General features: G+C 46.4%; 62 protein-coding genes (1 of these 62 running past the window's edge). 60 read left to right on the top strand and 2 right to left on the bottom strand.

The window, feature by feature from the left end; all coding sequences use genetic code 11:
• The 27 genes from AB840_RS05145 to AB840_RS05025 all read left to right on the top strand — a co-directional run.
• Positions 1 to 280: the end of a pseudouridine synthase gene (locus AB840_RS05145; RefSeq protein WP_072061760.1), read on the top strand. It extends 437 nt beyond the left edge of the window; only the last 280 of its 717 coding nucleotides appear in the window; the start codon falls outside the window, past its left edge; the stop codon is at positions 278 to 280.
• Positions 281 to 294: 14 nt separating this feature from the next.
• Positions 295 to 1,551, top strand: coding sequence for a BaiN/RdsA family NAD(P)/FAD-dependent oxidoreductase (locus AB840_RS05140; protein WP_048513767.1), 1,257 nt, complete (start codon positions 295 to 297; stop codon positions 1,549 to 1,551).
• Positions 1,539 to 2,210 carry a (d)CMP kinase gene (cmk, locus tag AB840_RS05135; RefSeq protein ID WP_048513766.1) on the top strand — a complete coding sequence of 224 codons (672 nt, stop codon included), beginning with the start codon at positions 1,539 to 1,541 and terminating at the stop codon, positions 2,208 to 2,210. The genes AB840_RS05140 and cmk overlap by 13 nt, the downstream gene beginning before the upstream one ends.
• A complete protein-coding gene (locus AB840_RS05130) occupies positions 2,207 to 2,821 on the top strand; it encodes a lysophospholipid acyltransferase family protein (RefSeq protein ID WP_048513765.1) in 615 nt (204 codons plus the stop codon). Before cmk ends, AB840_RS05130 begins: the two co-directional genes overlap by 4 nt.
• Positions 2,818 to 4,806: a bifunctional 4-hydroxy-3-methylbut-2-enyl diphosphate reductase/30S ribosomal protein S1 gene (locus AB840_RS05125; protein WP_048513764.1), complete on the top strand. Its 1,989-nt coding sequence runs from the start codon at positions 2,818 to 2,820 to the stop codon at positions 4,804 to 4,806. Before AB840_RS05130 ends, AB840_RS05125 begins: the two co-directional genes overlap by 4 nt.
• A gap of 72 nt (positions 4,807 to 4,878) precedes the next feature.
• Positions 4,879 to 6,210 (top strand): ribosome biogenesis GTPase Der, encoded by a 1,332-nt coding sequence (gene der / locus AB840_RS05120; RefSeq protein ID WP_048513763.1) that lies wholly within the window; start codon positions 4,879 to 4,881, stop codon positions 6,208 to 6,210.
• Positions 6,207 to 6,824, top strand: coding sequence for a glycerol-3-phosphate 1-O-acyltransferase PlsY (gene plsY, locus AB840_RS05115; protein ID WP_048513762.1), 618 nt, complete (start codon positions 6,207 to 6,209; stop codon positions 6,822 to 6,824). The genes der and plsY overlap by 4 nt, the downstream gene beginning before the upstream one ends.
• A 90-nt stretch (positions 6,825 to 6,914) precedes the next feature.
• Positions 6,915 to 7,469 (top strand): 16S rRNA (guanine(966)-N(2))-methyltransferase RsmD, encoded by a 555-nt coding sequence (gene rsmD / locus AB840_RS05110; protein ID WP_048513761.1) that lies wholly within the window; start codon positions 6,915 to 6,917, stop codon positions 7,467 to 7,469.
• 2 nt (positions 7,470 to 7,471) lie between these two features.
• Complete coding sequence (gene coaD, locus AB840_RS05105) at positions 7,472 to 7,963, top strand: pantetheine-phosphate adenylyltransferase (RefSeq protein WP_048513775.1); 492 nt, start codon at positions 7,472 to 7,474, stop codon at positions 7,961 to 7,963.
• A 12-nt stretch (positions 7,964 to 7,975) separates the two neighbouring features.
• Positions 7,976 to 8,443 carry an ATP synthase subunit B family protein gene (locus tag AB840_RS05100; protein WP_048513760.1) on the top strand — a complete coding sequence of 156 codons (468 nt, stop codon included), beginning with the start codon at positions 7,976 to 7,978 and terminating at the stop codon, positions 8,441 to 8,443.
• Positions 8,444 to 8,529: 86 nt separating this feature from the next.
• On the top strand, positions 8,530 to 9,339 hold the full coding sequence (locus AB840_RS05095; protein ID WP_048513774.1) for a TrmH family RNA methyltransferase: 810 nt from the start codon (positions 8,530 to 8,532) through the stop codon (positions 9,337 to 9,339).
• A gap of 6 nt (positions 9,340 to 9,345) precedes the next feature.
• Positions 9,346 to 10,113, top strand: a complete 768-nt coding sequence (gene larB / locus AB840_RS05090) for a nickel pincer cofactor biosynthesis protein LarB (protein WP_048513759.1) — start codon at positions 9,346 to 9,348, stop codon at positions 10,111 to 10,113.
• Between the two features lie 4 nt (positions 10,114 to 10,117).
• On the top strand, positions 10,118 to 10,582 hold the full coding sequence (gene larC2 / locus AB840_RS05085; RefSeq protein ID WP_048513758.1) for a nickel pincer cofactor biosynthesis protein LarC2: 465 nt from the start codon (positions 10,118 to 10,120) through the stop codon (positions 10,580 to 10,582).
• Positions 10,554 to 11,498 carry a ribonuclease HIII gene (locus AB840_RS05080; protein ID WP_053078140.1) on the top strand — a complete coding sequence of 315 codons (945 nt, stop codon included), beginning with the start codon at positions 10,554 to 10,556 and terminating at the stop codon, positions 11,496 to 11,498. The genes larC2 and AB840_RS05080 overlap by 29 nt, the downstream gene beginning before the upstream one ends.
• 7 nt (positions 11,499 to 11,505) lie before the next feature.
• The gene (locus AB840_RS05075) at positions 11,506 to 12,354 is read left to right on the top strand and encodes a ChbG/HpnK family deacetylase (RefSeq protein ID WP_048513772.1); all 849 of its coding nucleotides are present in this window, start codon (positions 11,506 to 11,508) and stop codon (positions 12,352 to 12,354) included.
• Between the two features lie 28 nt (positions 12,355 to 12,382).
• The gene (locus AB840_RS05070; RefSeq protein WP_048513757.1) at positions 12,383 to 13,309 is read left to right on the top strand and encodes an NAD-dependent epimerase/dehydratase family protein; all 927 of its coding nucleotides are present in this window, start codon (positions 12,383 to 12,385) and stop codon (positions 13,307 to 13,309) included.
• Positions 13,306 to 13,755, top strand: a complete 450-nt coding sequence (locus AB840_RS05065; RefSeq protein ID WP_048513756.1) for an ACT domain-containing protein — start codon at positions 13,306 to 13,308, stop codon at positions 13,753 to 13,755. Before AB840_RS05070 ends, AB840_RS05065 begins: the two co-directional genes overlap by 4 nt.
• Positions 13,756 to 13,774: 19 nt before the next feature.
• Complete coding sequence (locus AB840_RS05060; protein ID WP_048513755.1) at positions 13,775 to 15,061, top strand: homoserine dehydrogenase; 1,287 nt, start codon at positions 13,775 to 13,777, stop codon at positions 15,059 to 15,061.
• Between the two features lie 3 nt (positions 15,062 to 15,064).
• Positions 15,065 to 15,982: a homoserine kinase gene (thrB, locus tag AB840_RS05055; protein WP_048513754.1), complete on the top strand. Its 918-nt coding sequence runs from the start codon at positions 15,065 to 15,067 to the stop codon at positions 15,980 to 15,982.
• Positions 15,979 to 16,803 (top strand): NAD(+) diphosphatase, encoded by an 825-nt coding sequence (nudC, locus tag AB840_RS05050; RefSeq protein WP_048513753.1) that lies wholly within the window; start codon positions 15,979 to 15,981, stop codon positions 16,801 to 16,803. Before thrB ends, nudC begins: the two co-directional genes overlap by 4 nt.
• Positions 16,804 to 17,014: 211 nt before the next feature.
• Positions 17,015 to 17,146: a hypothetical protein gene (locus AB840_RS18070; protein ID WP_268776075.1), complete on the top strand. Its 132-nt coding sequence runs from the start codon at positions 17,015 to 17,017 to the stop codon at positions 17,144 to 17,146.
• The gene (locus AB840_RS05045) at positions 17,143 to 19,806 is read left to right on the top strand and encodes a valine--tRNA ligase (RefSeq protein ID WP_048513752.1); all 2,664 of its coding nucleotides are present in this window, start codon (positions 17,143 to 17,145) and stop codon (positions 19,804 to 19,806) included. The genes AB840_RS18070 and AB840_RS05045 overlap by 4 nt, the downstream gene beginning before the upstream one ends.
• Positions 19,807 to 19,818: 12 nt before the next feature.
• Entirely contained in the window at positions 19,819 to 21,123 is a 1,305-nt protein-coding gene (locus AB840_RS05040; RefSeq protein ID WP_048513751.1) for a bifunctional folylpolyglutamate synthase/dihydrofolate synthase, read from the top strand.
• Between the two features lie 128 nt (positions 21,124 to 21,251).
• Entirely contained in the window at positions 21,252 to 22,526 is a 1,275-nt protein-coding gene (locus AB840_RS05035; RefSeq protein WP_048513750.1) for an O-antigen ligase family protein, read from the top strand.
• Between the two features lie 86 nt (positions 22,527 to 22,612).
• A complete protein-coding gene (locus AB840_RS05030) occupies positions 22,613 to 23,260 on the top strand; it encodes a redox-sensing transcriptional repressor Rex (protein ID WP_048513749.1) in 648 nt (215 codons plus the stop codon).
• Between the two features lie 363 nt (positions 23,261 to 23,623).
• Complete coding sequence (locus tag AB840_RS16430) at positions 23,624 to 23,737, top strand: ESPR-type extended signal peptide-containing protein (RefSeq protein ID WP_078791721.1); 114 nt, start codon at positions 23,624 to 23,626, stop codon at positions 23,735 to 23,737.
• Between the two features lie 66 nt (positions 23,738 to 23,803).
• The gene (locus tag AB840_RS05025; protein WP_053078139.1) at positions 23,804 to 24,664 is read left to right on the top strand and encodes an S-layer homology domain-containing protein; all 861 of its coding nucleotides are present in this window, start codon (positions 23,804 to 23,806) and stop codon (positions 24,662 to 24,664) included.
• A 113-nt stretch (positions 24,665 to 24,777) separates the two neighbouring features.
• On the opposite strand, the gene AB840_RS05020 is transcribed toward AB840_RS05025, so the two are convergent.
• The gene (locus AB840_RS05020; protein ID WP_048513748.1) at positions 24,778 to 25,557 is read right to left on the bottom strand and encodes a transglycosylase domain-containing protein; all 780 of its coding nucleotides are present in this window, start codon (positions 25,555 to 25,557) and stop codon (positions 24,778 to 24,780) included.
• Between the two features lie 204 nt (positions 25,558 to 25,761).
• Between AB840_RS05020 and AB840_RS05015 the strand changes: the two genes are divergently transcribed.
• The 33 genes from AB840_RS05015 to AB840_RS04855 all read left to right on the top strand — a co-directional run bounded on the left by AB840_RS05015 (position 25,762) and on the right by AB840_RS04855 (position 56,352).
• A complete protein-coding gene (locus tag AB840_RS05015; RefSeq protein ID WP_048513747.1) occupies positions 25,762 to 26,994 on the top strand; it encodes an argininosuccinate synthase in 1,233 nt (410 codons plus the stop codon).
• A gap of 13 nt (positions 26,995 to 27,007) precedes the next feature.
• Positions 27,008 to 28,441 carry an argininosuccinate lyase gene (gene argH / locus AB840_RS05010; protein WP_048513746.1) on the top strand — a complete coding sequence of 478 codons (1,434 nt, stop codon included), beginning with the start codon at positions 27,008 to 27,010 and terminating at the stop codon, positions 28,439 to 28,441.
• Positions 28,442 to 28,607: 166 nt separating this feature from the next.
• A complete protein-coding gene (gene lpxC, locus AB840_RS05005; protein WP_048513745.1) occupies positions 28,608 to 29,441 on the top strand; it encodes a UDP-3-O-acyl-N-acetylglucosamine deacetylase in 834 nt (277 codons plus the stop codon).
• A 12-nt stretch (positions 29,442 to 29,453) separates the two neighbouring features.
• Positions 29,454 to 29,900: a 3-hydroxyacyl-ACP dehydratase FabZ gene (gene fabZ / locus AB840_RS05000; protein ID WP_048513744.1), complete on the top strand. Its 447-nt coding sequence runs from the start codon at positions 29,454 to 29,456 to the stop codon at positions 29,898 to 29,900.
• Between the two features lie 197 nt (positions 29,901 to 30,097).
• Positions 30,098 to 30,910: an acyl-ACP--UDP-N-acetylglucosamine O-acyltransferase gene (lpxA, locus tag AB840_RS04995; protein WP_048513743.1), complete on the top strand. Its 813-nt coding sequence runs from the start codon at positions 30,098 to 30,100 to the stop codon at positions 30,908 to 30,910.
• Between the two features lie 135 nt (positions 30,911 to 31,045).
• Positions 31,046 to 31,861, top strand: a complete 816-nt coding sequence (locus tag AB840_RS04990; protein ID WP_048513742.1) for an LpxI family protein — start codon at positions 31,046 to 31,048, stop codon at positions 31,859 to 31,861.
• A 13-nt stretch (positions 31,862 to 31,874) separates the two neighbouring features.
• Positions 31,875 to 33,017 carry a lipid-A-disaccharide synthase gene (lpxB, locus tag AB840_RS04985; RefSeq protein ID WP_048513741.1) on the top strand — a complete coding sequence of 381 codons (1,143 nt, stop codon included), beginning with the start codon at positions 31,875 to 31,877 and terminating at the stop codon, positions 33,015 to 33,017.
• Positions 33,014 to 34,774 carry a lipid A export permease/ATP-binding protein MsbA gene (gene msbA / locus AB840_RS04980; protein WP_048513740.1) on the top strand — a complete coding sequence of 587 codons (1,761 nt, stop codon included), beginning with the start codon at positions 33,014 to 33,016 and terminating at the stop codon, positions 34,772 to 34,774. Before lpxB ends, msbA begins: the two co-directional genes overlap by 4 nt.
• Before the next feature lie 23 nt (positions 34,775 to 34,797).
• On the top strand, positions 34,798 to 36,102 hold the full coding sequence (locus AB840_RS04975; protein ID WP_407657339.1) for a 3-deoxy-D-manno-octulosonic acid transferase: 1,305 nt from the start codon (positions 34,798 to 34,800) through the stop codon (positions 36,100 to 36,102).
• A gap of 15 nt (positions 36,103 to 36,117) precedes the next feature.
• A complete protein-coding gene (gene lpxK, locus AB840_RS04970) occupies positions 36,118 to 37,257 on the top strand; it encodes a tetraacyldisaccharide 4'-kinase (protein ID WP_048513738.1) in 1,140 nt (379 codons plus the stop codon).
• A 3-nt stretch (positions 37,258 to 37,260) separates the two neighbouring features.
• Positions 37,261 to 37,998, top strand: a complete 738-nt coding sequence (kdsB, locus tag AB840_RS04965; protein WP_048513737.1) for a 3-deoxy-manno-octulosonate cytidylyltransferase — start codon at positions 37,261 to 37,263, stop codon at positions 37,996 to 37,998.
• Positions 37,999 to 38,001: 3 nt separating this feature from the next.
• Entirely contained in the window at positions 38,002 to 38,850 is an 849-nt protein-coding gene (gene kdsA, locus AB840_RS04960; RefSeq protein WP_048513736.1) for a 3-deoxy-8-phosphooctulonate synthase, read from the top strand.
• A gap of 17 nt (positions 38,851 to 38,867) precedes the next feature.
• Positions 38,868 to 39,839, top strand: a complete 972-nt coding sequence (locus AB840_RS04955; protein WP_048513735.1) for a KpsF/GutQ family sugar-phosphate isomerase — start codon at positions 38,868 to 38,870, stop codon at positions 39,837 to 39,839.
• Complete coding sequence (locus tag AB840_RS04950; protein ID WP_048513734.1) at positions 39,839 to 40,372, top strand: KdsC family phosphatase; 534 nt, start codon at positions 39,839 to 39,841, stop codon at positions 40,370 to 40,372. Before AB840_RS04955 ends, AB840_RS04950 begins: the two co-directional genes overlap by 1 nt.
• A gap of 20 nt (positions 40,373 to 40,392) precedes the next feature.
• Positions 40,393 to 41,334, top strand: coding sequence for a lysophospholipid acyltransferase family protein (locus AB840_RS04945; protein ID WP_048513733.1), 942 nt, complete (start codon positions 40,393 to 40,395; stop codon positions 41,332 to 41,334).
• Positions 41,306 to 41,860, top strand: a complete 555-nt coding sequence (lptC, locus tag AB840_RS04940) for an LPS export ABC transporter periplasmic protein LptC (RefSeq protein WP_048513732.1) — start codon at positions 41,306 to 41,308, stop codon at positions 41,858 to 41,860. The genes AB840_RS04945 and lptC overlap by 29 nt, the downstream gene beginning before the upstream one ends.
• Before the next feature lie 3 nt (positions 41,861 to 41,863).
• A complete protein-coding gene (locus tag AB840_RS04935; protein WP_048513731.1) occupies positions 41,864 to 42,595 on the top strand; it encodes an LptA/OstA family protein in 732 nt (243 codons plus the stop codon).
• A gap of 18 nt (positions 42,596 to 42,613) precedes the next feature.
• Positions 42,614 to 43,333 carry an LPS export ABC transporter ATP-binding protein gene (lptB, locus tag AB840_RS04930; protein ID WP_048513730.1) on the top strand — a complete coding sequence of 240 codons (720 nt, stop codon included), beginning with the start codon at positions 42,614 to 42,616 and terminating at the stop codon, positions 43,331 to 43,333.
• A gap of 17 nt (positions 43,334 to 43,350) precedes the next feature.
• Positions 43,351 to 44,439, top strand: coding sequence for an LptF/LptG family permease (locus tag AB840_RS04925; protein ID WP_048513729.1), 1,089 nt, complete (start codon positions 43,351 to 43,353; stop codon positions 44,437 to 44,439).
• A gap of 165 nt (positions 44,440 to 44,604) precedes the next feature.
• Entirely contained in the window at positions 44,605 to 45,885 is a 1,281-nt protein-coding gene (locus AB840_RS04920) for a DUF3084 domain-containing protein (protein ID WP_048513728.1), read from the top strand.
• A gap of 16 nt (positions 45,886 to 45,901) precedes the next feature.
• Complete coding sequence (locus AB840_RS04915) at positions 45,902 to 46,318, top strand: RuvC family protein (RefSeq protein WP_048513727.1); 417 nt, start codon at positions 45,902 to 45,904, stop codon at positions 46,316 to 46,318.
• Positions 46,315 to 47,154, top strand: a complete 840-nt coding sequence (locus AB840_RS04910) for a YitT family protein (RefSeq protein ID WP_048513726.1) — start codon at positions 46,315 to 46,317, stop codon at positions 47,152 to 47,154. Before AB840_RS04915 ends, AB840_RS04910 begins: the two co-directional genes overlap by 4 nt.
• A 105-nt stretch (positions 47,155 to 47,259) precedes the next feature.
• Complete coding sequence (locus tag AB840_RS04905; RefSeq protein ID WP_048513725.1) at positions 47,260 to 47,490, top strand: YdbC family protein; 231 nt, start codon at positions 47,260 to 47,262, stop codon at positions 47,488 to 47,490.
• Between the two features lie 150 nt (positions 47,491 to 47,640).
• Complete coding sequence (fapR, locus tag AB840_RS04900) at positions 47,641 to 48,183, top strand: transcription factor FapR (RefSeq protein WP_048513724.1); 543 nt, start codon at positions 47,641 to 47,643, stop codon at positions 48,181 to 48,183.
• 13 nt (positions 48,184 to 48,196) lie between these two features.
• The gene (gene plsX / locus AB840_RS04895) at positions 48,197 to 49,222 is read left to right on the top strand and encodes a phosphate acyltransferase PlsX (RefSeq protein WP_048513723.1); all 1,026 of its coding nucleotides are present in this window, start codon (positions 48,197 to 48,199) and stop codon (positions 49,220 to 49,222) included.
• On the top strand, positions 49,206 to 50,201 hold the full coding sequence (locus tag AB840_RS04890) for a beta-ketoacyl-ACP synthase III (RefSeq protein WP_048513722.1): 996 nt from the start codon (positions 49,206 to 49,208) through the stop codon (positions 50,199 to 50,201). Before plsX ends, AB840_RS04890 begins: the two co-directional genes overlap by 17 nt.
• 24 nt (positions 50,202 to 50,225) lie before the next feature.
• Positions 50,226 to 51,167, top strand: coding sequence for an ACP S-malonyltransferase (fabD, locus tag AB840_RS04885; protein ID WP_048513721.1), 942 nt, complete (start codon positions 50,226 to 50,228; stop codon positions 51,165 to 51,167).
• Position 51,168: 1 nt separating this feature from the next.
• Positions 51,169 to 51,912 (top strand): 3-oxoacyl-[acyl-carrier-protein] reductase, encoded by a 744-nt coding sequence (gene fabG / locus AB840_RS04880; RefSeq protein WP_048513720.1) that lies wholly within the window; start codon positions 51,169 to 51,171, stop codon positions 51,910 to 51,912.
• Between the two features lie 39 nt (positions 51,913 to 51,951).
• Positions 51,952 to 52,197, top strand: a complete 246-nt coding sequence (locus tag AB840_RS04875; protein ID WP_048513719.1) for an acyl carrier protein — start codon at positions 51,952 to 51,954, stop codon at positions 52,195 to 52,197.
• Between the two features lie 72 nt (positions 52,198 to 52,269).
• Positions 52,270 to 53,238 carry an NAD(P)H-dependent flavin oxidoreductase gene (locus AB840_RS04870; RefSeq protein ID WP_171969706.1) on the top strand — a complete coding sequence of 323 codons (969 nt, stop codon included), beginning with the start codon at positions 52,270 to 52,272 and terminating at the stop codon, positions 53,236 to 53,238.
• A gap of 23 nt (positions 53,239 to 53,261) precedes the next feature.
• Positions 53,262 to 54,515, top strand: coding sequence for a beta-ketoacyl-ACP synthase II (gene fabF / locus AB840_RS04865; RefSeq protein WP_048513717.1), 1,254 nt, complete (start codon positions 53,262 to 53,264; stop codon positions 54,513 to 54,515).
• Positions 54,516 to 54,532: 17 nt separating this feature from the next.
• Positions 54,533 to 55,243, top strand: a complete 711-nt coding sequence (gene rnc, locus AB840_RS04860; RefSeq protein ID WP_048513716.1) for a ribonuclease III — start codon at positions 54,533 to 54,535, stop codon at positions 55,241 to 55,243.
• A 41-nt stretch (positions 55,244 to 55,284) separates the two neighbouring features.
• A complete protein-coding gene (locus tag AB840_RS04855; protein WP_048513715.1) occupies positions 55,285 to 56,352 on the top strand; it encodes an elongator complex protein 3 in 1,068 nt (355 codons plus the stop codon).
• Between the two features lie 55 nt (positions 56,353 to 56,407).
• Here AB840_RS04855 and AB840_RS04850 read toward each other — a convergent pair whose 3' ends face one another.
• Entirely contained in the window at positions 56,408 to 57,223 is an 816-nt protein-coding gene (locus AB840_RS04850) for a 4Fe-4S binding protein (protein ID WP_048513714.1), read from the bottom strand.
• Between the last annotated feature and the right edge of the window lie 448 nt (positions 57,224 to 57,671).

Below are 57,671 nucleotides of genomic sequence, written 5' to 3'. Positions count from 1 at the left end.
GCAGAAGCTGGCTGACGGCGTCGAATTAGCTGATGGCATAACCGCGCCGGCCGATGTGTGTTATAACGGCTATGACAATCAGACGGGCCTGACCAGTGTGGAAATTACAATTCATGAAGGCCGCAACCGTCAGGTGCGCCGTATGCTTGAGTTTTTTGGACATCAGGTGCACAGCCTGCGCCGTGTGCAATATGCTTTTCTGACGCTGAGCGGCGTCAAGCGCGGTGCGTACCGCAGCCTGACCCGGGAAGAAGTGGCAGAATTATACAAATACAAATAGAAACAGGAGTTTTTATGAACGAAGTGATCGTCATCGGTGCCGGTGCTGCCGGTATCCTGGCTGCTCTGACAGCCGCCTCACAGGGGGCTGCTGTCAGATTGTTTGAAAAAAATGATATAGTAGGCAAAAAAATGGGTATTACCGGCAAGGGCCGTTGTAATTTGACCAATACGTGCAGCATGACGGAGTTTATCGCTCATACGCCGGGACATGGCAAGTTTTTGTACAGCGCCTATGAACAGTTTACAAACCGGGATTTGCTGGATCAGCTGAATAGCTGGGGACTAGCTACGAAGGAAGAACGGGGCGGACGTGTGTTTCCGCAGTCGGATAGTGCCGTGGAGGTACGCAAGTTTCTGTATTATAAGCTGCGGGATTTAGGTGTTAGAATCCATCTGCAGGACTCTGTTCGAGCGGTTTATGTCAGGGAAGACGGACGTATGGCTGTCTGCACCGCATCGGGGACCTATGAAGGCGATGCCTGCATTATTACGACAGGCGGCATGTCCTATCCCGTTACCGGCTCGACGGGCGACGGATACGGCTTTGCCAGCAGTCTGGGGCATACGGTAACGGAATTGAAACCGTCTTTGATTCCTTTTGTGACGGCAGAAATATGGCCGCATACGCTGTCAGGAATGTCACTGCGTAATGTGGAAGGATCGCTGTGGAAGCAAGGAAAAAAACAGGCGGCGTATTTCGGCGAAATGCTGTTTACCCATTTCGGTGTATCCGGTCCCATTATTCTCATGCTGAGCAGCGATGCCGCACATAAGAAAAAATGTGTCTTTCCTATGCAGCTGCGCATTAACCTGAAACCGGCATTGTCGGCGGCCACGCTGGATCAGCGGATACAGCGGGATTTTCAAAAATACATCCGCAAGGAAACGGAAAATGCGATGAAGGATCTGCTGCCGCAGCGGCTGATCCCCGTCGTATTGGAGCAAGCCGGTATTGACGGACATGTACCGGCCAATCAGATTACGAAACTGCAGCGGCAGGATTTAGCCGGTACGATGCAGGCTCTTTGCCTTACCGTCACCGGGACGCGTCCGCTGGAGGAAGCTATTGTAACGGCCGGCGGCGTCCATGTCAAGGAAATAGATCCTAAAACGATGGAATCCAAACGAGTACCTAATCTGTATTTTGCCGGTGAGGTTATTGATATTGATGCGTTTACCGGCGGATATAATCTGCAGGCGGCTTTTTCTACCGGCTATGTGGCCGGTAAGGCCGCGGCGGTAAAGGAGAGGGAATCATGCGAAAAATAACCGTAGCTATAGATGGGCCGGCCGGTGCCGGCAAAAGCAGTGCCGCCAAGATGGCTGCGGCCCGGCTTCGGTATCTGTACATTGATACCGGGGCGATGTATCGGGCGGTCACGTGGGCAGTTTTGACGGAGCGCATTGATATTGACGATGCAGCTGCCGTCAAAAGGCTGACGGATGCCCTGCAAATACGGCTAGAACCGGGACCGCATTTGTGCCGGGTCTATGTCGGCGAGACGGAGGTTACTGAAACGATTCGCACGCCGTACGTATCTTCTCATGTATCTTCTGTCGCAGCACTTGCAGTCGTACGGGAAAAACTGGTACAATTGCAGAGGGAAATGGCGGCGTCCGGCGGCGTTATTTTAGACGGCCGGGATATAGGCACTGTTGTTTTACCCCAGGCGGATCTTAAAATTTATCTGACGGCATCTGTGGCATCCCGGGCCCGGCGGCGCTTTTTGGAAATGCATGCCAGCGGCAGTACGGAAACGCTGGAAGCAGTACAACGCAGTATTGCCGCCCGTGATGATATGGATTCCCATCGTGAGCTCTCGCCGCTGAGAAGGGCGGAGGATGCAATTCTCATTGATAATAGCGAGTTGAATCTGGATGAAACTGCCGATGTCATTACAGATTTGATCAGGGCCAGAGAACGATGAGCAATGTTTGGTATAATCTCATTCGCCGGATATTCAATTTCGTGACCTATACACTCATCGGCATGAAGGTCTATGGAGAAGAAAATATTCCGGAAAAAGGTCCGTTTATTATTGTATGCAATCATGCAAGCTATTTTGACCCGCCTCTTCTTGGCACGGCAGTGCGGCATCATGTGATCAGCTTTATGGCTAAAGAGGAATTGTTCCGTAATCCTGTTATGGCATGGTTTCTGCGGTATGTACACACCTTTCCGGTACACCGGGGGCGTATTGACCGCAGGGCCGTTATGGAATCATTTCGCGTCCTGAAAAAAGGCGGTGTTCTGGGAATTTTTCCTGAAGGAACAAGTAAAAATCAGGGCATATTGGGGCCGTTTCATGATGGTTTTGCCGGTATTGCCATGAAGGCTGGCGTGCCTGTTCTTCCGGCAGCCGTTATCAATTCACGGCCTTTGCCAAAAAAGACCGGCGAAGTGTGCGTAGTCTTTGGCAAGCCCGTGTTTCCGCCGGCAGAGGTGCCGGCAGGCAAGGATGCGGCCAGGCAATGGACCGGACAAGTGAGAGATATCGTGCTTGCCATGATTCGGCAGTATGGAGGAACTCAAGGATGAAGGTACATATTGCGGAAGCCTGCGGTTTTTGCTACGGTGTCCGGCGGGCAGTGGAAATGGCTTCACAGGCCGAGGCGGGTACGTATACGCTGGGACCTATTATTCATAATCCACAGGTGGTGGAACGGCTGTCCCGGCAGGGAGTGGCTCCGGTGCAGTCTCTTGACGAGGTGTCTGATGGTGCAAAAATTCTCATTCGGTCTCACGGCGTAGGCCCGGCGATCTATGAGGAGGCGGTCCGAAAGGGCCTGGAGGTGACGGATGCGACGTGTCCCCACGTCAAAAAAGCACAGCAAGATGCCGGAAAAATTGTCAAAGAGGGAAAAAAACTTGTAATAATTGGCGAAAAATCCCATCCTGAAGTAATTAGTATTTCACAATGGGGGGTAAATCGTGCTATTATAATAGATAAGGAATTTGAAGCAGAACAAATTTCGTTCTGCGATTCTATGGGAGTCGTTGTGCAAACGACGTTTTCCCAAGAGCAATTCAAGCGTATCCTTGCAGTCCTGCAGACGAAAACGAATCATCTTGATGTACATATGACTATATGTACGGCGACACGTCTGCGGCAGAATGCAGCAGTGAGCCTGTCCGGCAGAGTGGATGCCATGATCGTTGTTGGCGGCAGAAATAGTGCTAACACGGGCAGGCTGGCACAGGTATGCAGAGAACAGGGTTGCCCCACATATCATGTTGAAACAGCGGCTGAACTCAGGCCGGAATGGTTCCATGGTATGAAAAATATAGGCATTACAGCCGGTGCTTCCACACCGGATTGGATAATACAGGAGGTTGTTAAGATTATGGAAAATTTGCAAGCAGAAGGCACAGAAGTAATGAGTGAAGAATTGTTGGAGAAGTATGACTATGAAGAAAATCCAAAGAAAGGTGACGTGGTCAAAGGCACGGTTATTTCTGTGAACGATGATGCTGCCTATGTTTCCATCGGCACGAAAGCAGAAGCCATTCTGCCGAAAAAGGAAATGGCTGTACCGGCTCCGGAAAAAGCAGGCGACTTTGTTAAAGTCGGTGATGAATTGACAGTGGAAATTGCCAATAACATCAAAGAAGAAGGCGCTATTGTCGTTTCCCTTGTCAAGATGAAGAAGGTCGAAGATTGGAAAGATGTCAGAGACGCTTTTGAAAACGGCGGACTTATTGAATGTGTTGGCAAAGAAACAAATAAAGCCGGCCTCGTCGTTTCGATCAAATCCCTGCGCGGCTTCATCCCCCTTTCACAGGGCGATGTAAAATTTGTTAAGTCGCTGGATTATCTTGTAGGTCAGACCTTTAAGGTCAAGGTAATCGATATTGATGAACATAAAAACCGCTTGGTCCTGTCCCGCAAAGCCGTTCTTGAAGCAGAACGGGAAGAACAGCGGGCAGCTGCACTGGAACAGATTGAAGAAGGTGCTGTATTGGAAGGCACAGTCGTCAAAATCATGCCTTACGGCGCATTTATTGATTTGGGCGGGGTAGAAGGCCTGCTTCACATTTCCGATATTTCATGGAAGCGCATCAGCTCCGTTGATGCTATCCTCAAGGTCGGGCAGAAGCTGCAGGTACTGGTGCAGAAATTTGATAAAGAACGGGATCGCATTTCTCTTTCCTTAAAAGCACTGCAGAAAAATCCCTGGATCGCGGCTATTGAAAAGTTTGAAATCGGTGATGTTGTTAAGGGTGAAGTCAAAAAGCTTCTTCCGTTTGGGGCTATTCTTTCTATTGATCCGGAATTACAAGGGCTTCTCCATGTTTCCGAATTGACTGACAAACGCGGCGCTGCTGTAAAAGATCTGGTCAATATCGGCGACATTATGGATGTCAAGATTATCGGCATCGATACGGATAAAAAGAAAATATCTCTGAGTGTCCTGGCTATTCAGAAAGATGAAGAAGAAAAGGAAGTTCGCAATTATTTGGAAAGTTCCAATCAGGATGAAGATGCGGCTACCATTGGGGATGCTGTAGAAGAAGATAAATAATTTTCCGAAAAGGGGGATAGCCGGCGTGTACCGGTTATCCTTTTTTCGTCTATTGTGAAAGGTCAGGAATATATGTATAAACCATTAGTCGCCGTCGTAGGAAGACCTAACGTCGGCAAATCGACATTGTTCAACGCCATCGTCAAAAAACGCATCTCCATTGTGGAGGATATCCCAGGTGTAACCAGAGATCGTATTTATTTTGATGCGGAATGGCTGGGGCAGGAATTTACTATGATTGATACGGGCGGTATCGAATTTGTCGATTCGGACAACCATATTTTTAGCAGTATGCGCTATCAGGCGGAGCTGGCTATTCGTGAAGCCGACGTTATTTTATATGTCGTTGACGGTAAAATGGGTATCCAGCCGCAGGATCAGGAGATTGCCAATCTCCTTCGTTCATGCGGGAAGCCCGTTTTGCTTGTTGTCAATAAAATTGACAATGTGGAACAGGAAATGAATATGTATGAATTTTATGGATTGGGGCTGGGAGATCCTATCGGCGTTTCGGCAGTCAATCTCATGAATCTGGGCGATCTTTTGGATGAGGTTTTGAAATATATCAAGAAGGTGCCGCTGCAGGAAGAGGATGACGATACGATCCATATTGCTCTTGTGGGACGGCCGAATGTAGGAAAATCCTCCCTGACGAACGCACTGCTTGGACAGGAACGGGTTATTGTCAGCAATGTTCCCGGTACGACGCGGGATTCTATTGATACGCATTGGAACTACGAAGGCTCGGAGTTTGTCCTTATTGATACGGCGGGCATGCGGCGTAAGGCAAAGATTGATCTTCCTGTAGAACGGTACAGTGTGGTTCGGGCACTGCGGGCGGTAGACCGGTCTGATGTTGCCGTCTTGCTTATTGATGGGACGGAGGGCGTGACCGAGCAGGATAAGAAAATTGCCGGCTATGTGCATGAGGCTGGCAAGGGATGCATCATTGTTGTCAATAAATGGGATCTTGTCACCAAGGATAGTAAAACGAGTCAGAAATATGAAGAGGATATTCGCAGGGAACTGGCTTTTCTCCAATATGCACCCATTTTGTTTGCTTCCGCGCTGACCAAGCAGCGTGTCAATCGATTGGCTGATATGGTCAAATTTGTTTCAGAACAGCAGCATATGCGAGTTTCTACCAGTGTGCTCAACGAACTGATTGAGGATGCGCAGCTGACTAATCCGCCGCCGGCTAAAAGCGGCAAGCTTTTGAAAATTTATTATATGACACAGGCTTCGGTCCAGCCGCCGACATTTATTTTATTTGTCAATGAACCGCAGCTTATGCATTTTTCGTATCTGCGCTTTTTAGAAAATAAACTGCGGGAAACCTTTGGCTTTGAAGGGACGCCTATCCGGTTGATCCTGCGTGGCAAAAGGGAGAGTGAGGATGTATGATGATTGGGCTGCTATGCCTTTTTGCGGCCTATGCCGCAGGTTCTTTTCCCAGTGGGCTGGTTATCGGCAAGCTGGTTTATCATACCGATCCGCGTCAGTATGGCAGTCATAATACGGGCGCAACGAATGCGTATAGAGTGTTTGGTGCAGCCGGAGGGTTGGCCGTTCTGATACTGGATATCTGCAAAGGGCTGTTCGGCGTGTATATGGGGCAGGTTGGCGGGGCCCTGTGGCTTCCGGAATATCAGATATACATGATGATTGCCGGTGGTCTGCTGGCAATCATAGGACATTCGTGCTCTGTTTTTTTGCAATTTAAGGGTGGCAAGGGAGTAGCTACCGGTCTGGGCGTGATCCTTTTTCTGGCGCCATGGGAAACACTTATTGTTTTTGCCATATGGTGCGTTATTGTAGGGATTACGCGCATCGTGTCCTTGGGTTCTATTGTTGCGGCGGCATTGGTTCCGGTGACGATGTATTGCTTCGGTGAGCCTTTGCCAGTCACTGTGTTTGGATTTTTGGCGGCGCTTCTGGTGGTCGTGAGACATAAAGATAATATAGTTCGTCTTTTGCAGGGCCGGGAACTCAAGGTGGAACGGATCAAGAAACCGTAAGCGTCTTTGTCTTTGCGTGTATTTTATAATTTTGTATTTGATATGTAAAAAAAAACGTGTATAATTAATTATGTACGAGCAGGTGATCATGTGAGAATCATATCCGGCAGTGCGAAGGGAAGAACGTTGAAATCGCCGAAGGGCATGCTGACGCGTCCGACATTGGATAGAACCAGAGAAAGCCTTTTTAATATATTGGCAGGTTGTACCTGGGAAGGAGCAGCTGTACTGGATATCTTTGCCGGTACGGGCGCGCTGGGACTGGAGGCGTTGAGCCGCGGTGCGGCGTCCTGCGTATTTGTTGATCATCATACGCCGCGGCTTATCCGGCAGAATGCGGAGTTGTGCAGTTTTGGCAGCAGGTATGAAGTGTATGGCATGGAGTCCGGACGGGCTCTTGCCAGGTTGAAGGGCCGGACCTTTCAATACATTTTTGCCGACCCGCCGTATAATAAAAATTTGGTGAACGATACAATTGTTTTAATATGTCAATATGGTTTGCTGTCTTCTGGTGGTCTGATCCTCATGGAACACAGTAGGAATGAAGAAATACCTGACAATCCATTGTATGAGATCATCAGAGAAAAATCCTATGGGAAGGATACGCGTATTACCTTTATACGCAGTCATCAGGAAGGAGTTTAATGGTGCGAATCGGAATCTGTCCCGGCAGTTTTGATCCTGTAACAAACGGACATATTGATATATTTGAACGAGGCAGCAAGCTGGTTGACAAACTCATTATCGCTGTGTTTGAAAATCCGTCGAAAAAACCGCTGTTTACTATGGAGGAACGGGAAATGATGCTGCGGGAGACAACGAGGCACATTTCCAATATTGAAGTTGTCAGCTTTAACGGGCTGCTTAATCAATATGCTGTTGAACATGGTGCAACTATTATCATACGGGGCTTGCGGGCCCTCAGCGATTTTGAATATGAATTTCAGCGTGCTTTACTCATGAAAAAGGTAGAACCGGATATTGAAACGGTCTTTATTATGACCAATACGCAGTATTCCTATATCAGTTCTACCGGGATCCGTGAATTGGCTTGTTTTGGCGGCAAATTAGATAATTTAGTGCCGGATTACGTAGAAGCGAAATTAAAAAATAAGTTCAAAGATAAATATAAGGCATAGGAGTGGAGTACAATGAATTCAGATAAATTATTAGAAGATTTGGAAAGCTTGGTAATGAATGCATCAAAGATGCCTTTTACAAACAAAAAGATGATTGAAGAGGAAGAACTTCTCCAGATCATTGATGATTTGAAGGAATCTATGCCAAGTGAGCTGGAACAGTCAAAAAAAGTATTGGCGGAAAGAGATAAGATTATTTCGGATGCGCAGCATCATGCGGACAGCATGGTGGCGCAGGCTAAGGATTATATTGCAAAGCTGACGGAAGAAAGCGAGCTGGTGCGCCAGGCGCAGGAACATGCCAATCAGATCATTCAGAATGCAAATCAGTCTTCAGAGGAATTGAAAAGCAGTTCTATTACGTATGCCGGCGATGTTCTCAAATATGTAGAAACTACGTTGGACAAGACCTTGTCCAGTATCAAGCAAAACCGGGACAGCCTCCTTCAGTCCAACCACCAGGATAAGAACAAGAAATAAAAGGCCGCATCAGGCTATGTTGAATACGTGCAATATCCGGAGGGGTATTGCACGTATTTAAGTTAGATACAGAAAAAGGAGAACGTATGGATGAAATTACCTCTCGGGAGAATCAATGGATTAAGCTGGCTTGCTCACTGAAACAAAAAAAAGGCCGCCTGCTCCAGCAACGGATATTTGTTGAAGGAATGCGTGTTGTCAGCGATGCCGCCGATAATGAAATATACGATGCCTTGTGTTTTATTTCACCGCGGGGACAGCAGCATGAACGCTTTCCCGCTTTGTATGAAAAAGGCCTGTCTCTGGGATGGACCTTTTATGCCGTGACAGACAGCGTGTATGATAAGCTGAAGGATACGAAATCGCCGCAGGGGATTGCTGCCGTGCTGCCTTTTTTTTCACAGACATTAGTTTCTCTGCCAGTCCTTGCGCCGCAAAAGCCGGTTGTATATCTGCAGGCGGTCCAGGATCCGGGGAATGCCGGAACGGTACTTCGCACGGCTGCGGCAGCGGGTGCGGCGGCTGTTTTCTTTGGCGAGGACAGCGTCGATGTATATAATGATAAAACAATACGCAGCGCTATGGGGGCTATCTTCAAGGTTCCTATCGTACAGAATGTAACTGAAAGAGAAGTATTGGATTTTTGCCATGCTTCCGGCCGCAGGCTTGCCGGAACGGCACCGCAGGGAACTGTTGTGTATGCGGCGTCTGATTACACGTGTCCGGTCGTTTTGGCTTTCGGAAATGAGGGGAATGGTCTGAGTGCCGGATTTCTTGATATGTGTGATGATATTCTTACGATTCCCATGCACAGGAATACGGAATCATTAAATCTATCTATGTCTGTAGGTATTGTATTATACAAAGCATGGGAAATAAATGGATTTAAGGAGTAAACAGGGATGAATGAAATTTCAACGATTTTGCAGCAATATAAAGAGGGTGGACTGTCTTTGCAGGAGGCTGAGACTGCTTTGAAACATGAAGCGGCCCAGCATGAGACAGGTCGCATTATGGATTTGGGTTTTGCTCAGATCGATTTAGAACGGAAGGAACGGTGCGGCTTTCCGGAGGTCGTATATTGTGCCGGCAAGACAGTGGGACAATCTGTCCGGATTTTGAGCGCCCTTATGAACAAATATACGAATGTTATTGGTACGAGAGCCTCCCGGGAGGTCTATGAAAAACTGGCTCCCGATTTTCCTGCCGTACAGTATGATGACTTGTCGCGTATGGTTTATCAGTTTACCGATAAGACACCCATCAACGGCGATCGGATTATTGCTGTTATTACAGCCGGGACCAGTGATATTCCTATTGCTGAGGAGGCTGCCCTGACAGCTGAAATCATGGGAAATAAGGTACAGCGAATTTACGATGTCGGGGTGGCCGGCCTGCACCGGCTTCTGGCTCATTGTGAGGAAATCCGGAAGGCTAATGTCAATATTGTCGTAGCCGGCATGGAGGGTGCTTTGGCCAGCGTGGTTGGCGGACTTGTGGATAAGCCGGTGATTGCGGTTCCGACTAGTATCGGCTACGGGGCCAATTTTCATGGCTTGTCAGCACTGCTGGCAATGCTGAACAGTTGTGCTTCTGGTGTCTCCGTTGTCAATATTGATAACGGCTTCGGCGCAGGCCGCATGGCAGGGATTATCAACGGGATGAGGTGAGATCATGGATGTGCTGTGGCAGGTAGAAACCAATATCGATGATATGAATCCTCAGAATATGGAATATGTGTTTTCCCGCATTCTGGAGGCGCATGCAAATGATGTGTGGGCCGTTCCTGTGATGATGAAAAAGGGACGCATGGCGTCGATGCTGTGTGTATTGTGTACGGAGGAAAGGCTGGATACGATTCTGGAGATTGTTTTTTCCGAGACAACGTCCGTCGGTGCCCGGTATTTTCCTGTACAGCGTGCGATCTGTGACAGAGAGATCAAAACTGTTCTTGTCGATGGAGCGGAGCTGCACTGCAAAATATGTTCGTATAAAGGATGCATAACGAATATTTCAGCTGAATACGATGATTGCCGTGCAGCAGCCGTACGAACGGGAAAACCAATCAAGGAATGGCAGAGAAAAGTAAAAGAAGAGGCATATGCGCAATATGGATATACAATTAGCAAACAGGATTGAGCAGTTTAAAAAAGAACTGTCTGCACATCAGGTACACTGTTCACGGGAAAAGGACATTAATTACGGACATCAGATTGTCTGCATGGTGTCAGGTGAGGAAGCGACAGTCAATTTTTATCACGGTAAAAAAGGCATATCTGTCGTCGTGCAGGGAAAGGACAGTCCGCTGAAGCTGCTGATACGCAGGCTCGCGTCAGGGGAGACGATGCCGGAAGCCGGGTCTGCGTCAGGAATTGCGGTACCCCTGGCAGGAGGTATTCGGCCGGCTGATGTGCAGCGGTGGATCGGCTGTGATGAATCGGGCAAGGGAGACGTCTTTGGCCCGTTAGTTGGAGCGGCTTGTTTGATTACGTCTGAAGAAGAAAAAAAACTGCAGCGCATGGGGGTGTGTGACAGCAAATTATTGACGGATAAGACTATTGCGCGCTTGGCACCGGCTATTTCTGATATGCTGGGAAGTCGCTGTGTTATCCGGGTTCTTATGCCGAAAGAATATAATATACAATATGAAATGCTGCGGGCAGATCATAAAAATTTAAACCATTTATTAGGAAATCTGCATGCCGGTAATATCCATGTACTATTGTCAAAATACGAATGTCCATGTATAATAGTCGATAAGTTCGGTAAGGATGAGTATGTTCTGTCGGGGCTTCGTGCTGAGGCCGCATCTCATCAGATTATACAGGTGCCCAGGGGAGAACGGGATGCGGCGGTAGCAGCCGCGTCTATTCTTGCCAGACAGGCGTTTGTCGATGCTATGGCTGCATTGTCTGATCACTATGGCATGACGTTTCCCAAGGGGGCTTTTTTGCGGATTGAGGAGACGATTCGGACATTTCGGGATGCCTATGGCGACAGCAGGCTTGCGGATGTAGGCAAGCTTAATTTTAAAACCTTTGATTTTTTGCGGTGATATTAGTATGAACAGAATTATTATTAATGCCGATGATTTCGGCATACATACGGACGTAAATCATGCCGTCACAGAAGCCTGCCGTCATGGTGTATTGACCAGTACTTCGCTGTTGGCGTCGGGACCGGCTTTTGACGAAGCCGTACAATTGGCCCGGCAATGTCCAGAGCTTGGTATTGGTATTCACTTATGCCTTGTCGGCAGCCTGCCGCCGGTTCTTTCGCCGCAGGAGGTGCCGTCTCTTACTGGGGCGGATGGTCTGTTTCCAGAAAGCTATGCGGCATTTATAAAAAAATCCTGCACAGGGCAGATTGATTATGGGCAGGTATACCGTGAACTCGATGCTCAGATGGAAAAAATTATGTCTCTGGGCTTGCATATTACGCATGTAGACAGTCATCAGCATCTTCATGTGCTGCCGCCGGTTTGGGCGATTGTACAGGCTCTCATGAAGAAATATGAACTGCATCGCCTGCGTATTCCCCGTGAGCTCTGTTCCTTTAAGGTTATGACGGCCAATCCGGTACGGGTCATGGGACGGGACGGTTTGACCTGCTTGGCACGCCGGGCGATGAAGGATGTGCGGCGTTTGAATTTTACGACAACGGATTATTTTTGGGGCATGGTCGACGGCGGACATATGACAAAAACTAATTTGGCGTATATTATCAAAAAAATGCCCTTTGGCATACATGAAATTATGGTGCATCCCGGAATCAGTACGGGCGTCCTTTCACAGCATTTTTCATGGGGGTATCATTGGGAAGATGAATTTCATGCTCTCATGTCTCCGGATATACGCCGGCTTATAGAGCAGAAAAAGACGGAGCTGGTTCATTATGGAGCTTTGCCGTAAGAAATCGTAATACAAGGAGTGATACGACTTGAATATATTAATAACAGGCGGAGCTGGATTTATTGGATCCCATTTGACCGATGTGCTTATTCAGGAGGGGCATTGTGTTACCGTTGTGGATAATCTAAGCACCGGCAGCAGCCATAATCTGAATCCGCAGGCTGTATTTTATAATATAGATATTCGCGACAGGGAAAATATGGATCGTGTATTTGCCAGCGGGCAGTTTCAAATCGTTTTTCATGAAGCGGCGCAAACTATGGTGCCTTACTCGATTGAACATCCTATGGAGGATGCTGACCTGAATATTATGGGACTCCTGCATGTTTTGGAGCTATGCTGTCAGTATAATGTGAAAAAAATTATTTTTTCATCATCGGCGGCTGTATATGGGGATAATCCACATGTCCCAATCCGGGAGGGGGAACCGCTGCGGCCTGAATCCTTTTACGGTTTGACAAAGGTGACGGCTGAACGGTATATACAGCTTTATCACGATATTTTTGGATTATCCTATGCTATTCTGCGATATTCGAATGTGTATGGTGAACGGCAGGGGAGTCATGGTGAAGGCGGTGTGGTCTACATCTTTTCCAAGGCGCTGGCTAAAGGACATGAACTGGCCGTGTTTGGTGACGGCAATCAATCGCGTGATTTTATTTATGTAAAAGATGTTGCCCTGGCTAATGTGGCGGCTATGAAGGCAGCAGCGCCTGGTATTTATAACATCAGCACGAAGATTGAAACGACGGTCAATGCTTTAAAGGAGATATTGTGTTATTTTTCTCAGTCGGGTGTATCCGTTTCGTACGAAGCGGCGCGTCCTGGCGATATATATCGCTCGGCCCTGGATAACAGCAAGGCAGAAGAAGTGCTGCATTGGCGTCCTGCTACGAAACTGCTGCCCGGATTAATGTCTACATATACCTATTTTGCAGGGGAGGAATTGCATTGAAAGAAGACAGCAGCCGCAAATATTATTTAGTTCGTGAGGACATCCTGCCTGAGGCGATCAAAAAAACGATCCGTGTAAAGGAAATTCTCAAACTTCATCAGACGAAAACAATCAATGAAGCCGTACACATGATGGATTTGAGCCGCAGTGCCTATTATAAATACAAGGATTATGTGTTTCCTTTTTACGATGTTACGCAAGGGAAAATCGTGACGATTGCCGTCATGATTTTTGACAAGCCGGGAGAATTGTCCCAAGTGTTAAATACGGTTGCTGTCAGCAACGGCAGTATTTTGACGATTAATCAGGGCATACCTCTCCAGGGAATGGCGGATGTGAGTATATCTATAGAAACCAAAGGAATGAAAATTCCGGTGGAAGAGCTGATAAAAAAATTGGAAAAACTGTCCGGCGTCAGTAAGGTGGAAATTATCGGACAGGCATAATTATAAAGGGGGAACGGTCATGAGAAATGTTTCGATTGCGTTATTGGGCTGCGGCACTGTTGGAAAAGGGGTCATCGATTTACTGGCGATGAACGGGCCGCTTATTGAGGAACAGCTGAAAACCAAAATTACGATCAAATGGGTTCTTATCCGGGACTTGCAGAAATATGAAAGTATGGATTTGCCTGAACCTATTATGCTCACGACCAATTTCGATGATATCATCAATGATGATGATGTTGAAATCGTCGTAGAAGTAATGGGCAGCGCCGATTTTGCCAAGGAATGCATTGAAGAATGCTTCAAGCGAAAAAAAAGTGTTGTCAGCGCCAATAAAGATTTGATTGCAGATTATGGGATTCCGCTGCTCAAGCTGTCTCAGGAGCATAATGCAGACTTCCAGTTCGAAGCCAGCGTAGCCGGCGGCATTCCCATCGTGCGGCCTATGTATTCTTCTCTCAACAGTAATATTATCGAAGAAATTATTGGCATTATGAATGGCACGACCAATTATATTTTGTCTAACATGACCGAAAAGGGCATGTCTTATGAAGACGCCTTGGAAGAGGCAAAGGAAAAAGGCTATGCAGAAGCAGATCCGACCAATGATGTGAGCGGCTATGATGCGGCCCGTAAAATTGCTATTCTGGCGACCTTGGGTTTTCATTCGGCAGTTACCTTCAATGATGTTACTGTAGAAGGTATTGAAAATATTACCCAGGAGGATATTCGTCATGCTACTGAAATGGGCTATGTCATTAAACTGCTGGCCATTGCCCGTCAGGATGATGATGGTATTTCTCTCAATGTTCATCCCAGCTTTATCCGCAAAGGACATCCTTTGGCAAATGTCGGCGGGGCTTATAATGCTGTTTTTGTCCGGGGCAACTGTGTCGGCGATGTCATGATGTACGGACAGGGAGCGGGCTCGCTTCCCACGGCCAGTGCTGTCGTTAGCGATGTGATGAACGTCATTCTTCATTTTAATATCAATATTACTGGGCAGCGGGAATTCGTATGGCATGAAGTTAAGCTGAAAAATCAAAGCAGTATCTGTGCGCCGTATTATCTGCGCATGGTCGTCAACAATGCGCCTGGTGTATTGGCAGGCATTTCCCGTGTTCTTGCGGATTATAATATCAGTATTCGTTCTCTGCTGCAAAAGGATGAAACTACGGAAATCGCAGAAATCGTTATCCTCATTGACAGTTCATCTGACGGGCTGGTCAAGGAATCTCTGCAAAAAATCGAATCTCTGTCTTGTGTTCGTAAAGTTGCGAATGCGATTCGCGTAATCGAGGTGTAAAAGATGACAACACAGCTGCACGTACAAATCCCGGCCACGTCAGCCAATCTGGGGTCTGGATTTGATGCCGTAGGTATTGCTCTGGCATTCTATAACGACATGTATTTTACGGAAGAACCAGACCGGCAGGAAATTGTCATTACATTAGAGGGACTGGGGCAGGACTCTATTCCCACTTGTTTCGATGACAATCTCGTTGGCCAGGCGATGAAGGCCGTAGCCGTTAAAAATCGTCAGTTCCTTCCCAAGGGCGGTACGCTGCGTCTTGTGAACCGTATTCCGCCCAGCCGCGGTCTCGGCAGCAGCTCGGCGGCTCTTATTGGCGGTATTATTCTGGGAAATGCCTTGACTGGTTCTAAAATGACGAAAGAGGATATGTTGTCGCTGGCAACCGTTATGGAGGGGCATCCCGATAACGTGGCGCCGGCGCTGTACGGTGGCCTGGCTGTATCTATTATGGTAGATGGCCGGACGATGACCAACTCTATTCCTATCGAGGAAGATCTGTCCTTTGTCACAGTCAGTCCGCAGATAGAAGTATCGACGGAAAAAGCCCGTCAGGCCCTTCCGAAAACGATAGAATATCAAAGTGCTGTATTTAATGTAAGCCGGGTCAGTTTTCTCATATCGTCATTATTTACAAAACAATATGACCGGCTTCAATACGGGCTGCAGGATCGTCTTCACGTTCCATATCGTATCCGGCTTATTCCGGGCGGCTCGGATGTGCTGCAGGCAGCTGTCAATGCAGGGGCTCTTGGCGCTACGATCAGCGGGTCCGGATCGACGCTGATTGCTTTTGCGGCAGGGCAGGAGGATCATATCATGCATGCTATGATCCATGCCTTCAGTGCCCATGGTGTTGAAGCAGAAGGGCATATTCTCAAATGCAGCAATGAAGGAGCCAGGATTATTCCATGATACAAGATATCGGACCACATACCTATCATAATGAATATCGGCCTGTTTTCTTGACGGATCGGGGAATACTGCTGTCCTATGACGGACGCAGCGTTCTTGTTAAAACGGAGGGCGGACACCTGATATTTCCGCGCCTTTCCGACTTTCCGGACCAGGCAGGTAAGGCATTCCGCTGGCTGTTCCGGGAGGATGAGGAACAGTACTTCTGGGCGGAGCAGCCGCTGCCGGAAGGGCACGGCTTTTCCTATGTGCCTATTAATTTTCTGCGCGCTGCTGAACCTCGCTTTCAGGCTTTTGCCGGTGTAGCCGGATTATCTCTGGCAGGCTGGTACATGAATCACCGTTTTTGCGGGCAATGCGGACGACCTATGGAGCATAGCCGTACGGAACGAATGGTATACTGTGATCACTGTCATACCATGATGTATCCGCGTATCTGTCCGGCCGTTATCGTAGCTGTGCGCAACGGCAGCCGCCTTCTTATTTCCAAGTATGCCGGCCGTGAATATAAACGGGCGGCTCTTATTGCCGGTTTTGCTGAAATCGGGGAGATGATTGAAGATACTGTACATCGTGAAGTGATGGAGGAAGTCGGAGTCAAAGTGAAAAATCTGCAGTTTTATAAAAGCCAGCCATGGTGTTTTACCGATACGCTGCTGTTCGGCTTTTTTTGCGATTTGGACGGTGATGACACGCTGCACGTAGATCACGATGAATTGGCTGTGGCTCGCTGGGTTGAACGGGAGGAATTGCCTGATGATCCAGAAAAGGCAAGCCTGACGATGGAAATGATGACGTTGTTTAAAACGGGAATTTTATAGTTCTGAAACTATATTTGGCAGTGTCCGTGGTTGACAAGTACTGCTAAAATTGTTAGAATGATTACCAATACAAAGGCAAAGAGCGGAAGAAGCTGCAAAAGTCCTGGCACAGAGAGATGTCCGAATGGTGAAAGGATGTCCGAAGGGGAGTGCGGCATGTCACCCGTGAGCCGGCAGGAGGCAAGGCCTGCCCGGAAGCACCGTTATCTGCATGACAAAGTGGTCGCAGTATTGCTGCGGCAAATTAGGTGGTACCGCGGAAGATGTAGCGTTCTTTCGTCCTAAGGGAAATGCCCTTGGGATGAGGGAACGCTTTTTTTATTGGCAGGAGGAATTTGTATGAAATGGAATAAGCAAAGCTTGTCAGGATATGCTCCGAATGATATTGAAATGAAATGGTATGATTTTTGGGAAAGAAATGGATATTTTCATCAGGAACCTGATCCTTCACGAAAACCGTTCAGCATCGTCATGCCGCCGCCAAACGTGACAGGGCAGCTGCACATGGGACATGCGCTGGATAATACGCTGCAGGATATTCTTGTGCGATTCAAGCGAATGGAAGGCTATAATGTTGCATGGATTCCCGGAACAGATCATGCCGGTATTGCCACACAGGTAAAAGTAGAACAGCAGCTTGCCAAGGAAGAAGGCAAGACGCGCTATGACATTGGCCGTGAAGAATTTCTCAAGCATGTATGGGCCTGGAAGGAACAATATGGCAGCCGGATTGAAAAGCAAGTTCGCCGTCTGGGTTCATCCTGTGATTGGAGCCGTAAGCGTTTTACTATGGATGATGTCTGTGCCAGAGCGGTCCGAGAAGTTTTTGTATCTCTATACGAACAGGGCCTTATTTATCAAGGCCAGCGCATTACCAACTGGTGCCCTCACTGCCATACCGCGCTGAGTGATATCGAAGTTGATCATTCTGATGTACAGGGGCATTTGTGGTATGTTACATACCCCATTATTGGGGAAGATGATTATATTATGATTGCCACGACCCGTCCGGAAACGATTATGGGCGATACGGCAGTAGCGGTTAATCCGAATGACGAACGCTTTAAAAAATATATCGGCAAGAAAGTCGTCATTCCGCTGGTAAATAGAGAGGCAAAAATCATTGCTGATGATTACGTCGATCCGGAATTCGGTACAGGCGCAGTGAAAATCACACCGGCCCACGACCCGAATGACTTTGAAATGGGCCAGCGCCATCAACTGGAATCTATCATGATCATGAATCTCGATGGGACGATGAACGAAAGTGCCGGGACTAACTATGAAGGCATGACTCGTGAAGAATGCCGCAAGGCTGTTGTTGCAGATTTGCAAGAGCTGGGACTGCTGGATCATGTAGAAGAATTGGAGCATGCTGTCGGCCATTGCTCACGGTGTAAAACGACGATCGAACCGTTTTCGACCAAGCAATGGTTCGTTAAAATGGAACCGCTTACCAAGGCTGCATTGAAGGCTGTTGCCGACGGCGAAACCAAATTTGTTCCTGACCGCTTTGCCAAAACGTATAATCATTGGCTGGAAGACGTGCACGATTGGTGCATTTCCCGGCAGCTTTGGTGGGGTCACCAGATACCGGCATGGTACTGCGATGATTGCGGCGAAACCTCTGTCAGCCGGACCGATCTGACGGAATGCCCCCATTGCCACAGCAAGCATATCCATCAGGATCCGGATGTACTGGATACATGGTTCAGCTCGGCACTTTGGCCTTTTTCAACGATGGGTTGGCCCGATGAAACCGCTGACCTTAAACGGTTTTTCCCGACGAGCGTGCTGGTGACAGGATATGACATCATTTTCTTCTGGGTAGCCCGTATGATGTTTATGACCTGCGAATTTATGAAGGATATTCCTTTTGAACATGTATTTATTCATGGCCTGGTTCGTGACAGCCAGGGTCGCAAGATGAGTAAATCCCTGGGCAATGGCATTGATCCGCTGGGCGTCTGCGAAGAATATGGTGCCGATGCGCTGCGTTTTACGCTGGTTACAGGAAACACCCCGGGTAACGACATGCGCTTCTATATGGAACGAGTCGAAGCGAATCGCAACTTTGCAAACAAGATATGGAATGCGTCAAAGTTTGTTATCATGAACCTTACGGATTATGATGCATCCTTCGTACCGCAGGATACGAATCTGACCCTGGCTGACCGCTGGATTTTAGCCTCTTTCAATGATACCGTCCGCAAGGTTACGTCAGATATTGATACATTTGAATTAGGAGATGCGGCCGATGCCGTATATAACTTTATCTGGAATTCCTACTGCGACTGGTATATCGAATTGGCAAAGCAGCGCCTGTACAAGTCGGATGATGAACAAAGCAAGCGGACGGCTCAGTATGTTCTTGTATATGTACTGACTCATACGCTGGAAATGCTTCACCCGTTTATGCCTTTTGTTACGGAACATTTGTGGCAGCATTTGCCGCATGAGGGGGAAACGATTATGGTGGCCCCCTGGCCGCAGGCGCAGCTGCAATGGGATTTTGTCAGTGATGCGGCGACGATGAACACGATGATGGAAGCCATCAAAGGAATCCGCAATATGCGTGCCGAATCAAACGTGCCCATGGGAAAAAAGGCGCCGGTTACGATGGTGCCCGCTGATGATCGCATGGCCAGTGTGCTGCGGACCTATGAGGCCTATTTCCATACGCTGGCCTTTGCCGACAAGGTTACGCTTCTCACGCCGGCAGATTCTAAGCCGGAAAATGCGGTTGTAGCCGTCGTACCGGGCATTGAAATATACCTGCAGCTCAAGGATTTGATTGATGTGGAAAAAGAAACAGCCCGGGTCCAAAAGGAACAGGCTAAATTGGAAGCGGAAATTGACCGTCTCAACAAAAAATTATCCAATCCGGGATTTTTGGCTAAGGCGCCTGATGCGGTTGTAGCTAAGGAAAAGGAAAAATTAGCCGGGTATACGGAAAAAATGACGTCGCTTACCAAACGTATGGAAGACTTGGCAGCACTGTAAAGAGGAAATCCCATGACATATGAAGAAGCAGTATATTATTTGGAACATGCCAGTGTATTCGGTATACGACCGGGACTGGAACGGATCGAGGCCTTGCTGAAACGGCTGAACAATCCGCAGCATCAATATAAAACAATTCACGTGACAGGGACCAACGGCAAGGGTTCGGTAACCGCCATGATTGCCAGCGGACTTACGGAGGCATGTATTTGTACTGGCCGGTATACATCACCGCATTTGGAGAATTATACAGAACGCATCAGCCTGAATGGCCAGGACATCAGCCGGGATGATTTTGCCGAAGCGGTGGAAGTCATCTCGCTGGCGGTGGAAGCTATGGTGCTGGAGGGGATAGAACGGCCTACAGAATTTGAAATGATTACGGCAGCGGCTTTTTGGTATTTTGCCCGGCGGAAGGTGGAGTATGCTGTTATTGAAGTCGGTCTTGGCGGACTGCTTGATTCAACCAATGTTATTACTCCTGTCGTATCAGTTATTACCAATGTATCGCTGGATCATATGAAATACTGCGGCAATACTATCAGGGAAATTGCTGTCCATAAAGCCGGTATCATTAAGGAAGGCGTGCCTGTTGTCACGACAGCAGATGGAGAGGCCTTGCAGGTTATTGCCAGGACGGCATATGATACACACAGCCGGCTGTATGCATTGGATCGCAGCTTTGATGTTATCGGCAATGCCGGGCAAACAGCTTCTGGCGGCCAGATGATCACGGTGCGGGAGACCTATGGATATTCCATCACAGCCGTACTGCCCCTTTTGGGACAGCATCAGCGGCGTAATGCCGCCGCTGCCATTATGACGTTGCTGCTTGTTGCCCGTCATGAAAAAAGGTTGACGCGGACGGCACTTCAGGCAGGGATAACGCATGTGAAGTGGCCCGGACGGTTCCAGATTCTTAAGGCTGGCGGTATGGACGTCGTTATTGACGGAGCGCATAATCCCGCAGGCATCGATACCTTCTGCCGGACCTATAAAGAGGTATTTGCTGACCGAAAGAGAGTTTTTCTTTTCTCGGTTTTGGCAGATAAGGACTATACTCGGATGGTTCAGGAACTGTTTTGCGAGGAGGACTATGTGATTTGCGCGCCGGCCCCGACGCCGCGCACGGCTGATCCTGAACAAATGGCAGCCATGCTTCCCTGCCGGGCTGATTGGGCAGATAGCTTGGTACAAGGACTGGATAAAGCTTTTGCCGCTGTGACAGATAGGCAGGTTCTCTGCATTGTCGGCTCCTTGTATATTCAAGGAGAAGTGAGACAGTATTTTCGGCATCGGTTTGCTGTGGCGTGGTAGTGAAAACGCGGCCGGTATTTTGCAGTTCGCAGTCAGCAGTCAATTAGGTGCTGATTCTGAATTATGGAGTACCGGCTACTATTTTTTTCTTTTTAAATACAGTATAATGAAGTCAAAGGAGCGATGTGATGAATCCTACGACGTATTCGACAAGCAGTTCTCACGAACGGGCACGCCTCCGCGTTGTGTATGCTCTTCTGGGAACTGTGTTTTTTATGCCGCTGAATCTGTTTGCTATGGAAGCTTTCTTTATTGCGGCGGTGTTGCAGGCGGTGTGGTATTTGTGGCGGCATAACGAGCTTATCTTCGTCAGGACCGCGTTGTTTATTCCAGCAGCGGGATTTACCCTGACGGCACTGCTGTCTCTCGTCGGTTCGCCGCATATACTGATGGGGACGGCTTTTTATGCATTTACGGTACTGCAATATTTTTTGCTGTACACCATGACAGCCTTTTTTATCCGCGGCGAGAGGGAACGGCGTCTCGTCTTGTTTTTTATGCTTATGAGTGCTTTTTGTGTGGCCTTGTATGGGCTATATCAATATGCGCATATGCTGATTTTGCACAACAAGGAATGGGTGGATCATTCGGCTTTTCCACTGCTGCGGCGGCGCATGTATTCCACGTTGTATAATCCTAATTTGTTATCGGCATTTATGCTTATGCTTATGGGACTGGCAGCGTCTCTGACGTTGGGGACGCGCCATGCCTGGCATCGGGGCCTGTACTTAGGGTTGCTTTTTCTTTTGACGCTGTGTCTGATTCTGACATACTCACGCGGAGCTTGGATCAGTGTTTGCGCTCTTGTTTTTTTCTTTGGCCTGGTATGGGATAAAAGAGTATGGCTTCTTCTGCTGCTGCTGCCGGGGATATTATTTTTTTACCATGGCGGCGTAGCGGATCGTCTCTTGTCTATTTTCAGTCACAGTGGGGCCGATACTTCTGTTTCAATGCGTTTGGATATGTGGACAGCTGCTGTATCCATGATAGCCGATCATCCTTTTCTGGGGATTGGCTGGGGGGCATTTAAATATGTGTATCCCGTATATAATGAACTGATCCAACAGGCCGGTATCACTATCTTTCACGCCCACAATATGTTTCTCAATATTTTTGCGGAAACGGGCATCCTCGGATTTTTCTTCTTTATGTGGTTTTTCTTTGGTAATGCATGGCATGCTCTGCGTTTTTTGCGATATGTCAAAGAATCTGCCTTTGACCGGTCTGTTGCTATGAGCATGGCGGCCGCTGTTGTTTCTATTACCATAAGCGGAATGAGTGATTATGATTTATTTAGTACTCAGATTTCACTTACTTTTTGGCTTTTGTGCGGAATATTTGCAAATATGTCTCTAGAATATCAAAAAAATGTTAAAAAAAGTTTGCGAAATAATTCACAATGATATATAATGTCTGTATGATTATTGTGTAAATTTATTCAGGCAATAACGATGGAATCACATTGAAGTGACAAATGGAGGATGTATCCATGAGACAGAAAAAGGCAATATCGGATGCCGTCATCGAAAGATTGCCGCTGTACTACAGGGACCTATTGTTGCTGCAAGATGCGGGAATTGATATTATTTCTTCCGAAAAATTGGGTGAACGGCTGGGCATTACGCCAGAGCAGATTCGGAAGGATCTGACCTGCTTTGGTGCTTTCGGAAAAAAAGGTGTCGGGTACTATGTAAGTGAGTTATGTCAGCAGATCGTAGAAATTATTGGATTACAGCAGCATTGGAAGGTAGGTATCGCGGGGATCGGACATTTAGGCTGGGCCTTGGCTAACTATAAGACCTTTGGGCGGCTGGGCTTTCGTACGACTGGATTGTTTGATGTGGATCACCGGATTATTGGCCAAAATGTAGGTGGGGTCGTCGTGACACCTATTGTGGAAATGAGAGAAGTTATTCAGAGTGAAGGTATTCAAATTGGTATTATTACCACTCCGGCAGCAGTAGCGCAGCAGGTAGCCGACCAAATGGTTGAAGCTGGAATCAAGGGGATTTTATCCTTTGCGCCGCTTCGTCTGAGTGTTCCTGATCATATTTTTGTATTCCGGGAAGATTTGTCTATCGGTCTCAGCCGTATTTCTTATTATTTGACAAATAAGCCGCAGGGACAGGAAACGTAATAATCTGCGATCCAACATCGTATGTAGAGAAATAAGCTAAGGAACTTTTCCTTGGCTTATTTTTTTATATTATTTTATTGCATATTTTATGGAATAACAATAAAAGTATACGAAAATATACTGGAAAAAATTATTTTAACTGGTATAATAAAGATGAAATAATATTTTTTGTATACGTTTGCTTTTATAGCATATTTATTGATTACTTATGATACAGGATGGAAGGGGGATATATACAAATCGAGGATGGTTAAGATCAAATAGCCTTGAATCTTTATGAGGATAAAAAAGATGCGTATGCAATTAATATGTAAGTTTTTTGATTATAGTTCTGTATAGCTATTATTAGAGGGGACGTATATTATGAATAAAGTACATAAGATTGTGTGGAATGCGGCACGAAATTGTTATGTCGTTGGGTCTGAATTTATTGGTTCTTTCAATACGGGGGGGGGGGGTATAAAAGAGAATATATAAGCCGTTATTGTATTCAAACATGGCTGGCCGTATGTGTTGCCTGCGGAATGATACTGGGAGGCGCCGGTGCGACGGAAAAATGGCAGTATGCGGCGTTTTTGTATAATGAAAGTACAGATTGGAATTTGGGAGACCAGCAAACAATTAGTAACGGAAACCAACGGCAGTCAACTCTACGCGACGGATATAGCGGTCATAAATAATAGCCAGAGCATTAATATGCTGGGCGGTTCTATCCGTAAACTGGACCGCCGCGTGAATAAGGTCGGTGCCGGGGCGGCAGCCTTGGCAGCGCTGCATCCGCTGGATTTCGATCCCGATGACAAATGGGATTTCGCGGCAGGATACGGCAATTATGCCGGCGCCAATGCGGTGGCTGTGGGGGCGTATTACCGGCCGAATGAAGATACGATGTTTAATGTGGGCGGCAGCTTTGGCAATGGGGAAAATATGGTTAATGCCGGCCTATCCTTCAAACTCGGGCAGGGTAATGGTGTTTCCACGTCCCGTGTCGCTATGGCAAAAGAATTGAAGGAAGTCCGTACTGTCGTGGCCAAACAAGATGAACAGATCCGGAAATTGACGGCTTTGGTCAATGCACTGGTCGGCGCCGGACAGGCGTTACCAGTCGATCAAGCTCAAATGTTCCCGGATGTGCCGGAAAATCACTGGGCGTACGAAGCTGTACAGGCTATGGCAAAGAATGGCCTGGTGGAAGGCTATCCCGATGGAACCTTTGGCGGCAGCCGGTCGATGACCCGTTATGAATTTGCTCAGATTGTGCATCGGGCTCTTCAGAAAGGGACAGACGTCAATGCTCGTCTGATCAGCGAATTCAAGCCGGAACTGAAGCATATCCGCATTGACGTGATTGCCAAAGATAAAGAAGGCAATCCGGCGATTGAGCGGATCCGGGTCAATCAATAAATTGCACCGCCATATATGCATAATAGAAAACGGCACTTGTTTGTAAAAAGCAGGTCTGCATTATAAAACACAGCATGCCCTATATGGTTTCATTAATATAGGGCATGCTGTGTTTATTTTTGCAGGTGAAGGTCTTCATGGTAGGCACGAGTCGCGTCACGCTGCGTAATATAGTTTTGTTCGGCCATGAGGGCCAGCACGACTTGCTGACGCCGGCGGGCGGCCGTATAATTTTCCAGGGGATTATAATAGGTCGGGGCTTGCAGCAATCCGGCCAGCATAGAGGATTGGGCCAGAGTAAGCTTATCGCAGGGGATGCCATAGTAAATGCGGCAGGCGTCTTCTATACCGGTGGCATTGGCGCCGAAGTAAGCCGAATTCAGGTAGATTTCCAGTATTTCATCCTTGGTGTAGTTTCGTTCCAGTAAAATGGACAGGACAAGCTCCTGGATTTTTCGCGTCAGCGTTCGCTCATGTGATAAAAACACATTTTTGACGACCTGCTGACTGATGGTACTGCCACCTTCTAAGGTTTCGCCAGAGTTGAAGTTTACCATCATAGCACGCATGATACCGATGGGATCTATGGCCCCGTGTTCGTAAAATCGCCGGTCTTCAGTGGCAATGACGGCCTGCTGCATTGGACGGGGAATGACGCTGATAGAAACGTACATCGGCATGGCTTTGATTTTTTCATTTATTGCTTCGCGGAAGTGAAGGTACGGATATAGCTTTTGCTTTGCTGTGCCGGCAGACGGTATCCAGCCGGAGACTTTTTCTGTCCAGGATGCTGCGGCAGCTGGCTTTGCGGGTTTCGATGTGTCTGTAAGGATATTCCATGAGGCACAGGCGGCAAAGGCGAGCAAAAAGATGAAAAGATATTTTTTCTTCATAGGTCCTCCTGTATGCAGTATTATTGTATCATATTTTTTACATTTTTTATATTAAACAATACGATTAAAGGAAGCTTGTTAAAAAAATGTTAGCAAATTTTATGCATTATACTTGCATATTATTCCATAAAGGTGTATACTATCAACCGTAGACAGTTATGAGGTAAGTTTAGTTGCTTATACTGCATAGAGGAGGATATTGTGATGAGTACCATAAAAAAAATTGTATTAGCATATTCCGGCGGATTGGATACATCTGTTATTATTCCGTGGTTAAAAGAAAATTATAAAGGGGCCGAAGTTATTGCTGCCTGTGCGGATGTAGGACAGCCTGATGACTTTGCGGCGATTGAAAAAAAGGCATATGCGTCTGGCGCTTCTAAAGTGTATGTTATGGACATCAAGAAAGAATTTCTGGAAGACTATGTATGGCCTACCGTCAAGGCCGGCGCAGTGTATGAAGGTAAATACCTGCTGGGTACATCTTTTGCCCGTCCGCTTATTTCCAAAAAGCTTGTGGATATTGCCAAGAAGGAAGGCGCCGACGCAATTGCTCATGGCGCTACCGGCAAGGGAAACGATCAGGTTCGGTTTGAGTTGACTGTCAAGGCACTGGCTCCGGAAATTACGCTGATTGCACCGTGGAGAATGTGGGATCTGAAATCCCGTGAAGATGAGCTCAAATATGCAGAAGCACATAACGTGCCTATTGATTATAAATCAGAAGAAAATCCGTATCCTTACAGCATGGACTGGAATATCTGGCATCTGAGCCATGAAGGTGATGATTTGGAAAATCCTGCCAACGCCCCGAAGAATATGGTATATATGGTCACGACACCGCCAGAACAGGCTCCGGATACACCCGAATATGTTACTGTCGATTTTGAAAAGGGAAATCCCGTGGCTGTAAACGGCAAAAAAATGGATGCCGTAGAACTCATTACAGCGCTGAACAAAATCGGAGCTAAAAATGGCATCGGCATTGTCGATATCGTGGAAAACCGTTTGGTTGGCATGAAGAGCCGCGGCATTTATGAAAATCCGGGCGGTGCGATCCTTGTGTATGCCCATCGTGAATTGGAATACCTCTGCCTGGATAGAGATACATTCCATTATAAGGAAAATATTGCCAACGAATATGCTGAACTTGTGTATGATGGCAAATGGTTCTCGCCCCTCCGCGAAGCACTTGATGCATTTGTAAATGAAACGCAGCAGACTGTGACCGGCACTGTCAAAATGAAGCTGTACAAGGGAAATATCGTCAGCGCCGGTTCTATCTCCCCATACTCCTTGTATAATGAAGAATTTGTTACCTTTGGGGAAGATGATGTATATGACCAGACCGATGCCGAAGGCTTTATCAATTTGTTTGGCCTGCCCCTCAAAATGCGGGCTCTCATGAAACAGCATGTAGAAAAAGCGGGAAAATAAGGAGCGGTTTATCATGAAATTATGGGGCGGCCGATTCACCAAGGCCACTGATAAAAGTGTAGAAGAATTCAACGCATCCATTCAATTTGATTGCCGCATGTATGCAGAGGATATTTGTGGCAGCATTGCCCATGCGACGATGCTGTCCCGGCAGGGTATTCTTTCGGCAGCGGATGCGAATGCGATCGTAGAAGGCTTGAAAAAGATTTACGGACAGATCGAGCAGGGAGAGTTTGAATTTTCCGTAGAGCTGGAGGATATCCACATGAATGTGGAAAAGCGCCTTACCGATGCTATCGGTGAGGCCGGAAAGCGTCTCCATACGGGACGCAGCCGCAATGATCAGGTCGCACTCGATACGCATCTGTACATCCGCCGGGAAATCGCGGCGGTTGCCAGACTGCTCATGCAGCTCCAGCAGGCGATGATAACGGCTGCGAAAAGGTACAGTGATGTTATTATGCCCGGATATACACATTTGCAGCGGGCACAGCCTATCCTGTTCAGTCATCATATGATGGCGTATTTTTCTATGTTGTCCCGTGATTTTATTCATTTGCAGTATGCTTGGGATATGGCGGACAGAATGCCGCTGGGTGCCGGCGCGCTGGCTGGTACGACATATCCGCTGGATCAGCCTTTTGTTGCTGAACTGCTGCATTTTGGCAAGATATATGATAACAGTCTGGATGCCGTCAGCGATCGGGATTATATTATCGCCTTTCTGGAATTTGCTGCGGTTCTTATGATGCATTTGAGCCGTTTGTCTGAGGAGTTTATCTTGTGGTCTTCCTCGGAATTCAAATTTATTGAACTGGACGACTCGCACTGTACCGGTTCGTCTATTATGCCGCAGAAAAAAAATCCGGATATTTGCGAGCTTGTCCGCGGAAAAACGGGTAGGTTCTATGGTCATCTCATGGGTGTTCTGACGATGATGAAAGGGATTCCCATGGCTTATGACAAGGACATGCAGGAAGATAAGGAAGGCGTTTTTGATGCCATTGACAATTTGAAGTTTGCTCTGACTATTTATGCGGCGATGATCAATAAAATGACGGTCAATGGTCAGCGTATGCGGGATGTGCTGGAATGTGACTTTTCCAATGCGACAGATATGGCCGATTACCTGGCCAAGAAGGGGCTGCCCTTTCGGGAGGCGCATGCCGTTGTCGGTAAAGCGGTCCACTACTGCATTGAGCAGGGAAAAGTACTGCAGCAGCTTACATTGGACGAGCTGCAGGGCATGAGTCCCTTGTTTTCTGAAGATATTCATCATTATCTGAATATTGAGACTTGTGTGCGGCAGCGTAATACATATAATGGTACATCGCCGGCTTCCGTTCAGCGTCAGTGCCATGCAGGAACGGCGGCTGTAGTCGAAGAAGAGAAACAAATAACAAAGTGGGATACTGCTGTATCTGCCGTTTATGAAGTTTTAAAATAAGCGGCTAAAAATCCGTTATGTGGATGCATAACGGATTTTTATATGTTTACTAACTTAGCATATACCGGCCTTCTGTATGTTTTATTGGCAATGAAGCTGTAAATAAGGTATAATAAACCAGTATGAGAATATTTTTATGAAGAAACAAGAAAGGAGGGGCATACCTATGTTGAATGTGGCACAAACCACACTGGCAGGCTCTGTCTCTTATAGTGGGATTGGTTTACATGCCGCGAATGAAGTTCATATGGTATTGCGCCCGGCTCCGGCCGATACTGGCATTGTTTTTGTCAGAACGGATTTACCAGGACGCCCGTCGGTACAGGCACATTTATCGTATGTTACCAATACGATGAGAGCTACGACTCTTGAAAATAAGGAAGCCAAGGTGTTTACGGTAGAACATGTACTGTCAGCATTTTGTGGTCTCCGCATCGATAATTGTATTGTCGAAATGGATTCTGCCGAACCGCCGGTTGCTGATGGCAGCAGCCTGCCCTTTGTGCGGCTTATAGAAAAAGCCGGCGTGCAGCGATTGACAGCGCCGAAGCGGATGCTGGCAGTGCGAAAACAGCACCTTGTTCAGGAAGACGATAAATTTATAGCTATTATTCCTTATGATGGGTTTCGTATTACGTTTACGTCTATCAATCCGCATCCTATGCTGGGAGTCCAGTTTTTTGATACAGAAATAACTGAACAGAATTATATAAAGGAAATCGCCTTTGCACGTACGATTGCTTTTACGGAAGAATTGGAAATGCTGAAAAAAATGGGTCTCGGTAAAGGCGGCACGATTGAAAATGTCGTCGTTTACGATAAAACGTCATGCTTGTCCAACCTGCGCATAACAGATGAATTAGTCCGGCATAAGGTGTTGGACGTTATTGGTGACTTGTCATTAGTAGGCGGGCAGTTGCAGGGGCATGTGATTGCTGTTAAATCAAGCCATAAACTGAATAATCTGCTGACACACAAAATCATCGAGGAATTTCGTTAAGGAGGAATTAGAATGACTTTGGAAGTAACGGATATTATGGAAATTTTGCCACATCGGTACCCGATGCTGCTGGTAGACCGCATTATTGAGCTGGAACCTATGAAGTATGCTGTAGGCATTAAGAATGCAACATTTGACGAATTATTTTTTCAGGGACATTTCCCAGGACAGCCCGTTATGCCCGGTGTGCTTTTGGCAGAGGCTATGGCACAGGTGGGGGGTGTCGCATTACTGTATCCGGAGGAAAATCGCGGCCTTATTCCGTATTTTACCGGTATCGACAAGCTTCGGTTCCGGCACCCTGTCCGCCCTGGTGATCAAGTTGTCATGCGTGCCGATATTGAAAAAATCAAGGGCCGTATGGGAAAGGTGAAAGCGCAGTGTCATATCGGAGATATGCTTTGTGCCGAAGGGGAATATTTGTTTGCTCTTATGCCGGGACAAAAACCCAGAAAATAAATAGAAGAATTTAGGCTGTTTTTATGAGAAAAAAAGAGAAAAAATGAAAATATGAAATATAACATGCTGATTTCATGGAAATTCAGCATGTATATTTTGTCTTATTCGATACGAATGTAATAGCAATACTGAATTTTTTACTGTTTTTAATTTAGGCGCTTGTCCGTGTAAGGGCAGGAAAGCGAGGAGTGACTTTAATGACCGAGGAAAAAGGCAGCATGCTGCAAAGCGTGATACATCCAACGGCTATTATAGATCCACAGGCAAAAATTGGCCCCAACGTAAAGATCGGACCGTATGCAGTGATCGGGCCCAATGTGACTATTGGGGAAGGCACAGAAATCATGTCTCATGTCACTATTGACGGCTGGACAACGATCGGCGAATACTGCCGGTTTTTTCCATGTGCATCCATTGGATCAGAACCGCAGGATTTGAAGTTTACCGGTGAAAAAAGCTTTGTAATTATTGGCGATCGTTCCATCTTTCGTGAATATGTGACCGTCAGCCGGGCCACTGGAGAGGGAGAGGAAACGCGTATTGGCAATGACTGCTTGTTTCAGGCGAGTACTCATATTGCCCATAACTGCATAGTTGGAAATAATGTCATTATGAGCAATTGCGCTGGTCTTGCTGGTCATGTCATTGTGGAAGACCGCGTGGTTATTGGCGGTATCGCGGGTGTTCATCAATTTGTCAAGCTGGGACGTAATTGTATGATTGGCGGCTTGGCTAAAGTCGTCCAGGATATTCCCCCCTTTGTTATTGCTGATGGACAGCCGGCACGCTGTGTCGGTTTGAACAGCGTAGGATTGTCCCGGGCCGGCGTATCCGAAGAAGTGCGGCGAGAATTGAAAAAAGCGTTTCGCCTGTTGTATCGTTCGGGCTTGAATCTGCGTCAGGCTATTGCTGAAATGGAGCAGGAGCTGGACAGCTCGGAAGAAGTAGAACATTTTCTGCGTTTTCTCCGCAATGCAGATCGAGGAATTTGCAGAGGTACAAAAGAGTAATGCTGCATAAAGGGGAGGCGAGCCGTTCTCGCCTCTTTTTTTGTGTATATGGGCGTGGTATACTGACATGCGTCCTGTTTTTTTGTATAATATAAAGATGAGTAATTTCTATTCTTTTTTTAAGGGTGATTGGTAATGGAAAAAATCGGATTACTTGCCGGCATTGGTTATTTACCTGTGGAATTTATGCGTGCTGCAAAAAAAACGGGACATGCCGTCGTTGTCGTTGCAGTAGTCAATGAGGCGGCGCCGGAGCTTGCCGCAGAAGCGGATGCATATTATGACATTAATGTGGCAAAGCTGGATAAGATCATCAAGACCATGAGGCGGGAAGGTGTTTCTAAGGTCACGATGATTGGTAAGGTTACGAAGGAAATATTATTTAAAGGCTTGAAGGTTCCGGATTTACGGGCATTGAAGCTGCTGGCCAGATTGCGAAACCGCAAGGATGATACGATTATGCTGGCTATTGTCGAGGAGCTGGCAAAAGACGGTATCGAGGTGGTTGATCAGACGTTGTATTTACGGCCTCTTATGCCGGCAGCAGGTGTTTTGACGAAACGAAAACCTACGGCAGAAGAAGAGAATGATATTCGTTTTGGGTTTGCTGCGGCAAAGGCCATCGGCGGGATGGATATTGGTCAAACTGTTGTTGTCAAGCATCAGGCTGTCATGGCGGTAGAGGCCATTGAGGGAACCGATGCCTGCATACGACGCGGCGGCGCACTGGGAAGAAGCGGTGCTGTTGTCGTGAAGGTAGCTAAACCCAATCAGGACGTTCGCTTTGATGTGCCGGCCGTCGGCCGGACGACGGTAGAATCTATGATTGAAAGTCAATGTTCGGTTCTGGCGGTGGAAGCAGGGAGAACCTTATTTGTCGAGCAGCGGGATGTATTGGAACTGGCCGAAGCACACCATATCTGCATTTGTGCTGTGGATAAGACTTTTTGATATAGGAGTATCTATGAAAATTATGTTTTCAGCCGGAGAAGCGTCGGGTGACATGCATGGTGCCAATTTGGCCAGAGCGCTGCGCCAGGCTGATCCGAAAATCGAACTTATTGGTATGGGCGGCACACTTATGCAGCGTGCCGGTGTGCGCATCGTTTACGATATTCAAAATCTGGGTGTTATTGGCATTGGGGAAATACTGCGAAAAATTCCATTTTTTTTTCGTCTCCGCAATTTTCTCCTGCAGACGATGGAGAAGGAAAAGCCGGATGCTCTTGTATGTATTGATTATCCCGGATTCAATATGCGGCTTATAAAAAAAGCCAAGGAAGCAGGCATTCCTGTTATATATTACATTCTGCCGACCATTTGGGCCTGGCATAAAAGCAGGGGCAAGGTTATTGCGGCATATACGGATCTGGCGATTGCGCTGTTTCCATTTGAGGCAGAACTATATAAAAAGATCGGTACGAATGTCATTTATACGGGTCATCCGCTCCTGGATGCTGTTCGGCCGGACATGGGCAGAGAAGAGGCACTTTCCTTTTTTGGCTTGGAACGACAAAAGAAAACGGTACTTCTCATGCCGGGCAGCCGTGTGCAGGAGGTGATGGGGCTTCTGCCGTGTATGCTGGCAGCGGCAAAATTAATTGTCAAGCAGGTGCCGGAGGTGCAATTTATCCTGCCGAAGGCTTCGACAATTGATCGGGCTGTGCTGGATCGGATGATACGAGCTGCCGATGTTCCGGTTACCATCGGGGAGAATCATGTATATGATATGATGAATCTCAGTACGGCAGCTATTGCCGCATCCGGGACCGCAACATTAGAAACGGCTCTTATGGAGCTTCCGACACTTTTGATTTACCGGGTCAGTGCCTTGACCTATGCTTTGTCTAAAGTGCTGGTGCATATAGATAATATTGGATTGCCCAATATTATTATGGGACGGCGTATTATGCCGGAATTATGGCAGAATGCCGTAACAGCGGAACACATAGCCCAGATCGTCATACCTATGCTGACAGATGTCAAGCGGCATCGGGAGCTGAGTGACGCTATGACGGCAGTGCGCCGGACTATGGGAGAAAGCGGCAGTATTGACCGTACAGCCACAGCTATACTACATTTCGTTAAGGAGAAACATGCTGAATGACGCAATATAATAGTTTACAAAGTTATAAACGGTTGTTGATGTTTATCAAACCCTACAAAAAACGTCTTGTCATAGCCGTTATCTGTATGGCGTTTTCCGGTGCGAGTAATGTTGTCGTACCGTGGCTTATTAAAGATGTCATCGACAAGGTATTGGCAAATAAAGATATTTATACACTCAACCTGATTGTCATCGGCATCTTGATACTGTTTTTGCTGCGGGGATTCTTTTATTTCGGGCAGCGGTATCTGATGAGCTATGTCGGGCAGAAAATTGTCAATGATATACGCGAAAAGCTGTATCGTCATTTGCAGGTATTGTCGTTATCTTACTTTGACCGGCGCAAAACCGGCAATATTATGAGTAATCTGACCAATGATGTTACTGCACTGCAGACGGCAATTGCCGGAAATCTTATTTCGTTTGTTCAGGAAGCGGTCATTTTGATTGGGTCGCTCGTCTCCATGCTGTTTTTATATTGGAGACTGACACTGCTGACATTGGTGATTGTACCGCTGGTCATCTTTACAATTAATTTTTTTGGCAGCCGCCTGCGCTTGGCCGGGCATGAGGTTCAGGGGAAACTGGCTGATATTACGACCTTATTGGAAGAGTCTATTTCAGGTATCCGCATTATTCGCTCCTTTAACCGTGAAGATTACGAAATTAAACGATTTCTCGTACAAAATGATAATAACTTCTGGGCGCTCATGCAGACAACTAAACTGACGTCTCTGCTGACCCCATTTATACAGTTTTTTGCCGCTATTGCCGTGACAGCGATTATCTGGTATGGAGGGATCAGTGTTATTAATGGTGATATGACCGCCGGCGCGTTGATTGCGTTTTTGATTTATGCTATCAATTTGGCTAATCCGGTGCGGCGTATCAGTGAAATTTATGGTGAAATCCAAAAATCTCTGGCGGCTGCGGATCGTGTCTTTGATACATTGGACACGGAATCGGATGTAAAAGAAAAGAACGATGCTGTGACGCTTCCTTTCGTCAAAGGGAATATTACGTTTCATGAAGTGTCCTTTTCATATGATGAAGAGCATCCGGCATTGACTCATTTTAATTTGGCTATCAAGCCCGGACAGGTTGTGGCGCTGGTGGGACCGAGCGGTGCCGGAAAATCGACAGTGGCCAATCTGCTGCCTCGTTTTTATGATGTGAACAGCGGCAGTCTGACGATTGATGGTACTGATGTTCGTGATGTGACCTTTGCCTCTCTGCGTCAGCAGATCGGGCTGGTACCGCAGGAAACTCTGCTTTTTAATGCGACCATACGGGAAAATATTTTGTATGGCCGGCTGGATGCCAGTGAGGAAGAGATTGTTGCGGCTGCCGAAGCTGCTAATGCTCATGAATTTATACTGGAATTGCCCGGCGGATATGATGCGGTTGTTGGTGACAGAGGCAGTGCTCTTTCCGGCGGACAGCGCCAGCGCATTGCTATTGCCCGCGCTATTTTGAAAAACCCCCGTATTTTAATCTTGGACGAAGCGACGTCCGCGCTGGATACGGAGAGTGAAAAAATAGTGCAGGCGGCTTTGGACCGTCTGATGGAAGGCAGGACTGCAGTCGTCATTGCGCATAGGCTGAGTACAGTACGAAATGCTGATCATATTGTCGTTATTGATCACGGTCATATTGTTGAAGAAGGAACCCATAAAGAACTGTTGGCACAGCATGGTTTATATGCTAATCTGTATGCTGTTCAGTTTAAAGATAAATCGGAAGGGCGGAATACATGAAAATTAATTTGAAGGTAAGTTCGATGTATTGGATGTACAATATATTGTTGTTGATGTATTGGGCTGCCTTGATTCCTATGCTGATTTACCGCCTGTTTAAAGAGGAAGGCTTTTATCAGAGAATCAAACAGAGCATCGGCTATTTGCCTGATGATTTAAAAAGAAAAATATCGGATCGCCATGCTATTTGGGTCCATGCCGCATCAGTTGGCGAGATTGTGGCCGCAAGTCCGATTGTCCGGGAAATGCGTAAAACGCATCCCAATGAGGTCATCATCGTATCTGTCGTTACGGCGACGGGATTCCGTATGGCCCATCAAATCATTAAAGGTGCCGATGGGATTTTATATTTCCCCTTAGATCTTCCGTATTTCACCAACCGGATATTGAGTATTGTCAAACCCAAGATCATTGTTCTTGTGGAAACGGAAATCTGGCCTAATTTTCTGCGTATTGCCGACAATAAACAGATTCCCGTTATGATGATGAACGGACGAATCAGCCAGCGCAGTGCCGTGAGATATCGCCTGATCACCTTTTTTACACGCCGTGTCTTGTCCACGATTCGTATTTTTTGTATGCAGAGCCGGATTGATGCGCAGTATATTATTGATATCGGGGCAGATCCCAATAAGGTCATCGTAACTGGAAATACAAAATATGATCAGACCTACGGCATTGTTACGGAGGAAGAAAAAAAGCGTTTTCTCCACGAATTGGGGTTTGCGGAGGGAACCTATCCGATCATGATCGCCGGAAGCACGCATAAGGGCGAAAATAGCTCTGTTTATAAGGCCTTCTGCACTATTCGCAGGGAATTTCCCAAGGCTCGCCTTATTATAGCGCCACGCTATATTTACCAGGCTGATCTTATACGTGATGAAGGTCTCAATCATAAGGTATCTATGGTCAAGCGAAGTGATATGAAGGCTGGAAAAATAGTTTCGCCATCTTATGACGGTGTTATCCTCGATACGATTGGTGAATTGGGACGGGTATACAGTCTGGGAGATCTTATTTTTGTGGGCGGGAGTCTGGCGCACATCGGCGGTCATAATATTTTGGAACCGGCAGCGCACGGCAAGCCAATTGTCGTCGGGCCGAATATGTTTAATTTTGTTGAAATATTTGACCTTCTCAGCCGTCGCGGCGCCTGCGCCATGGTCCGGAATGAAACTGAATTTATTAGTACGTGTTTGGATATTCTGGTACATAAGAAACGGGCGGAACAAATGATGCGCAGCTGTATCGAAGTCGTGCAGGAGAATCAAGGGGCGACAAAAAAAAACCTGGAAGAACTGCAGCGGTTATTGAATGAATTATATTAGCGGAGATGAATAAGCATGTCGTTTCGTACCAGGACTGCAGCATATTTTAATTATCTGATGCAGCCCGGACCTAAGTCGGGCTGGGACCGGACCGCGCTCCGGATATTGGAATGGCTCTCTGTCCTGTATCGGATAGGGATCAATCGCAACTGCCTGTCATATCAAAATCATCCGGAGCGTCAGGTTCTCCTGGGGGCCAAGGTTATCAGTGTGGGAAATATTACCGTAGGTGGGACGGGTAAGACGCCTGCGGTATGCATGATAGCCCGGCGTCTTTATGCCACAGGGGTTCGTGTGGCCGTATTGAATCGGGGATATCGTTCTCAGCGGGAGCAGGATACTTCTGTTATGTCTGATGGCAGCCATGTTTTCCTGTCGGCCCGGGAGGGTGGCGATGAGGCCTGTCTTATGGCACGGATCTTGTTGGGAATTCCGGTCCTTGTGGGACGGGATCGGGCGCGGAGCGGTCGGATCGCCATTGATGATTTCCAGTCGCAGGTTCTGATTCTTGACGATGGATTTCAATATTGGCAGCTGCACCGTGATTTGGATATCGTCCTTATTGATGGAACCAATCCTTTTGGCAGCGGTAATGTTCTGCCGAGGGGAATATTGCGGGAGCCTTTGGAGCATTTGAATCGAGCTGATTTATTTATTATTACGAAGACCGACCAGGCGGATCGGATTACGATAGACCATATTTATGAGGTGCTCCGATGCTATAATGCTTCAGCTCCTATTGCCGAAGCGATTCACAAGCCAGCCTGGTGTGTTCCCTTTGCGCAGTGGCATTGTATGGAGGCCGCAGACCGAACTCCGCGGTATTTCCCGAAAGGACAGGAGGCTATTGCCGTCTCCGCATTGGGAAATCCCGACTCATTTGAGCATACCATTCAAACCTTTGGCTGCCAACTCGTCGGTTCGATTCGTTACGATGATCACTACAGTTATACGGAGGCAGATGTAGCCGCGATGGCAGACAAAGCGGCGGCAGCTGACGCTATACTTATTACGACGGAAAAAGATGCTGTTAAACTGCCGGCAGCGTATATAGAAGACTGCCGTCTGCCGTTATATGTATTGGGAATAGAAATGGATATCGTTAAAGGAAACGACGGTATAGAAAAGATATTACAAGATATATTGGGAGGATGAATCATGAAATTTATATGTATTATTCCGTCTCGCTATGCATCTACACGCCTTCCCGGCAAACCGCTGGCGGATATTGCGGGCAAACCGATGATACAGCGCGTATATGAACAAGCATCAAAGGCCCGCAAGCTGGAACAGGTTGTTGCGGCAGTTGATAATCCAATGGTGTATGATGTGGTTATCACATTCGGCGGGCATGCCGTCATGACCCGTGAGGATCATGCCAATGGCACAGATCGTCTGGCAGAGGCCGTTTTACATTTTTCTGATGCTGATGTTATCGTTAATGTACAGGGAGATGAACCGCTTATTGCGCCAGAGGTTATTGATGCCTTATGTCAGGCGTTTGAGGATGATCCGGACCTTTCTATGGCAACTGTCGCGGCGCCCTTGGCAGAGGAAGAGTATAATGATCCCAGTGCCGTAAAAGTTGTCCTGAACAGAAAAAATGAGGCAATGTATTTTTCCCGGTCACTCATACCTTATCCGCGTAATTCTTTTGGAAATGGGATACAGCCATATAAACATATCGGTATATATGCCTATCGGCGGCCATTTCTTTTGCAGTATGCTGCCATGGAGCAAACACCGGCAGAAAAAGTAGAATCGTTGGAACAGTTGCGAGTTTTGGAAAATGGTTATAAGATTAAAGTGATACCAACAAATCACCAATTTATTGGAATTGATACACCGGAAGATTTGCAGCATATCCGGAACTATTTTGCAGATAAAGGGGAATAACGAATGGAACAAGTAAAACAAGTCAAGATTGGTAATACAACAGTCGGTAATAATGGAAAATTGTTTGTTATGGCTGGTCCGTGTGTTATCGAAGACTCTGACCGCATCCTCAAAATTGGACAGGAAATGAAGCGGATTTGCGAAAAGCTAGGCGTTACATATATTTTTAAAGCTTCTTATGATAAGGCCAATCGGTCCTCGTATCAGTCTTTCCGCGGACCGGGTTTGCGCGACGGGTTGCGTATTTTAAAAGAAATCAAACAAAAATTAGGCGTACCGGTTATCAGTGATGTTCATTCTATTGAACAAATCGGGCCGGCGGCGGAAGTTTTGGATGTACTCCAGATCCCGGCATTTCTTTGCCGGCAGACAGATTTGCTGGAGGAAGCGGCGAGAACGGGAAAGTGCATTAATGTGAAAAAAGGGCAGTTTATGGCACCGGCTGATATGAAAAATGTTCTTGAAAAAATGTCACATGTGGGAAATGAAAATTTGATTCTGACAGAACGGGGCTTTTCCCTGGGATATCATAATTTGGTTGTGGATATGAGAGGCTTTCCGATTATGAGGCGCTTTGGATACCCTGTTGTATTTGACGCCACACATAGCGTCCAACTCCCCGGAGGTGCTGGTACAAAATCGTCGGGCCAGCGTCAGTATATTGGTACGTTGGCTCGGGCCGCCGCCGGGGCAGGTATTGACGGTGTATTTATGGAGGTCCATGATAATCCGGCAGAAGCTTTATGTGACGGGCCGAATATGCTGTATTTGTCCCAGGTGGAAGACGTGCTGCGGGATATGATTGCAATTCATGACATTACCCTGCACAGCGTCAGTACGGAGAAAGAATAACAGAGGTGAATGAAATAATGGATATATTAGAAGAAGCAAGGGATGTGCTGCATCAGGAAGCCAAAGGTATTGAACGTCTTATTCCCACCTTGGATCAGAATTTTGTCAATGCCGTCAATATGATTATGGAATCCACGGGCCGCGTTATTGTCACGGGCATGGGGAAATCAGGACATATTGCACGCAAGGTTTCGGCGACCTTGTCCAGCACGGGAACTCCTTCTGTTTTTCTGCATCCGGCAGAAGGTATTCATGGTGATCTGGGTATGGTGACCGGGGAAGATGTTATTCTGGCTTTTTCCAACAGCGGTGAAACGGTGGAAATTTTGAATATTCTTCCGTCGCTGAAACGCATCGGAGCTAAGCTCATTTCTATTGTAGGCAATCATAACTCTACACTGGCCAGAAATTCGGATATTATTCTTGATGCTTCTGTTGAACGGGAAGCTTGCCCTTTGGGCCTGGCACCGACGACAAGTACTACGGTAGCGCTGGCTCTGGGAGATGCTTTGGCGGTTGTGTTGTTATCGTGCCATCATTTTACGAAAAATCAGTTTGCTATTTTTCATCCGGGTGGTGCGTTAGGGCGAAAATTGCTCCTTACGGTGGAAAATGTTATGCATAAAGGAAGCGATAATCCTGTTATTTCTGAGGACAGTACCGTGCAGGATGCATTGTTTATGATGACCGAAAAAGGGCTCGGAGCTGTTTCTGTAGTTGATGAAAACGGCGGCTTGATTGGATTGGTGACTGATGGAGACGTACGCCGCGGCCTGGAAACGGGCTCTAATTTTCTTCAGTGGCCGGTAGATGCCATGATGACCAAAAGCCCGCGATTGATTACAGATGATAAATTAGCAGCGGAAGCACTGCACATTATGGAAAAAAATCAGCCCCGTCCTATTACTGTCCTGCCCGTTGTCGATAAGGACAATAAGGCAGTAGGTATGATTCATTTGACAGATCTGCTGCGGCAGGGAGTAGTCTGATGGAACGGCAGGCATCGATCAAGCTCCTGGCATTTGATGTAGACGGTGTCTTGACAGACGGTATTTTGTATTATGGTTCATCCGGCGATATGCTGAAAGGTTTTTCAGCCCGTGACGGCATGGGCATATCCCTTGCCCGGGCCGGCGGTTTGAAAACCGCTGTTATCACAGGCCGTCAATCGCAGATGGTTGAGCAGCGTTCTCACGATCTCTGTATTGATATTATCATTCAAAATGCGGCCTGTAAGCTTGCTGCGATGGAACAGATATGTCGGAAATTAGGAATTGGGATAGAAGAAGCTGCCTACATGGGGGATGATCTTAACGATGCAGCTCTCATTGCTCGGGCCGGTCTTGGCGGGACCCCGTCAGACGGATGCGCCGAAGCGCGTCAGGCCGCGGCTTTCATATCGTCATACGCCGGCGGTCATGGTGCGCTGCGTGAATTTGCTGAATATATTCTCAAGCGGCAAAATACATGGGATGCCGTTGTCAGCCGTTATTTCAGCGGTCAAACTGTAATGAATCAATAAGAGAAAGGAGAGTCTGTATTGTGTTTAATGAGTGGCAGTATTATGCGGTGCGGGGATTGGAAAAAATTCTTTGTCATCTTTCGTACCCTACCATCATTTCATTGGGACGCAAACTAGGCCCCCTTGTAGGCATATTTCTTAAAAAGCAGAGGCGGCGCGGTGTCTTTCATGTAATGCGTGGGATGCATTGCAGTGAAAGGGAGGCCTATCAAATCATTGACGGGTTATTTTCTAATTTGGGGCAATCTTTGGCAGAGATTTTGTATACGCCTCGGCTCAATACGAACAACATTGCTGATTTTGTAACGCTGGATCATCCGGAACGCCTGGAAGAGGCGCTGCAGCAGAATAAAGGAGTTATTGTTCTGACCGGACATATCGGGAATTGGGAATGGATGGGTGCATCTTTGGCCTTATATGGATATCCGACCACGACGATCGTCAAAAAACAGCCTAATGACCAAGTGACTCGTCTTTTGAATGAAAATCGTAAAATGATGGGACTGGAAGTCTTTGCCCGCGGCGGAAATGAAATGGTCATTGCGGCACGAGCGCTGAAACGGAAAAAAATATTAGGTTTTTTAGCTGATCAGGACGGTGGATTTCATGGCGTTCCACAAGTTTTTTTGGGAAAAATGTCTTCTACACCTAAAGGACCTGCCATGTTTGCACGGAAATTTCGATCTCCTATTATACCTGTTTTCGCAATTCATGATGAGCGCCATCATCATAAGGTTGTTATCGGCGAAATTATGTATTATGAAGATACGGGCAATAAAGAGGAAGACGTTGCAAGACTGACTCGTAAAATGGCGGTATTGACAGAGAATTTTATTAAAGCACATCCGACGGAATGGCTGTGGTTCCAGCATCGCTGGAGTACGGAACCCGAAGATATTATTGCATTGCATCAGAAACCGGAGGCAGACGGCAGTGATCATACAACAACTGAAAAAACATAAGGCTATGCTGGCAGGACTGACCCTCCTTATTGCGTTTGCTGTCTTATTGTATTGGTTTATGAATCCGGGCAAAACACCGGATCAGGAAGTCAATCCCGATCGACTGGTGGAATTTGAGGGTTCTGAGCTGGAAGAAAGCAAGGATGGAAATCTGGTCTGGCGTCTTACGGCAGACAAAATCATGATTGATCCGGATACGCAGATTATGTATTTTATTAATCCTAAGGCGTTGCTTGTCAGCAGCGACGGGACGGAAATGACTGTCACTTCGGAAAAAGGGATTGTAGATAAAACCAAGCAGACTATCCAGATTCAACCTCCGGTTAAAGCGGTAACTGATAAGGGAGATACGTTGCAGACTGATGGCAGTGTGTATTATAATATGGATACGCATGTAATTAAAGGCGGTAAAGTTGTTATGAACCGTCATGATAATACGACCCTGCGCGCGGATGCCTTTGAAACAGATTCAGGATTGAATAAGGTAAGTTTGACAGGGCATGCACAAGTGACAAAGGGGGAATAAGAAATGATACAACAGTTGCGGAAAAAGGTATTGGTTGCTGTCATAATGGGTATCATGCTTATGCCCGTGTCCGGCTCGATTGCGGCCGACAATCCGGCTGTTTCTGCTACAGCGGATGCGTTGGAATATAACGGTAAGACGCAGGTTGCGACGGCGACGGGAAATGTCGTCATTGTTCGGGAGCAGGCGACGATGACAGGTGATAAGGCCATTTATAATTTAAAAACAGCGGAAGCTGATATGGAGGGCAATGTGTCGGTTCAGCAGCCTGAAATGAATCTGACTGCATCTAAGCTTCATTCGGCCAATAGAAACTATGTTATAGCGACAGGCGATGTACGCGGTGTTTATGGAGATAAGAAGGTAAATGGCGATCAGGTCGAATATTACCTTGATCAGGATTACAGTATCGTCACGGGACATGGATATTTGGAAGCACAGGGTTCTCAGATGTGGGCAGATCATATCAGCGCATGGTTTAAGCAGATCAAGGCAGTAGGCACCGGAAATGTTCATATTGAATCGCCGGCAGATAGCTTAACTGCCTATGCTAATCAGGCCGTATATAACCAGACACCGGGAAGCAATGATGGCGTGATTCACCTGACCGGGGATGTGCATGCGACGCAGAATGGAAACTCTCTTACGGGAAATAATGTGCAAATCCGTCTGGCAGATAATTCCGTCCAAACGATGAGCCGTTCTACTATTGTCATTGTTCCGGGCAATGAATAAGGAAACGAGAGGAACCGCATGTATATTGAGACAAAAGACCTTGTAAAAACCTATAAAGAAAGAAATGCTGTCGATGGCGTCAGTATCCATGTAGATCAGGGCGAGATCGTCGGTCTTCTGGGCCCGAACGGAGCTGGGAAGACGACGACCTTTTACATGATTGTCGGTATCGAGCATCCTGATGGCGGTACGATTATGATAGATGGTAAAAATATTACAGGTCTTCCCATTCATAAGCGGGCCGCTTATGGTATTGGCTATTTGCCGCAGGAAGCATCTATTTTTCGCAAGCTGACAGTGGAAGACAACTTGCTGGCTATGCTGGAAACGACTGCGCTGACTAAAAAACAACAGCATGAAAAGGCTGTGGCCTTGATGGAGGAATTTTCAATCATAAAGCTGCGGGATCGGTTGGGCATCCAACTTTCCGGCGGTGAACGGCGTCGTGTTGAAATCGCGCGATGTCTTGTGATGGATCCGGCTTTTATTTTATTGGATGAACCTTTTGCCGGGATTGATCCGTTAGCAGTCAGCGATATTCAAGGTATTATCAGTCATTTAAAAAAACGAGGCATGGGCGTGCTCATCACGGATCATAATGTCCGCGAAACGCTGAGTATCGTAGATAAAGCATATATTCTGAGTGAGGGAAGAATTCTGTTAGAAGGAAGCCCGGAAATGATTGCGACCAATCCAGTTGCTAAAAAATTCTATCTCGGTGAAGAATTCAGAATGTAACGGTCGGGGAGACATGAATGCGAATATTAGATAAGTATATACTTAAAGAATTTATTAGTCCTTTTTTGTTCGGCGTTTGCGCATTTACCAGCGTATTTGTCGGCACAGGGACACTATACCGTATTGCCAATCTCATTAATCAGTACGGGGCATCAGCCTGGGCGGCCTTTCGCGTGTTGGTTCTGGCGATGCCGTCGATCATCGTCATGACGTTTCCCATGTCTGTACTGCTTGGCGCTTTGATGGCCTTTGGCCGTATGTCAAGTTCCAGCGAGATGATTGTCATGCGTTCGGGCGGACAGAATTTCATTCGTCTTTCCATGCCGATATTTGTAGCGGCATTTGTAATATCTCTGGGGACGACGGCTTTTAATGAATTTGTGGTTCCCAAGGCTAATAATGCGTACAATACAGTTATTAATGAAGAAATCAAGCATAATATAGCGCCATCGACACAGGATCATATTATTATTAAAAATATAAAGGGGTCGGATATCTCAAGCCTTATGTATGCCCGGCAATATGATGCAGAGACAAGGGAACTGCGGGATATTACGGTGCAGGAATTTGAAAATGATGTTCTTATGCGTGTAGAGAAGGCAGACAGAGCCGATTGGAACGGGACTAAATGGGTAATGCACGAAGGCATCATTTATGATGTTTCAGGCGGTGAAGGCGTTAAAAGAACGATGAAATTTGCAAATCAGGCGCTGCCCATTACACAACAACCGGGAAAAATCAATACTTCTCAAAAAAAGCCGGATGAACTGACGATCCGTGAGCTGCGGCAGCAAATCAAGTTATTGGATGAAAATGCTGTTGATACAAATAAGATGAAGGTGGAAATGTATAATCGGTTTGCACTGCCTTTGGCCAGTCTTGTTTGCGCTATGGTCGGTGCGCCACTGGGGATGCAGAAGCAGCGTGGCAGTTCTTCCATCGGGTTTGGTATTAGTGTTGTTGTTATTTTTATTTATTATTCCATCATGACCTTGGGGAATGCTCTTGGAAACGGGGGAAGAATTCCTCCGTATCTGGCAGCTTTTTTGCCGGATATTATCTGTGGCATTGCCGGGATTGTACTGGTGTACCGCAAGTCTAAATAACATAGGGCTGACAGTTCCGTTTTTAATTTTTTTGCGATACGGAATTGCCGGCTGTTTTTTTTAACCTCCTGTTTATGAATGAAAGAGTATAAATCTGTCAAATAAAGAATGACAGAACCTATATAATGTTATATTATAATAATGTATGGGATAAGGAGGTGCGTTATGGAATACGGATGGGTAATGCTGTTTATACTGGCCGTTATGGGCGGTATTATTGCATATCTTGGAGATAAAATCGGTTCCCAGGTCGGGAGGCGTAAAATAAAATTATTCGGTCTGCGGCCTAAATATTCATCTATCTTGATTACGATTCTGACGGGGATATGTATTGCTGCCGTGACGCTTGGTGTGATGTCCGTATTGTCGAAAAATGTACGCATCGCCTTGTTTGGCATGCATCAGCTGCAAATGCAAAAGGCAGAACTTGAAACCCAGCGGGATAAGCTTCTTATGCAGGCCCATGATTTGGGGGACGAATTAGATGAAAAAAACCGGCTTATTGCTTCTAATGAAGAACTGCTGAAACGGCAGCAGGAGCAACTGGATGGTAAAAATGAAGAAATACGCCTTACACAGATGGATCTTCAATCGGCGCAGGCTGCCCGTGATGATAAAACCCGTCAGCTTTCTGTCGTTCAGGTTGCCCTGGATGAAGCTAAAACTGATAAGGAAAAAGCGGAAGCCGATAAAAAGGTGGCCGTTGCTGATCGAGATGCTGCGCAGCAGGATCTGGCCATGCTGGAAAAAACGAAAAAGGATATGATGGATACGATTGGCTCCTTGGATAAGCGTATTCGTTTCCTTAATGAAACGATGACGAATATCCGTGAAGGAACGGTTATGTTTCGTGTCGGGGAAGTATTATCCAGTTTTGTTTTGAATGGTGGTCTGGATGAAAGCCATACGAGGGAAGAATTGAGCCGTGCCATGAGTCAAACCAATACTATGATTTGCCGGTATCTGGGGATTCAGGATGAAAAAACGGTGCTTCTATATATTTCTCCAGATGAGTTTAATGCCACGGTAAGCCGCCTTCAAAAATCTGACTCGTCTAAAAAACTTATCCGTGTGATTGCAGCTGGTAACATTATGGTAGGAGAACCGGCATTGGTTCATGTGGAAATATATGATAATAACCTGGTATACCATAAGGGAGATACTGTATATACTGTCACATTAAAAAATACCGACATTTCCAATAGCGCGGAGCTGCAGGTTATGCGTTTTTTGCATGAAGTGAACCAGCAGGCACAAAAACAAGGATTGCTTCCAGACCCGCTGACTGGGAATGTAGGTGCGCTGACGGCTACGGAAATGTTTGATACTATTTCTAAAATCAAAACACACAGCGGTTCTGATATTGTGTTGAAAGCAGTTACTACGAATGATATATATACAGAAGGACCTCTTAATATTGATATAGCTGTGGAATCTGTATATTAGCTGGGAGAGCGTCATCATGATTTTTTCTATAGATCCGGGATCAGAAAAGACGGGGATAGCCGTCCTTCGCGATGCCGGGGATTTGATTACAAAAAAAATTATACCGACAGAATCGCTGACAGAGTGCTTGGCAGAGACCTATACTGCGTTACCTTTTTCCCGAATCGTAATGGGCAACGGGACGAATCACAGGCATCTTCGTCCCGTCGTGGAACAATGGATTGCCGGCAGGATGGAGCCGATTGCTTTTAGTCTTGTCGATGAAAAATTTACGACTGTAGAAGGGCGAAGGCTGTATTTTAAATACACACCCCGGCATGGGTGGCGCCGTTTTGTGCCGTTGTCTCTGCAATATCCGCCGGAACCAGTAGACGATTTTGTCGCTTGGATTATCGGACTTCGGTATATCCGTCAACAGGGAGGAAATTTATGATTTCATATGTACTGAGAGCCTTCGGATTAGCAGTGGGGGCTTTGATATATACGATCGGTCTGGATGTGTTTTTAGTGCCCAATCACGTTATTGACGGCGGAGTTGTTGGTATTTCTCTTATGGCTGCGCAGGTGACGGGCATTAGCTTCAGTATATTTGTGGTTATTTTCAATATCCCCTTTTTTATTTTCGGATACAAAAAAATAGGAGCATTATTTACGTTGTCGTCCTTGTTTTCTGTTTTATGTTTGGCAGTTTGGAGCAACTTTATTCATTACCGGCCTGTTACATCAGATCCTTTTTTATCAACTATTTATGGTGGGATTATCATCGGGTTAGGTGTTGGGCTGATCATTCGCTGGGGCGGGTCACTGGATGGCACAGAAATACTTGCTATCATAGCAGATAAGAAAACTCCTTTTTCCGTTGGAGAAATTATCATGTTTTTCAATCTTTTTATTTTAGGCTGTTCCGGCTTTGTGTTCAATTGGGATAGTGCTATGTATTCATTAGTTGCATATTTTATTGCATATAAAATGATTGATGTGGTAACGAACGGGCTGGATGAAATGAAAGGAATATTGATTGTCACATCTCGCCATGATGAGGTGGTACACTGCATTACCCATCAAATGGGTCGGGCAGTTACTCTGCTAAACGGTGAAGGGGCATATAAGCATGAAAAAACAATGGTCTTGTACTGCGTTGTTTCCCGCTTGGAAATCACAAAGGTGAAAAATGCGGTTCGGAGCGTTGACCCACAGGCATTTATTTCTATTTTTGATATTAATGAAGCTCATGGCGGATTATTCAGACGGAAATTCCAGCATGGATAATTAATGATTGACATAATTGATATATTTGCTATTATAATAAAATAATGTTTGTTTAAATTATTGGGTACATTGAGACTTGATTTACAGTCTTGCAGGAGGCATACAATGGCACAGTTAAATTTTAATATTGAGGATGTATGTGGCACGCTATCGGAAAATAAAGACGGCTGGCGCAAGGAATTGACCTTTATCAGCTGGAACAACAGAGCTCCGAAATTTGATCTTCGTTCATGGGATCCCGATTATCAGGCTATGACCAAGGGGATTACGATGACGAAGGAAGAAGTAATGAAGCTGCGCGATGTGTTGAATGAATTGGATTTCGATAAATATTAAGGAGTGATGAAAAAGTATGCTTTCAAAAGTTCAATGACGAATGGAAAGAAAGCATACTTTTTCCATGTGCTTGCAAAACTTTACGAAACATTATATAATCTCTAGTTGTATGTACTGTTAGTACTTGGTCATAATTTTAAAGGTGATGAAATGGTTCGTATAGCAAGAGATAAACGACATACCTTATTGAGAAAACGAATAGAAGAAAATCCTTTTATCAATGATGAAGAATTGGCTGAAGAGTTTTCCGTGAGTGTTGCAACGGTACGGCTGGATCGGATGGCTTTGGGAATTCCCGAAATGCGTATCCGTATTAAGCAGAAAGCAGAAGCAGCACAGCCCAGACTCCGTAATGCAGACCTTGTAGGTGAATTAGTTGACTGTATAATTGGCAAAAGTGCCATCTCTATTATGACAGCGACTGAGGACATGGCAGATGAAGCACATATTGTGCGCTCCCAATGCTTATATGCCCAGGCAAATTCTCTGACTCGGGCGGTGCTCAACCTGCCTGTATGTATTACGGCGGTGGCCAATATTAAATATAAACAGCCGGTTACGATTGGTGATAAGCTTATCGCTAAGGCGGAGGTTATACGCCGGCGGGATCAGAAATATTATGTATGGGTGAAAATACGAAAAAACGCGAAAGAAGTTTTTCGTGCTAAATTTATGATAGAATCTTTGGAATAATGGAGCGTAATAAATGAAAATAGCTGTAGATGCTATGGGCGGCGATTATGCACCGGAAGAAGTCGTAATCGGTGCTATTGAGGCCGCTGAAACATATAATTTAGATGTCGCCTTGGTAGGTGATGAAAAAAGAATACAGGAAGTTTTGAGAAAATATGGTGCGCAGGAGAATACACGATTGACTGTCGTGCACGCCAGTCAGGTTATCGAAATGGGAGAGCACCCGGCGCAGGCTATTCGTAAAAAGAGGGATGCCTCTATTGTCGTGGCAACCCGGCTGGTTAAGGAAGGCTGCTGTGACGCCGTTGTAGCTCCTGGCAGTACGGGTGCGGCAGTAACTGCGGCCTTACTGGGGCTGGGCAGGATTAAGGGAATTGAACGCCCCTGTATTGCGACGCCGATTCCTTCTAAAAAGGGGATTACGGTACTGCTGGATTCAGGTGCTAATTCTAATAGCAAACCGCAGCATCTGGTGGAAGGTGCTATTATGGGGTTTCATTATGCCAAGTATATTCTTGGTATAGAGAAACCGACAGTAGGGCTGCTGAATATCGGTGAAGAAGCGTCTAAAGGTAATGAGTTATCCCAGGCGACCTATCCGCTGCTGGAAAAATTAAAAACGATTTCTTTTTATGGCAATGTGGAAGGTCGGGATATACCGCAGGGAACTGTTGACGTTGTCGTTTGTGACGGTTTTGTTGGCAATGTGATACTAAAGTTTGGTGAAGGCATGGCTATGTTTATCATCAGGCTGGTAAAAGATACGATCAAACAAAGCGGATTTATTGCAAAGTTAGGTGCGTTGGCAATCTACCCGGCTTTGAAATCACTGAAAAAGCGATTGGATTTTACCGAATATGGAGGAGCTCCTTTATTGGGAGTTGATGGAAGCTTTATCATTTGTCATGGCAGTTCTAAGGCTAAGGCGATAAAAAATGCGATTCGCGTTGCCGGTGAGCTGGTACAGCAGGACGTAGTAGGCCATATTCGCAAAAGTATTGAGGAAGAAGAGGTAGAACAGTATGATAGTGAAAGCTAATCCGGCAGGGATATTGGGAACCGGACACTATGTTCCTGATAAAATCGTGACGAACGCCGATCTGGAAAAAATGGTTGAAACGTCTGACGAGTGGATTCAGTCGCGTACGGGCATACGGGAACGGCATATCGCTCCAGACGGCATCAATACGTCGGATATGTGTACGATTGCCGCCAGGCAGGCTCTGGAAATGGCGCATACTAAACCGGAAGAAGTAGATATGATTATCGTATGCACGCTGACACCGGATACAACAATACCCTCGACAGCTTGTATTGTTCAAAAAAATCTGGGAGCTGTTCACGCTGCTGTGTTTGACTTATATGCAGCATGTTCCGGCTTTGTGTATGGAGCAATCACGGCTTCTCAATATATCGAAAGCGGTATGTGTAAGCGAGTTCTCGTTATCGGTGCGGAAATATTAAGCCGGTTTATGGACTTTACGGACCGGAATACGTGTGTATTATTTGGTGATGGAGCTGGTGCTGCCGTGCTGGGTCCCGTAGAACAGGGGTATGGTATTTTGGGTGCTGATATGGGTGCAGACGGCAATGGCGGCAAGTATCTGCATATCCCTTCGAGTGGGGTGGCGATTCTGCCGACAGACGAAGCGCGGGCGAAACATTTGACATATATCAAGATGGACGGCAAGGAAGTATATAAATTTGCTGTCAGGGTGATGGGGCGAACGGCTGAAAAGGCGTTGGAGCGGGCTGGCCTTACGCATGAGGATATTGATTTGCTGGTTCCTCATCAGGCGAATATCCGCATTATTCAATCGGCTGCTAAACGGCTTCACCTGCCAATGGAAAAAGTTTTTGTAAATATTGATAAATATGCCAATACCTCTGGGGCATCTATTCCGATTGCTCTTGATGAAGCTAATCATCAGGGCTGCATGAAAAAGGGAGATATTATCGTTCTGGCAGGATTTGGCGCTGGTCTTACGTGGGCTGGTCTGGTTATGAAGTGGTATTAAATAGAGCGATGAGGTGATATAACAATGAAGAAAGCATTTATTTTTCCCGGTCAGGGCGCACAGAAAACAGGAATGGTCAAAGACTTGTATGAAGCATATCCAGTTGTGCGGCATCTTTTTGAAGAAGCCGATGACGCATTGGATTTTTCCCTGACCAAGCTGTGCTTTGAAGGACCCGATGAAGAATTAATGAAAACGTATAATACCCAGCCGGCTATTTTGACAGCAAGCACTGCCTGCTGCCGCATATTGGCGCAGGAAGGAATTACGCCGGATATTGCCGCAGGGCATAGTCTTGGGGAATATTCCGCACTCGTGGCTGCCGGGGCACTTACTTTTGCGGACGCAGTGCGAACGGTACGTCTGCGCGGACAGTTTATGCAGGATGCCGTTCCTCTCGGAGAAGGCGGTATGGCGGCTATTTTGGGATTGGACGAAGATAAAATTCAGGAAATCTGCGGACAAATTTGTTCTGATGGCGGAGTTGTTCAGGCTGTTAATTTTAACTGCCCCGGACAAACTGTTATTGCCGGCAGTACAAAGGCTGTGGAAGCCGCCGCTGCGGCAATGAAAGAAGCTGGGGCTAAAAGAGCTGTTCTTCTTCAGGTCAGTGCACCGTTTCACAGCACGTTGATGGAACCGGCGGCGAAACGGCTGTCAGAGGTTTTGGATACGATTTCTATTTCCAATGCCCGTATCCCCGTAGTGGCTAATGTGAATGGCAAGGTGGAAACAACGGCAGCTGATATTAAGGCGTCTTTGGTCAAACAGGCGGCCAGTCCGGTTCGTTGGATTGAATGTACGAAAACAATGGTTGATTTTGGTGCTGAAACGTTTATTGAAGTAGGGCCGGGTAAAACTCTTTGCGGGTTTAATCGTAAGATTGACAGGAAAATCCACAGCGAAAATGTGGAAGATATTTCTTCCTTACAGAAAACACTTGAATTTTTCCAGGGGGTTCGATAAAATGCTTTTAACAGGAAAAAACGCGATTGTAACGGGTGGTTCACGTGGGATTGGCCGTGCCATTGCGATTTCTCTGGCACAGCAGGGCGCAGCCGTAGCTGTCGTGTATGCCGGTAATACGGCGGCGGCAGAAGAAACTCTGCAAATGATAGAAGAAAAGGGCGGACACGGTATTCTTTTCCAATGTAATGTTGCGGATGATGTGGCTGTTGCGGATATGGTAAAGTCAGTGAAGGAGCAATTGGGTTCCGTGGATATTCTGGTGAATAATGCTGGCATTACGCGTGACGGACTGCTGATGCGCATGAAGGAATCAGACTGGCAGGCTGTTTTGGATATAAACCTGACAGGTGCATTTCACTGTACCAAGGCTGTTTCCAAGATCATGATGAAGCAGCGCAGTGGCGCTATTGTTAATATCACTTCGGTTGTTGGTCTTACCGGCAACGCCGGGCAGGTTAATTATGCGGCTGCAAAAGCCGGAATTCTTGGATTTACTAAATCAGTTGCTAAAGAACTGGCATCTCGCGGCATTCGTGCCAATGCGGTGGCACCAGGCTGTATTGATACCGATATGACTGCTGTTTTGGGTGATTCTGTTATTGAAGAAATGATAAAAACGATTCCGATGGGCCGTGTTGCAAAACCGGAAGAGGTGGCTCAGGCCGTGGTATTCCTCGCATCGGATAATGCCAGCTATATTACCGGACAAGTTCTCAACGTAGACGGCGGTATGGTAATGTAATATAGGCAGGTAATCCCATTGAAAGGGGGTGAATTGGAAATGAGTGAAGAAACTACTTTTGAAAAAGTGAAGAGCATTGTTGTTGAACAGTTAGGCGTTGACGAAAAAGAAGTCAAAATGGACGCTGCTTACATTGATGATTTGGGCGCTGATTCCTTGGATATTGTTGAATTGATCATGGCCTTCGAAGAAGAATTCAATATCGAAATCCCTGATGATGTGGCAGAAAAAATTAAAACCGTTAAAGATACGGTTGAGTACATTGAAAAGGAAAAAAAAGCGTAAGTACGCAATAAGAGCCGGAAGGGGGAACCGAGGCGGTTTCCCCGGATGGTGTCTTGAATGGAGGAAAACAGAGTGAAGCTGCCAGAATTAAAAATAGGTAGGCTTGTAGCAAAGGTGCCAATCATTCAGGGCGGCATGGCAATCAGACTCTCCACAGCCCCGTTGGCGGCAGCCGTAGCGAATGAAGGCGGTATTGGCCTCATTGCGGCATCTGGCATGCCCTTTGATGAATTGAGATATGAGATCCGTTTGGCAAGAAAATTATCTCCAAGCGGTATTATTGGTATAAATGTTATGGTTGCAGCCCGTGAATTTAAGGGAATTGTGATCACTGCAATTGAAGAAGGAATTGATCTAGTCGTGGCAGGTGCAGGCTTTTCCCGTGATATGTTTGCCTGGGGGAAAGAAAGCGGCACGCCTATTGTGCCTATTGTATCCTCTGCCAAGCTAGCTAAAATATCCCAAACCCTGGGTGCTTCTGCTATTATTGTAGAAGGGGCAGAAGCAGGCGGGCATCTGGGAACCAATCGTTCGAGCCGGCTTATTGTGCCGGAAGTAAGATCTGCTGTAAATCTTCCTGTTATTGGTGCTGGTGGCATCTTACATGGTAAGGATATTGCAGAAATGCTTCGTCTCGGTGCTGATGGCGTGCAAATGGGAAGCCGTTTTGCTGCCAGTGTTGAATCTAACGGTGCAGATGAATTAAAAAAGGTTTATTTACGGGCCAACAAGCCGGAAGATTTTATCCTGATACATAGCCCGGTAGGTCTTCCCGGACAGGCTATCCGTACGCCTTTCTCTGAACGTATTCTTTTGGGGAAAGCCCCGAAGCCGGATCACTGTGATCAGTGTCTGAAAAAATGCAGTCATAAATACTGTATTATCCGGGCATTGACCCGGGCACAGCAAGGGGACGTCGAAACAGGGCTGGTGTTTTCCGGCAGGAGAATGCAGGAAATTCACGACATTCTGCCTGTAAAAGACATATTTGAATATCTTAAACGTGAAGTAGATGAGATTCCCGATTCGTTCACGGTTTAATTTTTTATAATGAGGTGAAAACTTTGGAAAAACGTGTAGTAATTACAGGTTTGGGTGTGATTTCCCCTGTAGGAATCGGCAAAGATGAATTTTGGAATGCATTGCTGAACGGTAAAAACGGAATTGGTCCTATTACTCATTTTGATGCGACAGAATACGCTGCACGCATTGCTGGGGAAGTGAAAAATTTTGATCCCGGTGATTTTGGTATCGATAAAAAAGAAGCCCGGCACATGGATCCTTCGACGCAATATGCGGTTGCAGCTACCAAATTGGCATTAGATGATTCGAAAATGAATTTGGATGAAGAAGATCGGGATCGTATTGGGACCATTATTGGAACCGGTATCGGTGGCATGGAAACGCTTCATAACTTATATAAGGGACTTTTCTCTAAAGGTCCTTCCCGGGTAAATCCTTTTGTTGTACCAAAAATGATCGGTAATATGGCTGCAGGGCAGGTATCTATTGTTTTTGGCCTGCTGGGCCATTGTGCCAGTGTTGTCACTGCCTGTGCGACAGGGACGAATTCTATTGGCGATGCCTATCGTATGATTCAGCGTGGGGAACTTGATGCAGCTGTTGCCGGCGGAACGGAAGCGGCGGTTTCCCCCGGTGCTCTTGCAGGTTTTGCGGCCATGAAGGCTCTCAGTACACGCAACGACGACCCAGAACATGCTTCCCGTCCGTTTGATAAAGACCGCGATGGGTTTGTCATGGGCGAAGGCTCAGGTGTTGTTGTCCTCGAAGAACTGGAACATGCGGTTAAACGGGGAGCACATATTTATTGTGAAATTGGCGGCTACGGAAGCAATGCTGATGCATATCACATTACAGCTCCTGCTCCCGATGGCATACAGCAATCTAAATGCATGCAGCTGGCTATTCAGGATGCTGGTCTTAAGCCGGAAGATGTAGATTATATCAATGCGCATGGAACTTCTACGCATTTGAACGATTTAAACGAATCGGAAGCAATCGCCCGTGTATTTGGTGACCATGCCACAACACTACTGATCAGCTCGACCAAATCTATGACGGGACATCTCCTTGGTGCCGGTGGGGCAGTAGAGGCGATTGCCTGTGCAATGACGATCGAAACGAGTAAGGTCCATCCGACGATCAATCTTGTTGAATCGGAGGATGAATTGAAAGAAATAGGACTTAATTATGTACCGGGTAAATCTGTAGAAGCTAATGTAGATGTGGCAATTTCTAATTCCTTTGGATTTGGTGGACACAATGCTACCCTTTTATTTAAAAAATATGCTGAATAAAAAAAATGAACGTGTTAATGAATAAAAGAAGAAAAGAACAGTTAGAACAATTTATCAACGTACTGGGGATTTCGTCTTTTCATAATTTATTGATTCTGGATCAGGCTTTGACACATTCGTCTTATGCGAATGAAAATAAGGCGTATCGTGGCTATTACAATGAACGTTTGGAATTTTTAGGTGATGCGATTCTGGATCTGGTTGTCGGTGAATATTTGTTTCTCCAGTATCCGCATATGCCGGAGGGAGAGCTTTCTAAGGCCAGAGCCAGCGTTGTCAGTGAGACGCCTCTTGCGTCGGTGTGCGCTGCCTTTCATATGGGCGACTATATTCTGTTGGGCAAGGGTGAAGTGGCCTCTGGCGGCCGGCTGCGGGCCAGTATTATGGCCGATGCATTTGAGGCTGTTGTGGGTGCTATTTATATTGATTCATCTTATGAAGAAGCGCGTAAATTTATTCTGCATCAATTGAAGGAATATTTAGCCCTGGTAGCAAGCGGCGATTATGGCAAAGACTATAAAACACTGTTTCAGGAATTTGTTCAGCGTGACGGCGAACAGCAAATTGTATATTCTCTGTGTCGTGAAGATGGGCCAGATCATGATAAAACCTTTTATATGGAAGTTATTGTAAATGGAAAAGTCCTTGGTGAAGGGGCAGGAAAGACAAAAAAGGATGCGGAACAGCATGCTGCCCACGAAGCGTTGAAACGATTACATGCGATGTAAAAGGATGTGGCTCTGCCACATCCTTTTTTGAGGTATTGGTGATGAAAACTTCTGTAATTCCTATTTTTATTCCGCATATTGGCTGTCCTTACCGCTGTGTGTTTTGCAATCAGTGGCAGATAACGGGACACCGTGGCGTGCCTGACGCCGCGGATGTACAGCATAGTATTGATACGTATACTGCCGGTGTAACGGAACCCCGCCATTGGGAGGTTGCTTTTTACGGCGGCAGCTTTACCGCTATTCCAACGACTCTGCAGGAACAACTTTTGCAGCCAGCCTATGAAGCGCTGGCTACTGGACATATTCAAGCTGTTCGATGTTCTACACGGCCTGATTTTATTACTCAGCCCATACTGGATCGTCTTCGGTCTTTTGGCATGACGATTGTAGAGCTCGGGGTGCAGTCAATGGACGACAGGGTTTTGGAACTGGCAAAGCGTGGACATACAGCGGCGCATGTTCTGGAGGCGACAGCACTGCTGCGGGCGAATCATTTTACTGTGGGACATCAGCTTATGCCCGGGCTTCCCGGTGAAAATTGGGACAGTCTGAAGCAGACGACGACGGCTGTCTGCCGTCTTCATCCGGATATGGCACGTATTTATCCGGTAGCGGTTCTGGATCATACTGAATTGGCAGATATGTATCGGGCAGGTAGGTACAAAGCACTGACTGTTCATGAGGGGGTTGAGAGGGCTGCCTATATGAAGCAGGCTTTCCTGGAGCATACTATACAATGCATTCGTACGGGCTTGCAGGCGACGAAGGATCTCGATGACAGCACGCAGGTTCTGGCCGGAGCCTATGCGCCGGCTATGGGGGAATTGGTTGATACCAGACGATATGGTCAGCAGCTTTTTGCACTGCTGGATATACTGGAGAAAGAGCCCATAATGATTTCATATCACCGGCGGGACACGTCGCGAGTTCGTGGTTACCGTAATGTGACCTTGATCGGAGCTGGACGACGTTATGGAAACCAATTGCAATGGCGGGAGGATTCCACAGTCATGCCGGGCTGTATCCAAATTGGTACAGCATCTCAGGGACGATATGAGATTTATACCGATATGAGAATGATAAAAAAGATAGAATGCAGTACATGAATATTTTATAAAAATCATTTTATATTGATTGATTTTTAGCGTTGATTACCGGGAATTATATGAATAATTCTGGTTCAGCACGACGGATAAATTCCTGTTCTAAAGCTTTTTTATGGTATAAATAGGTTTCATCATCGTAATAACGGGCGCCAGCCGGACAGCCCTTGACACAGGCACCGCACTTGATGCAAAAGCTGGTATAGCTGTGACAGTCATCTGCGATAGATCCCATAGGACAGAGATGAACGCAGCGCCCGCAATTTGTACACTCCGAACTGATTTTAGGAAACACGCTGGTGATTTTTTTCTGGGTACCGTCTTTTTTTTGCGGGATATAATACGGACGGTATGGAATATTGCCTTTTACTTGTATAGGCGTAGCATAGGTTTCTGTCAGAAGAGAAGAAGCGGCACTGTCGGCTAAGCTGCGAGCCTGTACCAGATCCGCTTTATCGGGACGGCCTTTACCCAGCGTGTAGGAAAAGGAATGCTCGCCAATAAAGGCCCCGCCAGCTATGGTATGAATATGATGCATTTCCATTATGTCACGGAGCTCAATTAAAGCGTCATCATAGTTACGGTTGCCATATACTACAACGGGGATGCCAAAAGCCTCACCACCTTCGGACTGGTTTAAGTAAGAAAGCAGAAAATTGGGGACGCGGCCGGCATATACGGGAACTCCGAAAATGATCAGTACGTTGGAGGGAAAATGCAGGATTTCCTGACGTTCTGACGGCAAGGTGAAGCTATGTGCTTTCCAAGGAAGCTGCATGCGGCGGGAACATTCTTCTGCGATCGTTTCCGTGATTTTTTTTGTCGTTCCTGTAGGACTGAAGTATACGGCGGCAATGCGGGAAATTCTTTTCATGATCGCCACTCCTTTCATTATTTGAGACATGGTTTTTTATTAAAAAAAATGGTACAATGCATATGTATGTAATGCATATAATTCATGTGGTATAAGTATATCATGGCAGGGGAATAGAATACAATACAAGTTCTCCGAAAGCTGTGATATCCGGCAGAGATAGTGAGGGATCGTGCATGCAGACTGGATATATATACTCACTTAGTGTAAAATAGTTCTCGGTAAGATATTGCAAAAAAAAGAAAAGACCTAGATAATAGATATATTGCCTAGCCAGCAAAATATATCACAACCGAAGGTCTTCTCATGGAATATATTATAGCAGAAATTATCAAAACAATAAAGGAATCCGATACCGCGATCATACGCGAAACAAAATTATTGCAGCTGTTTATGCGGATTTTCACAGAGGCACTGGTTTGTGCGTTAGAAATCATGGATACAGAAT

Source organism: Megasphaera cerevisiae DSM 20462, assembly GCF_001045675.1.
In the GTDB taxonomy this organism is placed as follows: Bacteria; Bacillota; Negativicutes; order Veillonellales; family Megasphaeraceae; genus Megasphaera; species Megasphaera cerevisiae.
Note: the sequence above shows the minus strand (reverse complement) of the source record. Positions and strands in the feature narration are given on the sequence as shown.

Bases quoted from the DNA above. Each gene is read 5' to 3' on its own strand.
- der (WP_048513763.1), top strand. From the start codon at position 4,879: ATGTATAAACCATTAGTCGCCGTCGTAGGAAGACCTAACGTCGGCAAA.
- AB840_RS16430 (WP_078791721.1), top strand. From the start codon at position 23,624: ATGAATAAAGTACATAAGATTGTGTGGAATGCGGCACGAAATTGTTAT.
- cmk (WP_048513766.1), top strand. From the start codon at position 1,539: ATGCGAAAAATAACCGTAGCTATAGATGGGCCGGCCGGTGCCGGCAAA.
- AB840_RS04975 (WP_407657339.1), top strand. From the start codon at position 34,798: ATGTATTGGATGTACAATATATTGTTGTTGATGTATTGGGCTGCCTTG.
- AB840_RS04910 (WP_048513726.1), top strand. From the start codon at position 46,315: ATGATTTCATATGTACTGAGAGCCTTCGGATTAGCAGTGGGGGCTTTG.
- AB840_RS04950 (WP_048513734.1), top strand. From the start codon at position 39,839: ATGGAACGGCAGGCATCGATCAAGCTCCTGGCATTTGATGTAGACGGT.
- AB840_RS05045 (WP_048513752.1), top strand. From the start codon at position 17,143: ATGAAATGGAATAAGCAAAGCTTGTCAGGATATGCTCCGAATGATATT.
- AB840_RS05080 (WP_053078140.1), top strand. From the start codon at position 10,554: ATGGATATACAATTAGCAAACAGGATTGAGCAGTTTAAAAAAGAACTG.
- lpxK (WP_048513738.1), top strand. From the start codon at position 36,118: ATGTCGTTTCGTACCAGGACTGCAGCATATTTTAATTATCTGATGCAG.
- AB840_RS05020 (WP_048513748.1), bottom strand. From the start codon at position 25,557: ATGAAGAAAAAATATCTTTTCATCTTTTTGCTCGCCTTTGCCGCCTGT.
- fabD (WP_048513721.1), top strand. From the start codon at position 50,226: ATGAAGAAAGCATTTATTTTTCCCGGTCAGGGCGCACAGAAAACAGGA.
- AB840_RS04890 (WP_048513722.1), top strand. From the start codon at position 49,206: ATGATAGTGAAAGCTAATCCGGCAGGGATATTGGGAACCGGACACTAT.
- lpxB (WP_048513741.1), top strand. From the start codon at position 31,875: ATGAAAATTATGTTTTCAGCCGGAGAAGCGTCGGGTGACATGCATGGT.
- AB840_RS05075 (WP_048513772.1), top strand. From the start codon at position 11,506: ATGAACAGAATTATTATTAATGCCGATGATTTCGGCATACATACGGAC.
- nudC (WP_048513753.1), top strand. From the start codon at position 15,979: ATGATACAAGATATCGGACCACATACCTATCATAATGAATATCGGCCT.
- rnc (WP_048513716.1), top strand. From the start codon at position 54,533: ATGAATAAAAGAAGAAAAGAACAGTTAGAACAATTTATCAACGTACTG.
- fapR (WP_048513724.1), top strand. From the start codon at position 47,641: ATGGTTCGTATAGCAAGAGATAAACGACATACCTTATTGAGAAAACGA.
- larC2 (WP_048513758.1), top strand. From the start codon at position 10,118: ATGGATGTGCTGTGGCAGGTAGAAACCAATATCGATGATATGAATCCT.
- AB840_RS05095 (WP_048513774.1), top strand. From the start codon at position 8,530: ATGGATGAAATTACCTCTCGGGAGAATCAATGGATTAAGCTGGCTTGC.
- kdsB (WP_048513737.1), top strand. From the start codon at position 37,261: ATGAAATTTATATGTATTATTCCGTCTCGCTATGCATCTACACGCCTT.
- fabG (WP_048513720.1), top strand. From the start codon at position 51,169: ATGCTTTTAACAGGAAAAAACGCGATTGTAACGGGTGGTTCACGTGGG.
- AB840_RS05125 (WP_048513764.1), top strand. From the start codon at position 2,818: ATGAAGGTACATATTGCGGAAGCCTGCGGTTTTTGCTACGGTGTCCGG.
- AB840_RS04915 (WP_048513727.1), top strand. From the start codon at position 45,902: ATGATTTTTTCTATAGATCCGGGATCAGAAAAGACGGGGATAGCCGTC.
- AB840_RS04905 (WP_048513725.1), top strand. From the start codon at position 47,260: ATGGCACAGTTAAATTTTAATATTGAGGATGTATGTGGCACGCTATCG.
- fabZ (WP_048513744.1), top strand. From the start codon at position 29,454: ATGACTTTGGAAGTAACGGATATTATGGAAATTTTGCCACATCGGTAC.
- AB840_RS05130 (WP_048513765.1), top strand. From the start codon at position 2,207: ATGAGCAATGTTTGGTATAATCTCATTCGCCGGATATTCAATTTCGTG.
- AB840_RS05015 (WP_048513747.1), top strand. From the start codon at position 25,762: ATGAGTACCATAAAAAAAATTGTATTAGCATATTCCGGCGGATTGGAT.
- AB840_RS05040 (WP_048513751.1), top strand. From the start codon at position 19,819: ATGACATATGAAGAAGCAGTATATTATTTGGAACATGCCAGTGTATTC.
- AB840_RS05030 (WP_048513749.1), top strand. From the start codon at position 22,613: ATGAGACAGAAAAAGGCAATATCGGATGCCGTCATCGAAAGATTGCCG.
- lpxC (WP_048513745.1), top strand. From the start codon at position 28,608: ATGTTGAATGTGGCACAAACCACACTGGCAGGCTCTGTCTCTTATAGT.
- larB (WP_048513759.1), top strand. From the start codon at position 9,346: ATGAATGAAATTTCAACGATTTTGCAGCAATATAAAGAGGGTGGACTG.
- AB840_RS04955 (WP_048513735.1), top strand. From the start codon at position 38,868: ATGGATATATTAGAAGAAGCAAGGGATGTGCTGCATCAGGAAGCCAAA.
- lpxA (WP_048513743.1), top strand. From the start codon at position 30,098: ATGACCGAGGAAAAAGGCAGCATGCTGCAAAGCGTGATACATCCAACG.
- AB840_RS18070 (WP_268776075.1), top strand. From the start codon at position 17,015: ATGACAAAGTGGTCGCAGTATTGCTGCGGCAAATTAGGTGGTACCGCG.
- kdsA (WP_048513736.1), top strand. From the start codon at position 38,002: ATGGAACAAGTAAAACAAGTCAAGATTGGTAATACAACAGTCGGTAAT.
- msbA (WP_048513740.1), top strand. From the start codon at position 33,014: ATGACGCAATATAATAGTTTACAAAGTTATAAACGGTTGTTGATGTTT.
- lptB (WP_048513730.1), top strand. From the start codon at position 42,614: ATGTATATTGAGACAAAAGACCTTGTAAAAACCTATAAAGAAAGAAAT.
- AB840_RS05035 (WP_048513750.1), top strand. From the start codon at position 21,252: ATGAATCCTACGACGTATTCGACAAGCAGTTCTCACGAACGGGCACGC.
- thrB (WP_048513754.1), top strand. From the start codon at position 15,065: ATGACAACACAGCTGCACGTACAAATCCCGGCCACGTCAGCCAATCTG.
- plsX (WP_048513723.1), top strand. From the start codon at position 48,197: ATGAAAATAGCTGTAGATGCTATGGGCGGCGATTATGCACCGGAAGAA.
- AB840_RS04920 (WP_048513728.1), top strand. From the start codon at position 44,605: ATGGAATACGGATGGGTAATGCTGTTTATACTGGCCGTTATGGGCGGT.
- AB840_RS04990 (WP_048513742.1), top strand. From the start codon at position 31,046: ATGGAAAAAATCGGATTACTTGCCGGCATTGGTTATTTACCTGTGGAA.
- AB840_RS04850 (WP_048513714.1), bottom strand. From the start codon at position 57,223: ATGAAAAGAATTTCCCGCATTGCCGCCGTATACTTCAGTCCTACAGGA.
- AB840_RS05140 (WP_048513767.1), top strand. From the start codon at position 295: ATGAACGAAGTGATCGTCATCGGTGCCGGTGCTGCCGGTATCCTGGCT.
- AB840_RS05060 (WP_048513755.1), top strand. From the start codon at position 13,775: ATGAGAAATGTTTCGATTGCGTTATTGGGCTGCGGCACTGTTGGAAAA.
- AB840_RS04935 (WP_048513731.1), top strand. From the start codon at position 41,864: ATGATACAACAGTTGCGGAAAAAGGTATTGGTTGCTGTCATAATGGGT.
- AB840_RS05100 (WP_048513760.1), top strand. From the start codon at position 7,976: ATGAATTCAGATAAATTATTAGAAGATTTGGAAAGCTTGGTAATGAAT.
- AB840_RS04925 (WP_048513729.1), top strand. From the start codon at position 43,351: ATGCGAATATTAGATAAGTATATACTTAAAGAATTTATTAGTCCTTTT.
- plsY (WP_048513762.1), top strand. From the start codon at position 6,207: ATGATGATTGGGCTGCTATGCCTTTTTGCGGCCTATGCCGCAGGTTCT.
- argH (WP_048513746.1), top strand. From the start codon at position 27,008: ATGAAATTATGGGGCGGCCGATTCACCAAGGCCACTGATAAAAGTGTA.
- AB840_RS04875 (WP_048513719.1), top strand. From the start codon at position 51,952: ATGAGTGAAGAAACTACTTTTGAAAAAGTGAAGAGCATTGTTGTTGAA.
- AB840_RS04855 (WP_048513715.1), top strand. From the start codon at position 55,285: ATGAAAACTTCTGTAATTCCTATTTTTATTCCGCATATTGGCTGTCCT.